Consider the following 57,671-nt stretch of genomic DNA (forward strand, 5'->3'; position numbering starts at 1 on the left):
GCCTTTCCAACTTCCTTGCCGCGGCGAAAAACCAGATCCGAGGAGACGTCCGTCATGACAAAGTGATTCCCCATTTGCTTTGGCGCAAGCGGGTAACCCAGGGTCATGACAGGCCGGTGACAGCCTGTTGACGTGTTCTTTACAGCCGTCGCACGCAAGATCGGTTGGCACCTCACCGCAACGTCATTTGGTACCACCTTGTTTTCGGATATTCATTCGAAGGATGGGAGCAAGATGGTGATTGGTTATGGTCCGCGCGGGAGCGGGCCGATGGGAGTCTCACAGTTCAGTATTGCGTTGCGGCGACTCCGAGAAGCGCGCCGGCGTTCAGGCAGGCAGCGATGTCGAGACCCGGCAGAAGCGGGAACCGGTGAAGATGCCGTCTGCGATCGGCCATAGACGCGACATAGACGGGTTACGTGCCGTCGCCGTCATCTTGGTCCTGGCGTTTCACGCTTTCCCGGCTCTTGTTCCGGACGGATTCATCGGCGTCGACATGTTCTTCGTGATCTCTGGCTACCTGATCACTTCGATCATTGTCAGGGACACGTTCACATACAAGCATTTCTACGCAAACCGCGTCCGCCGGATAGTTCCGGCGCTTGTCCTGGTGTTGGCGAGCGTTTTTGCTCTGGGGTGGCTTCTCTTCGACCCGGAAGAGATGGCCAGATTAAGCAAGTCGATTCTGGCCTCATCGCTTTTCTTTCCGAATTTTCAATTCTGGAGCGAAGTCGGGTATTTCGATGCCGCATCCGAAACAAAGCCGCTGCTGCATCTTTGGTCCTTGGGGGTTGAGGAGCAATTCTACGTTGTCTGGCCGTTGTTCTTAGGCGCTCTGGTCTGGTTGAAACGGCCCGTTTTGGCGCCTCTCATCCTGGTTACGCTGGTGTCCTTGGCGGTCAGTATCTGGTTGTCTGTCCGAGATCCAAATGCCGCCTTCTATGCCCCGTGGTCGAGGGCTTGGGAGCTTTCGTTGGGGGGGATTATCGCGACCGCGAGTTTCAGCGCTGGCGGTCGTCACGCGTCATCTTACCGGGCAGACCTTTTCGGCATCGCCGCGATCCTGGCGATATCGGCGGCAGCGTTTGTCCTCGGCTCCAAAACCCTTCTGCCGAATATCGCCGCTACCCTGGGCACCGCGGCGCTGATCTGGGCTTCGTCCGGATCGGTGAACCGGATGCTTGGCGGCAGGCTGTTGGTCGCGATCGGATTGATCAGCTATCCCTTGTACCTTTGGCATTGGCCGCTCCTCGTCTTCGCAAGAGCATATGAAGGCAGCCCGCTTTCTGCCCCGCAAACATTTGTCTGTCTGGGGGCAAGTCTTGGTTTGGCGGCAGCGACGTATTGGTTTGTCGAAAAGCCCATCAGATTTGGAGCGTGGAGGCGATGGAGCCTTCAGCCTCTGGTGGCGGCCGCGGCGCTCCTGGGGTTATCAGGGTTTGCCGGCGTTTCCACACAGGGGTTTCCTCTGAGATTTCCAGCAGAAATTCGCGATGTCCTCGCCTACGGGCACTATGAGCATGCCAAGGACGGGCGTGCCATGGAGTGCTGGATAAGAAACGAGGATCCGTTCACGGCTTTTGCCCCTGAGTGCGCGCTCAAACCGTCGGTCGGCGGACAGAAAAGGTTGCTTGTATGGGGCGATTCCCATGCCGCCCGGCTTTATGCCGGTATGAGAACCGAACTGCCGCCTGATGTTGATATCGCACAATTCACCAAGGACAGTTGTCCACCCTTGCTGGATCTGAGCGGACCATGCGGAGACAGTAACCGCTCCGTTCTCGATGAAATCCGACGCAGCAATCCCGATACGGTCATACTCTTTGCAGTCTGGGGCTTGTATGGAGATTGGGGAAATGGCGCCACCCTTCGACACGATCTTGCGGAGACCATTGCCGGGATAAAAGCATCCGTGCCCGCGAAGATAGTGGTCGTAGGACCCGCGCCTGTGTGGTCCGATGCCTTGCCGAAACTCGTATATTTGTCGTGGCGGGATTCCGGCAAGTCATTGCCCGACCGACTGAGCCATGGGTTCAAGGCGGACATCTTTGAAAACAGCGCCAAGATGGCTGATATCGCCAAGGCGGCCGGGGTTTCCTATGTGTCGTTGGCTGATCTCTTTTGCAACGAAGCCGGCTGTTTGACGCATGTTCCGGCAAATCGGACCAGGCTCACATCCTGGGATTACGGCCACCTTACGACGGACGGGGCGGCCATGGTCACCACATACATGGTTAGACAACAGCTATTGCCCTGACCGCCGCAGCGAGGTCGGCAGCCGTCGATAACGCCTGATTCCTCCCGCAGCGCGTGGCGCACCGGCCTCAGCCGGCGGACGCCATCCGAAGATGCGCGCTACAGCTTACCAAACCCGCCCGGCGTCGGCGTCGTCAGGATGACGGCATCGCCGGCATCGAGCACGGTCTGGTCGCAGGCTTTCAGCACCTCGATCGTGCCATCCTTGCGGCGAATCTTGGTCGAGCCGACCTCACCGTCGCCGCCACCATCCAGCCCCTGTGGCGGGCGGTTGCGGTGCGAGGACAGGATGGCGCATTCCATCTGTTCGAGGAAGCGGATGCTGCGTTTGGTGCCGTCGCCGGCGTTCCATTTGCCCTTGCCGCCGGATCCCTCGCGGATGTGGAAATCCTCCAGCACGACCGGGAAGCGCAATTCCAGCACTTCCGGATCGGTGAGGCGCGAATTGGTCATGTGCGTGTGCACGCCCGACGTGCCGGCAAAGCCGCGGCCGGAGTTCATGTGGCCGGCCGGCGAACCGGAGCAGATCGTCTCGTAGTACTGGTACTTCCTGTTGCCGAAGGTCAGGTTGTTCATCGTTCCCTGCGCGTTGGCCATCGCGCCCATGGCGCCGAACAGCGCATTGGTGACGTGCTGCGAGGTCTCGACATTGCCGGCAACAACGGCGGCGGGGTAGGCGGGCTTCAGCATGCAGCCTTCGGGAATGACGATGTTGATGGGCCGCAGACATCCGGCATTCATCGGGATCATGTCCTCGACCATCACACGGAAGGCATAGAGGACCGCCGCACGGGCAACGGGCTCAGGCGCGTTGAAATTGTTCTTCATGACCGGCGACGTGCCGGTGAAGTCGACCGTCGCTTCGCGCTTTTGCCGGTCGACCGAGATCTTCACCTTGATCACCTGGCCGGTATCCGTGGCATATTCATAGGCCGATGTGTCGGGCAACCGCTCGATCACGCGCCGCACGCTCTCGGCGGCGTTGTCCTGGACATGGCCCATATAGGCCTTGACGACATCGAGGCCGAAATGCGCGACCATCTTGCGCAGTTCGGCGACGCCTTTCTCATTGGCGGCGATCTGCGCCTTGAGGTCGGCGATGTTCTGGTGCGGGTTGCGGGCCGGATAACGATGGTCGGTAAGCAGCGCATGCAGCTCTTTTTCGCGGAACTTGCCGCGATCGACGATACGGAAATTGTCGAACAGCACGCCCTCCTCGTCGACCGTGGTGGCGAGCGGCGTCATCGAGCCGGGGGCGGTGCCGCCGATGTCGGCGTGATGGCCGCGCGAGGACGCCCAGAACAGGATCTCTTTCTGGGCGTCGTCGAAGACCGGCGTCACCACGGTGATGTCAGGCAGATGCGTGCCGCCATTGTAGGGGGCGTTCAGGGCAAAGACGTCGCCGGGGTGGATGTCGCCGGAGTTCAGCCGGATGATGGTTTCGACCGAGCGGTCCATCGAGCCAAGGTGCACCGGCATGTGCGGCGCGTTGGCGACCAGCGCACCGGTGTGGTCGAAGACGGCGCAGGAAAAATCCAGTCTTTCCTTGATGTTGACAGAATAGGCGGTGTTCTGCAGCGTGACACCCATCTGCTCGGCGATCGACATGAACAGGTTGTTGAAGACCTCAAGCATGACCGGATCCGCTGACGTGCCAAGAGCGGCGGCGCGGGCTTTCCTTTCGGTGCGGCGGATCACGACGTGATTGAAATTGGTTATTTCAGCCCGCCAGCCCGGTTCGACGACAATGGTCTGGTTCGGTTCGATGATGAGAGCGGGGCCTGCGACCAGATTGGATGGGCGCAGGTTCTCGCGACGATGGATGCCGGCTTCATGCCAACGGCCTTCGGTGTAGATGCGCCGCGTTCCAGAAGCGCCGGCTTCAATCCTTGCCGGTCCGGCCGGCGCATAGGCTTCCGTGCTGCTTTCGCCGATTTCGCTGCCCTCGACACCAACCGTCTCGACGATCATCGGCTTGTCGTCATAGACGAAACCGAATTGCGCCTTGTGGGCGATTTCGAAATCGCGCTTTGCCTGGAAAATCGAGTCGCTTTCGAAATTCACCGGCAGTGTCGTGTCGGTGCCGTCGTAGCGAATGTGCAGAACCGGCTTGGCGGCAACCGCGTCCTCGGCGATGCCTTGCACCGCCAATTCGGCGATCACGGCCTTTTTCAAGGTGGCGATGAGGCTGGCGATCTCGGTTCGGGACTCCTCGGCAAGCGGCTTGAGCAGCGCCTGCTGGCGTGAGGCAAAGACCGAGGCGAGGCCGATACCATAGGCCGAGAGCAGGCCGGAGAAGGGATGGATCAGCACCGCTTCCATGCCGAGCGCATCGGCGACCAGGCATGCGTGCTGGCCGCCGGCGCCGCCGAAGCAGTTGAGCAGATATTCGGTGACGTCGTAGCCGCGCTGCACGGAGATTTTTTTGATGGCATTGGCCATGTTCTCGACGGCGATGGTGATAAAACCCTCGGCAACCGCTTCCGGAGAGCGGCCGTCGCCGATCTCGGCGGCCAGTGCCGCGAATTTCGTGCGCACGGTATCGACGTCGAGCGGCTGGTCCTGGTCGGGGCCGAAGATCGCCGGGAAGAAATCCGGCTGTAGTTTGCCGAGCATGACATTGGCGTCGGTGACGGCGAGCGGGCCGCCGCGCCGGTAAGCGGCGGGGCCGGGATTGGCCCCGGCGGAATCCGGTCCGGCGCGAAAACGGCCGGCCTCATAGTGCAGGATCGAACCGCCGCCGGCGGCGACGGTGTGGATGCGCATCATCGGCGCGCGCACGCGCACGCCGGCGACTTCGGTGTCGAAGGCGCGCTCATACTCGCCATCATAGTGGGCGACATCGGTGGAGGTGCCGCCCATGTCGAAGCCGATGACCTTGTCGAAACCGGCGAGCTTCGCCGTCTCGACCATGCCGACGACGCCGCCGGCCGGACCCGACAGCAGCGCGTCCTTGCCCTGGAACATGTCGGCGGCGGTGAGGCCGCCCGACGACATCATGAACATGAGATGGGGACTTTCCTTCCCCCTCGAGGGGAAGGTGGCGGCCAGGCCGCCGGGTGGGGTCGGATCGACCGGGCTCGACGTTTTGGCGGTGCCTTCTGAGAGGATCCCCTCTGACCGCTTTGCGGCCATCTTCCCCTCGAGGGGGGAGAGGACGCCGAGCTCTCCCGCCACCCTTTGCACATAGCGAGACAGGATGGGCGAGAGATAGGCGTCGACCACCGTGGTATCGCCGCGGCCCACCAGTTTGATCAGCGGCGAGACCTCATGGCTGACCGAGACTTGGGCAAAGCCGATCTTGCGGCAGACCTTGGCCACCGCCTTCTCGTGATCGGGGTATTTCCAGGCATGCATGAAAACGATTGCCACGGCGTCGATGCCGTCGGCCTTGGCCTGCTCGATCGCCGGCCGGCACGCAGCGATGTCGAGCAGCCGCTCGACGCAGCCATCGGCGAGCACGCGCTCGTCGATTTCGATGACGCGCTCATAGAGCTGCTCGGGAAGGATGATCTCCTTGGCAAAGATGTCGGGGCGCGCCTGGTAGGCGATCCTGAGCGCATCGCGAAAGCCCTTGGTGATGAGCAGGAGCACGCGGTCGCCCTTGCGCTCCAGAAGCGCGTTGGTGGCGACCGTCGTGCCCATCTTGATGTCGCCGATCAGGCCGGACGGAACCGCCGCGCCCGGTTCCAGGCCGAGCAGTTCGCGGATGCCCTGGATGGCCGCATCGGCATAGGCTTCCGGATTCTCCGAAAGCAGCTTGCGCGGATGCAGCCCCCCTTGCGGGTCGCGGCCGATGACGTCGGTGAAGGTGCCGCCGCGATCGATCCAGAAATCCCATTTCGCGGCCATGGCTGTCTCCGACATTCTTCCGTTTTCAGCTTTCGTTGTTAATGCGCCAATGCGCCGGCAGCAACGCATCCCGTTGATGTTACACGCGGAAACGCAACGTTACGAAACTCATGGCCGCGTGGCGCATTTTCTCTGTAACCGTTCACTGCAACGTGAGCGTGTGTTGAAGGAGAGATATTATGAAAAAGCTCATTCTGGCTTCCTTGTCCGCCCTTGCCCTGCTGGGCGTCGCGGCCTGTAGCGACAGCGGCAAGGGAACTGACACCACCACCACGCAGAGCACCAATTCGCCGGCTGCCGAGCAGCCGATGAAGCCTGCGGCTCCGGCCGATAATTCGACCAAGCCTGCCGAGCCGGCTCCGGCAACGCCTGCTCCTGCGCCCGCGCAGTAGTTTGTAAAGCGTGTCTTGGGAGGAAGGGCCGGCGTCTCGCCGGCCTTTTCTTGCAAAAGGCAGCCACCGGGACCGACCAAGGCGCCTCTGTTTCACGAACCTGACAGAGGCCGTTAATGGCTTGATAGCGGGGACCGGTTGGTTCTATGAAGCGGGCCATGTCGATTTGGGACCGCCTCGGCGAGTTTATCACACGGGTATCGTCTTCAGCGACGTCGGGTGTTGCCGACGTGGTCGAGGCTGTGCGCACGGTGTTCTCCGGCGATGCGGACCTGCGCCGCCGCGTTGCTTTCTCGGTGGCCATGATCGCGCTCTCGGCCAAGATGGCCAAGGCGGACGGCATCGTCACACAAGATGAGGTGCGCGCCTTCCAGGAAATATTCGAAGTGCCGCCGAAGGAGACGCGCAATGTCGCGCGGCTGTTCGATCTCGCCCAGCAGGACGTGGCTGGTTTCGAAACCTATGCCGAGCGCATGGCGCAATTGTGCGGTTCCGGCCATTCCAATTGCGTGATGCTGGAAGACATACTCGACGGCCTGTTCCACATCGCAAAGGCCGATGGGCTGGTGCATGAGCGCGAAGGCATTTTCCTGCATCGTATCGCCGAGATCTTCCGCATCGACGAGGCGCATTACGAATCGATCCTGGCCCGGCACGTCAATCTTGGCGCCGGCGATCCCTATCTCGTGCTCGGCATCGAGCGCGGCAAGCCGTTCGAGGAGGTCAGGAAGCGTTACCGCAAGCTGGTCTCCGACAACCATCCCGACCGGCTGATCGCGCGCGGCCTGCCGCAGGAATTCATCAAGATCGCCACGACCAGGGTCGCGGCGATCAACGCCGCCTATGAGATGATCGAGCGGGGCCTGCGGCACGTATGAGCGGCTTCCTGCCCGACGAGCCGAGCGCCGAGGTCAGGGTGTCGCCGAATTTCGGACCAAGGCGCGATACGCCGAAGCCCGACATGATCGTGCTGCACTATACCGGCATGGCGACGGGAGCCGGAGCTGAGGCGTGGCTGTGCGATCCGGCGAGCGAGGTTTCATCGCACTATCTCGTCCATGAGAATGGCCACATCGTGCAGATGGTCCGGGAAAGCGACCGCGCCTGGCACGCCGGCAAGAGCTCCTGGTTCGGACGCACCGATATCAATTCCTGCTCGGTCGGCATCGAGATCGTCAATCCCGGCCATTCGCTGGGCTATCCCGGGTTTCCCCGGCGCCAGATCGTGGCGGTGATCGGCCTTTGCAAGGGGATTGCCGCGCGGCACGCGATCCCCGCCATGCGGGTGCTGGCGCATTCCGACGTGGCGCCGGGACGCAAGATCGATCCGGGCGAGAAGTTCCCGTGGGCTGACTTGTTCAGGGCCGGTGTCGGCCATCTCGTGCCGGCTGCACCCATCAGGCGCGGGGCTGGGCTGAAGCCCGGCGACAGCGGTGCCGATGTCGAGGCGTTGCAGTCGATGCTGGCGCTTTACGGCTATGGTGTCGAGATATCGGGTGTTTTCGACCATCAGACACGGATTGTCGTCGAGGCCTTCCAACGGCATTTCCGGCCCCGTCTGGTCGACGGGCTGGCCGATGGCTCGACCATGCGCACGCTGCGGAAGCTGCTTGCCTCGGTAAGCGGCTGACGCAGGCGGCAGGACGCTTCCCAAGTAATCTTTTTCCCCGCCAGGTTACAAACTGTCACTTAAAGTGACTTGCCCCGCCTTCATTGGCGCCAATTCGGGCCCCAAAGGGCAATTCGTACAGTTTGTCGGACCTCTAGCCCCCCGGATGTTCCGATAGTAATCAAGCCGCACCGCGCGAACATCTTCGCGTGGTCCAGACAGAACAGGATCACATGCAGAAATTGACCGTTGTTACGGCAGCTCTTGCTGCCGGCGTAATGACTTTTGCCTTCAGCGCGGCTCACGCCACGCCGTTGAGCCCACGGGCCGACCAGGGGCTCGTCGCGGCGACCGCCAAAGGCAAGGCCATTTCGGCCAAAAGCGGCAGAAGTGCAAAGGCGATGGCGAAGCAGGCTTCCGCGAAGGTGGAAAAGGCCAGCTGGACCAAGGCGAAGAAATCCTCCGCCAAAAGGCAGACGAAGCGTGGCCGCAAGACCGTCGACATGACGACAACGGCATCGATCGGCCTCAGGAATGTCGCCGCGTCGACGGCGGCGGTGGCCAGCAGCGGCCAGTATTCTGCGATCGTCGCCCGCTATGCGGCAAGCTATGGCGTTCCGGTGTCGCTGGCGAATGCCGTCATCACGATCGAGAGCAACTACCGGCCGAACATGGTCGGCAGCGCCGGTGAGATCGGCCTGATGCAGATCAAGCCGGCGACGGCGCGGATGATGGGCTACAACGGCTCGGCCAAGGGCCTTTTCGATCCCGACACCAACATCAAGTACGGCATGAAGTATCTCGCCTTGGCGCAGAACCTTGGCGGCGGCACGACCTGCGGCACGATCCTGAAATACAATGCCGGCCATGCCGCGACGCGAATGAACCCGATCTCGGCCGCCTATTGCAGCAAGGTCAAGGTTCAGATGGCCGCGCTTTGAGCGCAAGGTGCGAGAGCCGGCGGACAAGCCGGCTTTTTCGTTTGCGTTTTCCCGGCTGAACCCCTTTATACGCCAAGCCAGCTGGCTGGGCGGCCGCACTCGCAAACGCCGAAAGGCCGCGAGTGAGGAAAGTCCGGGCTCCATGGAGACACGGTGCCGGTTAATGGCCGGCGGGGGCGACCCCAGGGAAAGTGCCACAGAAAGCAAACCGCCACGACTTTGTCGGGGTAAGGGTGAAAGGGTGGGGTAAGAGCCCACCGCGCGACTGGCAACAGGAGCGGCACGGTAAACCCCACCGGGAGCAAAACCGAATAGGGGCGGTGCGAGGGGAAACCCTCGAGGGCTGTTTCCGGCTCACCGTCCGGGTAGGTTGCGTGAGGCGCATGGCAACATGCGCCCAAGATGAATGGCCGCCACGTTCTCGTCCCGCAAGGGGCGAGGGCCATACAGAACCCGGCTTACAGGCCAGCTGGCAGTTTCTTCCCTGAAGGAAAATCTTTTGAGATCAGCAGGTTGCGCCCTCGGGCGCGCCTGCCGATTCAAGCTTCTCTGGCCAATCCCTGGTGGTCTGGTGACGGGCCGATGCTTGAACCTGGTGCGATTAAATCGTACCATGGTTCGAGGACGATATCGGGAGCCTATCATGGGACAGGTCGACAAACGCAGCATCACGCTGTCGCCGGAACTGGCGCAAGCGGTGGACGATGTGGTTGCTGCCGGCGAATATGCCTCGGCGAGCGAAGTGATCCGCGATGCGCTGCGGCAATGGAAGGACCGCCGCGATCTCTTCGGCTATACGATCGAGGAGTTGCGCAGACTGGTGCAGGAAGGCATCGACAGTGGGCCGGGTCGATTTGCATCGATGGATGAAATCAAGGCCGAGGCACGTAAGCACAGCTTGTTCAATGGCTTTGAGACGATGGTGGACGGGCCTCAATTCATGGACCGCTTGCGGACCAAATATGTCGCGGTGACCGAGGCCGGCGACTTTCAGAAGTGATACAGAATTATCGCCTCGGAGGTTGGCGCTGCCCCTCATCCGCCGCCGGCACCTTCTCCCCGTTTAGTGACGGGGAGAAGGGAGCGCTTCGATGTCGGCATGCCTTCTTCAACGTTGGTAGTTGGCGAAATCACCAGTGACAGCATCCTTCTCCCCGTCTCTATACGGGGAGAAGTGCCCGGCAGGGCGATGAGGGGCGGCGCTGATGCTGGTCAATCTCGAGGACGTCACGTCCAAGGCTTCAACCGCTGACCCTGTCCAGCGACACCTCAATCGCTTTCCAGAGCTCCTCCACCGGTTCGCAGCCGACCGAGAGGCGGATAAAGCCCGGCGGCACCGCATCGCCTCGCTTCGAGCGCCGCTCGGCCGAGGTGTGGACGCCGCCGAAGGAGGTCGCGGCCTCTATCAGCGGGCAATTGTTGATGAAATCCTCGGCTTTCTCCTCCGAGGCGAGTTCGAAGGAGATGAGGAAGCCGAAGCGTTCCATCTGGGTGTGGGCAAGGTTGTGCGATGGGTCGCCGTTGAGGCCGGGAAAGCGCAGGCCACGCACCGCGCGATGTTGCTTCAGCCGTTGCGCGATCGTTTCGGCCGACGCGCACATGCGGTCGAAGCGAACCTCCAGTGTTTCGAGGCCGCGATGCACCAGCCAGGCTTCGAACGGTCCGGGAATGCCGCCAACAATGCTGCGCCAGTCCGTCACCTTGGTGACGATGTCGGCGTTGCGGCTGGCGACATGGCCGAACAGCACGTCCGAGTGGCCGTTGACCGCCTTGGTGTCGGCGGAGACGACGATATCGGCGCCGAAATCGAGCGGACGTTGGCCGAACGGTGTCATCGTCGTGTTGTCGACGACAAGGATCCCACCCTGTTCGTGGACAGCCTTGGCGATGGCCGAGATGTCGCAGATGTCCAGCCGCGGGTTGGACGGGGTTTCCACGAAAACCAGTGAATAACCTTCGAAGCCGCCATCGAGGAAGGTCGGCGTCGGCCTGACGTCGCAGGTGATGCCGAGCGGCTTCAGGAAGCGTTCGGCCATCGCACGCGTGGCGTGATAGCCGTCCGAGGGCAGGAGCACGCGATCGCCCGATTTCAGCAGCGCGAAAAACACCGACGAAATCGCGCCCATTCCGGAGGGAAAACTCACGCATTGCGCATCTTCCAGATGGCCGAGCACGTGTTCCACGGCGCGCCAGGTCGGGTTGTCGTAGCGGCCATATTGATCGACACCGGTCTCGGCACCCGGCGTGTGAAAGATCGAGGCCATGGTCAGCGGCAAGGGGATCGGATCGCCGCTGGCGAAGTCGCGGCTGCGCAAATGGGACAGTTCGGCGGCGCGTGACTTTGCCGTCTCGGACATGAGCTCGATCCTTGCTTTTTTGGGCGGAAGACGCCGCTCGACGCTATGCGGGCGGATGATTTGCGGCAAGCCCAAGTCTTTTGGGCCAGAGGGCTTTAAACGCTTCGTTAGGCTTAATGATCCATAAAGACGAGACGTGCCGTAACGGCTGCTCGGATTGGTCGCGCTGCGCGTGTTTGTGAAGCCCATTCCCGTTGACGCCCATAGTACCCCATGATATCCCATCAAGACATCAAAGCCTTCGTTCCGCGTCAGGGTAAAGCGTACGCCAATCGGGCAGCCGCGGCGGCTGCGCGTTTGCCGGTTTTTGCCCGTGCGGGCGAGGCTGATACGGGGCAGGGAACGCGCGGCGGTGGCGCGTGCAAGACAATGAAGAGGGGTGCGGCGGCGCAAGCGGCTGTAACGTTTAATGGACCGGTTTCTGTCGAACACGGTGAGCAGGATCGATGCGAAGGGACGGGTGTCCGTTCCGGCGCATTTCCGCGCCGTCGTGCAGAAGCGCGGCTATTCGGAACTCTACGCACTGCGCTGCCTGGACCTGCCAGCGATGGATGTCGGCGGGCTCGATCTGCTCGATCGCTACGAGCAGCGCATTGCGCTGGAAGATCCCTTCCTGCAGACGGCGGACGACATGTCGTTCTTCTGTCATGGCGATGGGACCTTCCTGAAACTCGACCAGGACGGCCGCATCACGATGAGCGATTTCATCCGCGAGCATACCGGCATCTCGGCGGAGGTGGCGTTTGTCGGGCGCGGCAATTTCTTTCAGATCTGGGAGCCGGGACGGCTTGCGGCCTATGGGGCGCAGGCGCGGGCCAGGCTTTTGCAGCTTCGGCAGGGGACGAAGCCTGGGGAGCGACCGGAATGACGGTGGGCCACGGCGATGATACGAACGCCGTTGGCGGACCGGTCCGCCACATTCCGGTCCTCCTTGGCGAAGTGCTCGAGGCACTGGCGCCGGAGGAGGGCGACATCATCATCGACGGCACGTTCGGCGCCGGCGGCTACACCAGGGCCATTCTGGCGACGGGCGCTTCGGTCGTGGCGATCGACCGCGATCCCGATGCGATCGCGGCCGGGCGCGATCTCGAGGCGCAAGCGGGCGGCAGGCTGAGACTGGTGCAGGCGCCGTTCTCGACGCTGGACGAACATGTCGAGAGCGCCGACGGCGTCGTGCTCGACATTGGCGTTTCCTCCATGCAGCTCGACCAGGCCGAGCGCGGCTTTTCTTTCCGCTTCGATGGGCCGCTCGACATGCGCATGGCGCAGTCGGGCCTCAGCGCCGCCGATGTCGTCAACAGCTTCAAGCCCGGTGATCTCGCCCGCATCTTCGGCTTTCTCGGCGAGGAGCGACATGCCGGGCGCATCGCCCGCATGATCGAGGCGCGCCGTGAAAAGCGGCCGTTCGAGCGTACGCTCGAACTGGCGGACGCCATCGAGACGCATATCGGCCGCGCGCCGAAGGACAAGATCCATCCGGCGACCCGCGTCTTCCAGGCGCTACGCATCTACGTCAACGACGAACTCGGCGAACTGGCCAAGGCGCTGTTCGCCGCCGAGCGCGCGTTGAAGCCCGGCGGACGGCTCGTCGTGGTGACTTTCCACTCGCTGGAAGACCGCATCGTCAAGCGCTTCATCGCCGACCGGGCCGACGTCGCCACTGGCTCGCGTCACCTGCCCGAGGCGCATGCGCGCACCGCGACCTTCCGCAAGGCCGGCGGCGGCGTGACGGCTGATGACGCCGAGGTCGCGGCCAATCCACGCGCCCGCTCGGCCAGGCTGCGCGCGGCGATCCGCACCGAGGCACCGGCGCGCGCCGGCGACTTTTCGATTTTCGGCCTTCCAAAGCTTCCCGGCATCAACCCGCCGGGGGAGAGGTAAGCACGTGTTCCGTACCAGCGACATTGTCCTGATCGCCGTCATGGTTTCGGCGGCGGCCCTAACCTACAAGACCAAGCGCGAGGCCGAGGACCAGTTGGCGGCGGTGCAGAAAATCCATAACCAGATACGCTATGAGGAGGAGACGATCGACCTCCTCAAGGCCGACTGGAGCCTGCTCACCCAGCCGTCGCGGCTGCAGAAGCTCGCCGAACAATACAAGTCGCAGCTTGCGCTCGAGCCGGTCAGCGCGCGCCAGATCGTCGGCTTGAGCGACCTGCCGGCCAAGGCCCTGGACATCCAGGACATTCTGAACGGACGCCAGGGCGGCATGGCCGACAATTCCGACAAGGCGCCCGCGGACGGCAAGGATCCCGTCGTGACCGGAGGCATCGCCCAATGATCGGCAAATTGCTGAAGCGTCGCGCAAGGACGGGTGAAGACGGATCGATCGTCGTCGAGGGCGCCCGCAAGGCGACCGGCGGCAAGGGGAAGGCCCGCATCGTGATGACGATGGCGGTGTTCTTCGGCATCTTCTCGACCATTTCCGGGCGGCTGGTCTATCTCGGTTTCCAGACGCCTGACCTGTCGGGCGGCCCGCAGAGCCGGATCACCGCCTCGCGGCCCGATATTGTCGACCGCAATGGCGAAGTGCTGGCGACCGACATCAAGACGGCGTCGCTGTTCGCCGAGCCGCGCCGCATCGTCGATGCCGACGAGGCGATCGAGAAGCTGTCGACCGTGCTGCCCGAGATCGATTACGAGCAGACCTACCACAAGCTCAAGAGCGGCGCCGGCTTCGTCTGGCTGCAGCGGCAGCTGACGCCAAAGCAGCAGGCCGACATCATGCAGCTCGGCATTCCCGGTTTCGGCTTCCGCACGGAGAAGCGCCGTTTCTATCCCAGCGGCGAAACCTCGTCCTACATTGTCGGCCTGACCAACATCGACAATCAGGGCATCTCCGGCATGGAGAAATATATCGACGAGCAGGGCCTGAGCGACCTGCAGGCGTCGGGCCTGGCGGTGGCCAAGGATCTCAAGCCGGTGAAGCTGTCGATCGATCTGCGCGTCCAGCATGTGGTGCGCGACGAGATCGCCGCCGGCCTCGAGCGCTACCGCGCGCTCGGCGCCGGCGCCGTCGTGCTCAACGTCAAGACCGGCGAAGTGGTGGCCATGGCCTCGGTGCCGGATTTCGATCCAAACAATCCCTACAATGCACAGGAAAAGGACCGGCTGAACCGGATGTCGGCGGGCCTCTATGAGATGGGCTCGACCTTCAAGAGCTTCACCTCGGCCATGGCGCTCGATTCCGGCAAGGCGACGATGAACAGTCGTTTCGACGCCTCGCACCCGATCCGGGTCGGCCATCAGGCCATTCACGATTTCCACGGCAAGAACCGTGTGCTGTCGTTGCCTGAAGTGTTCCTCTATTCGTCCAACATCGGGTCGGCCAGGGAGGCCGAACTGGTCGGTATCGAGGGGCACCGGGAATTCCTGCATCGCCTCGGCATTCTGGAAAGGATGCAGACCGAGCTGCCTGAAGTCGCCCGCCCGACCGAGCCGAAGATCTGGAAACAGGTCAACTCGTTCACCATCGCCTTCGGCCATGGTGTATCGACGACGCCGCTGCAGGCGGCTGTCGGCTGCGCGGCGCTGATGAATGGCGGTTTCCTTATGAATCCTACCTTCCTGGTGCGTACGCAGGAAGAAGCGATGGCCACCGCCAAGAAAGTTGTGAGCGAAAAGACGGTCGAGGGCATGCGCTACCTCTATTCGCTCAATGCCGAGAAGGGCTCGGCCAGAAACGCCAGAGTGCCTGGCTACCGCGTTGGCGGCAAGACCGGAACGGCCGAGAAGGTCATCAACGGCCGCTACTCTAAAGAACTGAATTTCAACACCTTTGTCGCCGCCTTCCCGATGGACGACCCGCAATATCTGGTGTTTACGATTGCCGATGCTCCGCACCCGGAAAAGCCTGGGATGACCGACGTCGCGGCCGCGAATGCGGGGGTCATGGCGGGTAATATCATCAGGCGTTCGGCGGCCATGCTTGGCGTGAAACCAGATTTCAGCCATGAAAATGGTGCAACGTTGGTTTCCTATGAGTGATTCTTAGGGCGCGCCGGCGACTGCGCGCTATTTTATTGCGGTGAACGGAACTCGATGAAGCTCAGAGATCTAGCCGGTATCCTGCCAGTCGAAGGAACAGCTTCCGCCGATCTGGAGGTAACCGGGATTTCGTCCGATTCCCGCCAGGTAAAACCGGGCGTCGTCTTTTTTGCGCTCGCCGGAACCAAGGCGGACGGTGCGGCCTATGCTGCCGACGCGGCCAAGCGCGGCGCGCTGGCGGTCGTGGCAGGAAAGGGCGGTTCCATCGCCGGACTGCCGGTTCCGGTGCTGGCGGTCGATGATCCGCGCCTGGCGCTGGCGCTGAGTGCCGCCCGCTATTTCGGCAAGCAGCCGCAGACCATGGTCGCGGTGACCGGTACCAGCGGCAAGACCTCGGTCGCCGCCTTCACCAGGCAGATCTGGGAGCAGGCGGGCTATGCCGCGGCTTCTATCGGCACCACCGGCGTGGTGGCGCCCGGCCGCAACGAATATGGCTCGCTGACCACGCCCGATCCGGTCGCCCTGCACCAATTGCTGCGGGAATTGGCCGATGCCGGCGTGACGCATGCCTCAATGGAAGCGTCCAGTCATGGGCTCGACCAGCGCCGCCTGGATGGCGTGAAGCTCGCCGCCGGCGGCTTCACCAATCTCGGCCGCGACCATATGGATTATCACCCGACGGTCGAGGAATATCATCGAGCCAAACTGCGCCTGTTCGACACACTGCTGCCGAAGGGCGCGCCGGCCGTTATCTTCGCCGACGATCCGTGGTCGGCGCCGACCATCCAGGCGGCACAGGCTGCCGGGCTCAAGGTGCTGACGGTTGGCCGCCATGGCGATTTCCTCACGCTGAAGCGGGTCGAGCACGAACGCCATCGCCAGCGCGCCGAGGTCGAGGCCGAGGGCGTGCTCTACGAAATCGACCTGCCGCTGGCCGGCGATTTCCAGATTTCGAACGCGCTGGTTTCGGCGGGACTTGCCATTTCCACCGGAACACCTGTCGCCAAGGCCTTGATGTCCTTGGAGAAACTCAAGGGTGCCCCGGGCCGGCTCGACCTCGTCGGCACCACCGCCAGCGGCGCGCCGGTCTATGTCGACTACGCCCACAAGCCCGACGCGCTGGAAAACGTGCTGGCTTCTGTGCGGCCGTTCACCACCGGCCGCGTGATGGTCGTCTTCGGCTGCGGCGGCGACCGCGACCGGGGCAAAAGACCGATCATGGGCGAGATCGCGACCCGGCTTGCCGATGTCGTCATCGTCACCGACGACAATCCGCGCTCCGAAGTGCCCGAAATGATCCGCGCCGCCATTCTGGCCGCCGCCCCAGGCGCCATCGAGATCGGCGACCGGCGCAAGGCGATCCACGAGGCTGTCGGCATGCTGCATGCAGGCGACACGCTGATCGTGGCCGGCAAAGGTCATGAGGAAGGCCAGACGGTCGGCTCCGAAACCTTGCATTTCTCCGACCACGAGGAAGTCCGCGCGGCGCTTCGGGAGCGTGCCGCATGAGTTTGCTGTGGACCTCCGAGGCGCTGGTTGCCGCCATGGACGGGCGGCCGCTCGGGCCTATGCCGGAAGGCATATCGGGCATTTCGATCGACAGCCGCAGCCTGCAGCCGGGTGACGCCTTCTTCGCCATCAAGGGCGAGGCGATGGATGGCCATGACTTCGCCACCGCCGCCATCAAGGCCGGCGCCGGCGTGCTGGTGGTGGCAGAAGGCAAGCTGCCTTCGCTCGGCCGGCTGACGGCGCCGATCATCGTCGTCGAGGATGTGCTGGTCGCACTGGAAAAGCTGGGCGTCGCGGCGCGTGCCCGCTCCCAGGCCAAGATCATCGCGGTCACCGGTTCGGCGGGCAAGACCACGACCAAGGAAGCGCTGCGCCATGTGCTGTCGGCCGTCGGCAAGGTGCATGCCTCGGCGCAGTCCTTCAACAACCACTGGGGCGTGCCGCTGACTCTCGCGCGCATGCCCGAGGATTGCGACTATGCCATCTTCGAGATCGGCATGAACCATCCCGACGAGATCCGGCCGTTGGTGAAGATGGTGCGGCCGCATGTCGCCATCGTCACCATCATCGCGGCGGCGCATCTCGGTTTCTTCCGCAATCTCGACGAGATCGCCAAGGCCAAGGCCGAGATTTTTGAAGGGCTGGAGCCCGAAGGTGCCGCCGTCCTCAACCGCGACGATGCGCGTTTCAAGCTTCTCGACAAGATGGCGCATGCCGCCGGCGTCGAGCATGTCTACGGCTTCGGCGAGAATGCGCGCTCGACCTTCAAACTGACCAAATGCGAATTGCACGCCGACCATTCCGACATCGCCGCCAGGATCGGCGGCCATGACATGATCGCCCGCATCGGCGCACCTGGCCGGCACATGGTGCAGAACGTGCTGGCGGTTCTGGGCGCGGCACAGCTGGTTGGCGCCGATCTCGACAAGGTGGCAATCGCGCTGAACGATCTCTCGGCCGAGCGCGGCCGCGGCAAACGCCATGTGTTGCGGCATCCCGGCGGCCCGATCACGCTGATCGACGAGAGCTACAACGCCAATCCGGCCTCGATGGCGGCGGCGATGGCGCTGCTCAACGCGACGCCGGTGACGGGCGAGGGGCGCCGCATCGCCGTGCTCGGCGACATGCTGGAACTCGGCGACCATTCGACGAAGCTGCACGTCGCCCTTGCCGATCTCATCGTCGGCACCGGCACGCAGACAGTCTTTCTCGGCGGTCCCGAAATGCGGGCGCTGGCGGAAGCGCTGCCTGAAGACATCAAGACGGAATACCGCGCCGGCGTCGAGGAATTGAAGCCGGTGCTGCTTGCCGCGCTGAAGCCGGGCGACGTGGTGATGATCAAATCGTCGAAGGGCATCGGTTTTGCAAAACTGGTCGATGCGCTGCTGGGCAAATATCCGGCTGAAACGACAACCAGCAAACTGACCTAGGTCAAGTCGGGGGACGAAAGCGCATGTTTACACTGCTGGTCGATTTCGCGGACAAGATCTCGGTCTTCAATGTCTTCCGCTACATCACGTTCCGCACCGGCGGGGCGCTGATCACCTCGGCGCTGATCGTCTTCATCTTCGGGCCGACCATCATCAATTCGCTGCGGCTTCGCCAGGGCAAGGGCCAGCCGATCCGCGCCGACGGGCCGCAGACGCATTTCAAGAAGGCCGGCACACCGACCATGGGCGGGCTGATGATCCTGTCCGGCATCATCGGCTCGTCGCTCCTGTGGGCGAATCTGTCGAGCATCTATGTCTGGGTGGTGCTTCTGGTGACGCTGGGCTTCGGCTCGATCGGCTTCTACGACGACTATCTGAAGGTGACCAAGCAGTCGCATCTGGGCTTCTCCGGCAAGGCGCGGCTGGGGCTCGAATTCATCATCGCGGGCATCGCCGCCTGGGTGATCATGCACAACGGCCAGGCGCCGTTCTCGTCATCGCTGACCTTCCCCTTCGCCAAGGAATTCATCGTCAACCTCGGCTGGTTCTTCATCCCGTTCTCCTGCTTCGTCATCGTCGGCGCCGGCAATGCGGTGAACCTCACCGACGGCCTCGACGGTCTGGCGATCGTGCCGATCATGATCGCGGCGGCGTCCTTCGGCGTCATCGCCTATCTCTCGGGCAACGCGGTGTTCGCCGAGTATCTGCAGATCCATTTCGTTCCCGGCACCGGCGAACTGGCGGTCGTGCTCGGCGCCGTCATCGGCGCCGGCCTCGGCTTCCTCTGGTTCAACGCACCGCCGGCGGCGATCTTCATGGGCGACACCGGTTCGCTGGCCATGGGCGGCCTGATCGGCACCGTCGCGGTCGCGACCAAGCACGAGATCGTGCTGGTGATCGTCGGCGGATTGTTTGTCGTGGAAATCCTGTCGGTCATCATCCAGGTCGGCTACTTCAAGATGACCGGCAAGCGCGTGTTCCTGATGGCGCCGATCCACCATCATTTCGAAAAGCTCGGCTGGACCGAGAGCCAGGTCGTGATCCGCTTCTGGATCATCGCCGTCATCCTGGCGCTGGTCGGCCTCTCAACCCTGAAGCTGAGATAGGAAGCCTCCTTGATCCCCGCCGCATCCTTCGCAGGCAAGCATGTTTCGCTCTTCGGGCTCGGTGGCTCGGGGATCGCGACCGCGCGGGCATTGATCGAGGGCGGCGCGCAGGTGCTGGCCTGGGATGACAATCCCGACAGCGTCGCCAAGGCGGCCGCCACCGGTATCGCCACCGCCGATCTGCGGGGGGCGGACTGGGCTGTTTTCTCCGCCTTCGTGTTGTCGCCAGGCGTGCCGCTGACGCATCCCAAGCCGCATTGGACGGTGGAGCTGGCGAAGGGCGCCGGCGTCGAGATCATCGGCGACATCGAACTTTTCTGCCGTGAGCGGATTCTGCAAGCCCCGACGGCGCCTTTCATCGCCATCACCGGCACCAACGGCAAGTCGACGACGACGGCGCTCACGGCGCATATCCTCAAATCGGCGGGCCGCGACACCCAGATGGGCGGCAATATCGGCCGCGCGGTGATGACGCTCGATCCGCCGAACCCCGATCGCCACTATGTCGTCGAGTGCTCATCCTACCAGATCGACCTCGCGCCCTCGATCAATCCAACGGCGGGCATCCTGCTCAATCTGACGCCGGACCATCTCGACCGCCACGGCACCATGCAGCACTACGCCTCGATCAAGGAGCGGCTGGTGGCCGGCAGCGAGACGGCGATCATCGGCATCGACGATTCCTGGTGCGCGCAGATCGCCGAACGGCTGGAGCGGGCAGGGCGGCAGGTCATCCGCATTTCCAAGCGGCTGCCGCTGACCGACGGCTATTTCGCCGACGGCACCAATCTGATGGAGGCCGTGCACGGCCGCTACAGCAAGGTCGCCTTCCTCGAGGGCATCGGCTCACTGCGCGGCCAGCATAATGCGCAGAACGCCCTTGCCGCGGTCGCCGCTTGCCTCAAGGTCGGGCTCGACCTCGGCGAAATCCAGTCGGGGCTCGAAAGTTTTCCGGGTCTCGCGCACCGCATGGAGCAGGTCGGCCGCAAGGACCACGTGCTGTTCGTCAACGATTCCAAGGCGACCAATGCGGATGCGGCAGCACCGGCGCTGTCGAGCTTTCCGCGCATCTACTGGATCGCCGGCGGCCTGCCCAAGGAAGGCGGCATCGAGCCGCTGCGCGGCTTCTTCCCCCGCATCGCCAAGGCCTATCTGATCGGCGAGGCGGCACCCGCCTTTTCGGCGACGCTGGGCGAGGCGGTGCCCTACGAGATCTCGGGCACGCTGGCGGCGGCGGTGGAGCATGCCGCGCATGATGCGGCCAAGGACGACAGCGGCGAAGTGGTGGTGCTGTTGTCGCCGGCCTGCGCCAGTTTCGACCAGTTCAAGAATTTCGAAGTTCGCGGCGAAGCCTTCAGGCAAGCTGCGAGCGCTATAGATGGCGTCAAACCCATCGGAGGGGCACGATAATGCAGAGCCGTCTCGACAAAAGTCCTGTCGCAACCTGGTGGTGGACGATCGATCGCTGGTTCCTGGCGGCGTTCCTGTCGCTGATGGGGCTGGGCATCGTCCTGTCCTTTGCCGCCAGCCCGGCGGTGGCCGAACGCATCGGCCTCGACAGTTTCCACTTCGCCACAAGGCAGATCATCTTCACCGTGCCCGCGCTCGGCGTGATGCTGGCCGTGTCCTTCCTCGATTCCCGGCAGATCCGGCGCATGTCGCTGATCATGCTGTGCCTGATGCTGGTGCTGATGGTGGCGGTGCTCTATGTCGGCGTCGAGGTGAAGGGCGCGCGGCGCTGGGTTTCGCTCGCCGGCCTGTCGATCCAGCCGTCCGAGTTCCTGAAGCCGGCCTTCGTCATCATGTGCGCCTGGCTGTTCGCCGAACACAAGCGCCAGCCCGACATTCCGGGCAATTTGTTCGCCATGCTGCTGCTGGTGCTGGTCGTGTCGCTGCTGGTGGCGCAGCCGGACCTCGGCCAGACCATGCTGACGACCGGCACCTGGGGCATCATGTTCTTCATGGCGGGGCTGCCCTGGCTGTGGATCATCGTGCTGGGCGCGGCCGGCGTCGGCGGCGTCTTCGCCGCCTATACGGTGTTTCCGCACGTGGCACTGCGCATCGACAAGTTCCTTACCGGCGAGGGCGACACGTTCCAGGTCGACATGGGACGCGACGCGCTGATCAATGGCGGCTGGTTCGGCGTCGGTCCTGGCGAGGGCACGGTCAAGCGGGTCATCCCCGACAGCCATGCCGACTTCGTCTTCTCGGTCGCCGGCGAGGAATTCGGGCTGATCATGTGTTTTTTCATCATGTCGATCTTCGCCTTCATCGTGCTGCGCGGCCTCAACACGGCGCTGAAGGAACATGACGACTTCACCCGCTATGCGGTCGGCGGTCTCGTCACCGTGTTCGGCCTGCAGGCCGTCATCAACATGTGCGTCAACCTGCAGCTGGTGCCGGCCAAGGGCATGACGCTGCCTTTCATCTCCTATGGCGGCTCCTCGCAGATCGCCATCGCCATCTCGATGGGCATGGTGCTGGCGCTGACGCGCAAGCGGCCGGAGAAGCGCAAGCAGATGGGTTTTGCGCTGCCGCAGCGCGCCTTGCCGGCGGAGTGACATGGCGAGGGGTGTCATCCTTCTCGCGGCGGGCGGAACCGGCGGACATCTGTTTCCGGCCGAGGCGCTGGCGCACGAGCTGAACGAGCGCGGCTGGACGGTGCATCTGGCGACCGACGACCGCGCCGAGCGGTTCGCCGGTCATTTCCCGGCTGCCGCCGTCCATCCGATCCAGTCGGCGACGATGGGCTCGAAGAATCCGATCGCCGTGCTTGGCGCGTTCTGGAAAATCTGGCGCGGCGTGCGCCAGGCCTCCGCTATTATCGGCCGCATCAAGCCGGATGCGGTGGTCGGTTTTGGCGGTTACCCGACCCTGCCGCCGCTCTATGCGGCGACGCGGCGCAAGGTGCCGACGCTGATCCATGAGCAGAACGCGGTGATGGGGCGCGCCAACCGGGCGCTGGCCGGCCGCGTCGATGCCATTGCCGGCGGCTTCCTGCCGCAGGATACGAGTGCCACGGGCGCCAAGACGGTGACGACGGGCAATCCGGTCAGGCCGGCTGTGCTGGAAGCAGCCAAGACGCCTTATGCGGCGTCGACCGGGGAGGAGCCGTTCCGCCTGCTGATGTTCGGGGGCAGCCAGGGCGCCCAGTTCTTTTCCGATGCCATGCCGGGCGCCATCGCGCTGCTTTCCGACGCGCAGCGCAAGCGCCTGGTGATCACCCAGCAGGCCCGCGCGGACGACGTGGCGCGGGTGAAGGCGGCCTATGCCGCGCTTGGCGTCGCCGTCGAGGTCTCGCCCTTCTTCACCGACATGGCGGCGCGCATGGCGGCGGCGCATCTGGTGATCTCGCGCTCCGGCGCCTCGACCGTCTCGGAGATCGCCGTCATCGGCCGGCCGGCGCTGCTGGTGCCCTATCCCTATGCGCTCGACCATGACCAGGCGGCGAACGCGGCGGCCCTTGCCGCTGCCGGCGGCGGCGAGGTTCACCCGCAATCGACACTGTCGCCCGAGCGCATCGCAACCCTGATTGGCGGGCTGATGGACAAGCCTGAGCGGCTGGCGGCGATGGCCGCGGGCGCGAAATCGGCCGGCAGGCCGGACGCGGCACGGTTGCTCGCCGATCTCACAGAGGCTATTGCGTCCCAAAAAACCGTTTCGGATTTCAGGAAGGGCACGCAAGCATGAAGATGCCGCAGACCATCGGCCTTGTGCATTTCATCGGTATTGGCGGCATCGGCATGAGCGGCATCGCCGAGGTGCTGCACAATCTCGGCTACAAGGTGCAAGGGTCCGACCAGGCCGACAGCGCCAATGTGCAGCGGTTGCGCGACAAGGGCATCGAATGCTTCGTCGGCCACAAGGCCGAGAATCTCGGCGGTGCCGAGGTGGTGGTCGTTTCGACCGCGATCAAGAAATCCAATCCGGAGCTGAAGGCCGCGCGGGAAAAATTGCTCCCCATCGTGCGCCGCGCCGAGATGCTGGCCGAGCTGATGCGCTTCCGCCAGGCCGTCGCCATCGGCGGCACGCATGGCAAGACGACAACGACCTCGATGGTGGCGACACTGCTGGAAGCCGGCGGGCTCGATCCGACCGTCATCAATGGCGGCATCATCAACGCCTACGGCACCAATGCCCGCATGGGCGACGGCGAATGGATGGTGGTCGAGGCCGACGAGAGCGACGGCACCTTCCTCAAGCTGCCGGCCGAAATCGCCGTCGTCACCAACATCGATCCCGAGCATCTCGACCATTATGGCAGCTTCGACAAGGTGCGCGAGGCGTTCCGTCAGTTCGTCGAGAACGTGCCGTTCTACGGCTTCGGCGTGATGTGCACCGACCATCCGGAAGTGCAGGCGCTGGTCGGCCGCATCGAGGACCGCCGCGTCATCACCTATGGCGAGAACGCGCAGGCCGATGTGCGCTTCACCAACCACCGCATGGCGGGCGCCACCTCCGAGTTCGACGTGATTATCCGCGACCGCAAGACCGGCAGCCAGAGCACGATTTCAGGCCTGCGCCTGCCGATGCCCGGCCGTCACAATGTCTCCAACGCCACCGCCGCAATCGCCGTCGCGCATGAGCTTGGCCTGTCCGCCGAGGCGATCAAGAAGGGCCTGTCGTCCTTCGCCGGCGTCAAGCGCCGCTTCACCCTCACCGGATCCTGGAACGGCGTCGACGTGTTCGACGACTACGGCCACCATCCGGTCGAGATTTCGGCCGTGCTCAAGGCCGCGCGCAGCGCCACCAAAGGCCGCGTCATCGCCATTGCCCAGCCGCACCGCTTCACCCGGCTGCACGATCTGTTCAACGAGTTCTCCGCCTGCTTCAACGACGCAGACACGGTGATGGTCGCCCCGGTCTACGCCGCCGGCGAAGACCCGATCGACGGCGTCACCTCGGATGAGCTGGTGTCACGCATCCGCGCCGGCGGGCATCGCGACGCGCGCTATATAGAGGGACCGACGGCGATCGCGCCTATCATTCGCGATCTCGCCAAGCCCGGCGACTTCGTCGTTTTCCTCGGCGCCGGCAACATCACCCAATGGGCCTATGCTCTGCCAAAGGAGCTTGCCGCCTCATGATGCACGGCCAGGCCCTGATCGACAAACTCGGCGACCGGCTTGCCGGCCTGCGCGGCCGGCTCACGCCGAATGCCGAGATGGACAAGATCACCTGGTTCCGCGCCGGCGGCCTGGCCGAGGTGCTGTTCCAGCCGGCCGACGAGGAAGACCTTGCCGCGTTCCTGCGCGCGGTTCCCGAGGAGATACCGCTGACCATTGTCGGCGTCGGCTCGAACCTTCTGGTTCGCGACGGCGGCATTCCGGGCTTTGTCATCCGGCTTTCGGCCAAGGGCTTTGGCGAGGCCGAGATCGTTTCGCCGATCAGGATCAAGGCGGGCGCCGCCACGCCCGACAAGCGCGTGGCGGCCCTTGCGCTCGAGGCCGGCATTGGCGGCTTCCATTTTTATCACGGCATTCCGGGCGCCATCGGCGGGGCACTGAGGATGAATGCCGGCGCCAATGGCGTCGAGACGCGCGAGCGTGTCGTCGAGGTGCGCGCGCTCGACCGCAACGGCAATGTCCAGACGCTGAGCAATGCCGAGATGGGCTATGCCTATCGCCATTCGTCCGCCCCTGCCGGGCTGATCTTCACGTCGGCGGTGTTTGAGGGCTTTGCCGAGGACCAGGCCACGATCAAGGCGGCGATGGATGCCGTGCAGAACCACCGCGAGACTGTACAGCCGATCCGCGAGAAGACCGGCGGCTCGACCTTCAAGAATCCGGAAGGCACGTCGGCCTGGAAGGAGATCGACAAGGCGGGCTGCCGCGGCCTGATGATCGGTGGCGCGCAGATGTCGCCGATGCATTGCAATTTCATGATCAACACCGGAACGGCGACGGGCTATGATCTCGAATATCTCGGCGAGACGGTGCGCGCCCGCGTGCTCGAACATTCGGGCATCCGGCTGCACTGGGAGATCAAGCGCATCGGCAATTTCCGACCCGGCCATGCCGTCCAGGAGTTTTTGGGGCAGCTCCTCTAGTTACGCTGATATTCAGGTGATGCCGGCCTGCAAACGACGGCCTTCTCCGCTTCCCCGTTCTACTGCGTCGCAGTAGAACGGTGCTCACGGACCCGAATGTCCGCTCCGCTCCGGTTCTCGAAGGCCATCGTTTTCGACTCGGCCTGAACTGAATCTCAAGGTACCTTCGGCGTTCACGAAGTTCATGTGATGCATGAACTTCAACGCGCTCGCAAAACGCGCAAAACCGTTGCTGTAAAGACTCAGCGACGCGGTTTTCGCAGCCATTTTCTCACAAAGTGAATCTCTCGGATTCATAAGCACTTGCCAGTGAATCAACTCTCTGATTCTCTGCTTAAAAGCGTTTCCTGATTTGAGTCGTTCGACGCGTTACCCGCGTTTTCCGTCTGGGGGGGCAACCTGCCGGGAGACTCGGACTCAATGTTGCGGAAATCTTGGTTTTTGGTCCGCCGTGAGAGGGGGTGACGGGGAATGAAAAGCAAGCATGTGGCCGTCCTGCTGGGAGGCTTTTCGTCCGAGCGGCCCGTGTCCCTGTCCTCCGGAAAGGCCTGTGCCGATGCGCTGGAGAGTGAGGGTTATCAGGTCACCCGCGTCGATGTCGGGCGCGATGTCGGCTCCGTGCTTGCCGAGCTCAAGCCCGACGTTGCCTTCAATGCGCTGCATGGCCCCTTTGGCGAGGACGGCACCATCCAGGGCATCCTCGAATATCTCGGCATTCCCTACACCCATTCCGGCGTGCTCGCCTCGGCGCTCGCCATGAACAAGGAACAGGCGAAGAAGATCGTCAAATCGGTCGGCGTTCCCGTCGCCGAATCGAAGGTTACCAATCGCTTCGCCATCCAGAACAAGCACCCGATGAAGCCGCCCTATGTGATCAAGCCGGTCAATGAGGGGTCGAGCTTCGGCGTCGTCATCGTGTCGGAGGGGCAGTCGCATCCGCCGCAGGTCGTCGGGTCGTCCGAGTGGAAATATGGCGATACCGTCATGGTCGAGCGCTACATCCATGGGCGCGAGCTGACCTGCGCCGTCATGGGCGATGTGGCGCTCGGCGTCTGCGAGATCATTCCGACCGGCCATTCCTTCTACGATTACGATTCAAAATATGTCGCGGGCGGATCAAAACACGAATGCCCCGCAAAAGTTTCACCGAATATTTACCAAAAAATACAGACACTGGCGCTCAAGGCTCACCAAGCTGTCGGCTGTCGGGGCGTTTCCCGGTCGGACTTCCGTTATGACGATCGTCACTCCGAAAATGGCGAAGTTGTATGGCTCGAGGTCAACACTCAGCCGGGCATGACGCCGACGTCTCTGGTGCCTGAAATCGCTGCCCATGCCGGGCATTCGTTTGGTGAGTTGTTGAGTTGGATGGTGGAGGACGCTTCGTGTCTGCGTTGAACTGGGGACAAGGCAAGGGGAAGGGCGCGGCCGGGCCGTCGCTGTTCGGCTTGTCGCTGTCGTCAGGCCATTTCGTGCTGCCACGCCTGCTTCGTCGCCCGGTGCGCATCCTGGCGCGCCTGGGCGATGGTGAATTCGAAGTGCCGCGGTTCTCCGCCGCGATGATGTCGGCGGTGCTGCTCGCTTCGAGCGGCGCCTATGGCGCCTATCTCGGCGGCCATGCCGACGGCATCATCCAGAGCATCACCGCCCGCACCGGCTTTGCCGTCGATCAGGTCAAGGTGGTCGGCAACCGGCAGACCTCCGAGATCGACATTCTCGACAGGCTCGAACTCGACGGCTGGACCTCGCTGATCGGCTTTGACGCCGAGGCCGCGCGTGAGCGTATCTCCGGCCTGCCCTGGATCGAAATGGCGGCGGTGCGCAAGGTCTATCCGCATACGCTGGAAGTGCGTGTCGAGGAGCGTGAGGCTTTCGCGCTCTGGCAGCAGGGCAATGATCTCTCGGTCATCCAGAGGGATGGCGCTGTCATCGCGCCGTTCTCCGGCGGCAAGCAGGTGCTGCTGCCGCTGCTGATCGGCGAAGGCGCGCCGGCCAAGGCGCCTGACTTCCTGGCCAAGGTGGAAAAATACCCCGACCTGGCGACCCGCGTGAAAGGCTATATCCGCGTTGGCGATCGCCGCTGGGACCTGAAGCTGGACAACGGCATCACCGTCAAGCTGCCCGAGGACGAGGAAGACCAGGCGCTCGCCGAACTGGTCAAGATGGACAAGGACAAGGGCTTGCTGTCGCGCGACATCGCTGCTGTCGACATGCGCCTGACAGACCGGCTGGTCGTGGAGCTGACGCCCGAAGCGGCGACGCAGCGCGAGGCCGCGCTCAACGAGAAGCCGAAGACCCTCAAGCGCAAGTCGGAGACGAAGATATGAGCTGGCTTGGCGGTTCAGGCGATGCCTCGTCGCGCCGGTCCGGCACTCTGACGGTGCTGGATGTCGGCTCGAACAAGGTCTGCTGCATGGTGGCCAAGCTCAAGCCGAACGATGACGGCAAGCTGTTGCGCGGCCGCTCGCACCGGATCCAGGTGATCGGCATCGGCCATCAGAAGTCGCAAGGCGTGAAGTCGGGCGTGGTCGTCGATCTCGACCGGGCCGAGCATGCCATCCGCCTGTCCGTCGACGCCGCCGAGCGCATGGCGGGGCTGACGGTCGATTCGCTCATCGTCAACATGACCGCCGGCCGGCTGAAGAGCGAAGCCTTCTCGGCGACCATCAATCTTGGCGGCCACGAGGCCGACGAAGCCGACATCAAGCGCGTGCTGGGCGCCGGCGCCAAGCAAGCGCTCAAGGCAGAGCGCGAGGTGATCCATTCGCTGCCCGTCGGCTTCTCGCTCGATGCCGAGCGCGGCGTGCGCGATCCGCGCGGCATGGTCGGTGACGCGCTTGGCGTCGACATGCATGTGCTGACGGGTGACGCGGCGCCCATGCGTAATCTGGAGCTCTCCATCAACCGCTCGCATCTGTCGGTCGAGCGCATGGTGGCGACGCCCTATGCCAGCGGGCTGGCGGCACTCGTCGACGACGAGCTGGAGCTGGGTGCCGCCTGCATAGACATGGGCGGCGGCACGACGACCATCTCGGTGTTTTCGGAAGGCAAGTTCGTCCATGGCGACGCCATCGCCATTGGCGGCAACCACGTCACGCTGGACATGGCCAAGGGGCTTTCGACTTCGCTCGACGCCGCCGAACGGCTGAAGGTCATGCATGGTTCGGCGCTGCCGGGCAGCGCGGACGACCGCGACCTGGTCTCGATCCAGCCGATCGGCGACGATGGCGACGTGCCGCTGCAGATCCCGCGTTCGGTGATGACTCGCATCGTGCGCGCCCGCATCGACGAAACGCTCGAATTGCTGCGCGACCGGCTGAACAAGTCCGGCTACGGCAATGCCGTCGGCAAGCGCGTCGTGCTCACCGGCGGCGCCAGCCAGCTGGCCGGCCTGCCGGAGGCGGCGCGCCGCATCCTGGGGCGCAATGTACGCATCGGCCGCCCGCTTGGCGTGGCGGGCCTGCCCGAAGCAGCGAAGGGGCCGGCCTTCTCGGCCGCCGTCGGGCTTCTGATCTATCCGCAGATGGCGAGTTTCGAGAGCCATCCTGCAAAAGGTATTTCCGGTCTCAGGATGACCGGAACGGGTGGAAAACTGCATCGCATGAGTCAGTGGTTGAGAGACAGTTTCTAATTGACGGGGACAGCCCCATAGGCGGCCGCGGCGGCGAAGCGGCGTGAAAGGCAAAGGACGGAGACAATGACCATCAATCTGCAGAAGCCGGACATCACCGAGCTTAAGCCGCGCATCACCGTGTTCGGTGTCGGCGGCGGCGGCGGCAATGCCGTGAACAACATGATCACCGCGGGCTTGCGCGGCGTCGAGTTCGTCGTGGCCAACACCGACGCGCAGGCGCTGACCATGTCGAAGGCCGACCGGCTGATCCAGCTCGGCGCGCATGTCACCGAAGGCCTCGGCGCCGGCTCGCAGCCGGAAGTCGGCCGTGCGGCGGCGGAAGAGTGCATCGACGAGATCATCGACCACCTGTCCAACACCCATATGTGCTTCGTCACCGCCGGCATGGGCGGCGGCACCGGCACCGGTGCTGCTCCGGTCGTTGCCCGCGCCGCGCGCGAGAAGGGCATCCTCACCGTCGGCGTCGTCACCAAGCCGTTCCATTTCGAAGGCGCGCGGCGCATGAAGACGGCGGACCTCGGCATCGAGGAACTGCAGAAATGCGTCGACACCCTGATCGTCATCCCCAACCAGAACCTGTTCCGGCTGGCCAATGACAAGACCACTTTCGCCGACGCCTTCGCCATGGCCGACCAGGTGCTCTATTCCGGTGTCGCCTGCATCACCGACCTGATGGTCAAGGAGGGCCTGATCAACCTCGACTTCGCCGACGTGCGCTCGGTCATGCGCGAGATGGGCAAGGCGATGATGGGCACCGGCGAAGCTTCGGGCGAGGGCCGCGCGATGGCCGCCGCCGAGGCCGCGATCGCCAACCCGCTGCTCGACGAGACCTCGATGAAGGGCGCCAAGGGCCTGCTGATCTCGATCACCGGCGGCCGCGACCTGACGCTGTTCGAAGTCGACGAAGCGGCGACCCGCATCCGCGAGGAAGTCGACCAGGACGCCAACATCATCCTGGGCGCCACCTTCGACGAGGAACTCGAAGGCGTCATCCGCGTCTCGGTGGTCGCCACCGGCATCGACAAGTCGGCGGCTGAAATCGCCGCGGCACCGATCTCGATCCGTACGGCGCCGCAGAAGCCGGCCGTCCGTCCGGCCGTGGCCGCCGTGGAAAGCCGCCCGGCGCCGGTCCAGCAGCCTGTCTACGAGCCGCGCGCCGCGGATCCGGTCGCCGAAGCCATCCAACTCGCTGAGGCAAACGCCGCCGCCATGGCGCAGGCCCGTCCGGCTCCTGTCGCCCATGCGGATGACTTCCGTCCGCAGAGCAAGATCTTCCAGGCGCCGCCGCAGCAGCCCCAGCCAATGCCGCAGCCGGTCGTCCAGCAGATGCAGCCGGCTCCGCAGCCGCGCGAAATGCTGCGCGAGGTCCAGCAGCCGGTGGCGATGGCGCCGCAGCGCATGCCGCGCGTCGAGGACTTTCCGCCGGTGGTGAAGGCCGAGGTTGACGCCAAGAGCCGCCCGGTGGACCACGAGAACAACAGCGGGCCGATGGGCCTGTTGAAGCGCCTGACCAACGGCCTGACGCGCCGCGAAGAGGAGCCCGCAAGGCTGCAGCCGGCACAGCCGCGCGAGCCCAAGCTGCGCCAGGCTGCCCCCGAAGTGCGCCGTCTCGCCAGCCAGGACGCCCAGCTCTACGCGCCGCGCCGCGGCCAGCTGGACGACCAGGGCCGTCTGACGCCGCAGACCAGGGCGACTCAGGACGACGATCAGCTGGAGATTCCGGCGTTCCTGCGCCGCCAGGCCAACTAAGCGGTTAACGGACCGTAACAATTGTTAACAGGCAAGCAAGGAATTGCTTGCCTGTTAACGTTTTAAGTGCTGCAGAATCAAATAGTTACGATATGGAGTTCGCTCCGGTCCGCGGTTACAAAGGGTAAGAATCCGTGATTTGGAGTCTCTCTGGCGGGACATTATCTTCGCTGCCTACCATAGTCGGTCTGCCGGGATTTCGGGGAAGTGGCCCTGCCTGCCGATTTAACAAGAGCCGCGCCCTCGGGCTGGAGAAGCGGACCTAGGCATATCGGGCTTATGGGGATTGTCTTGCACGACTATCAGACGACAGTGAAGACGCGCGCGTCGCTTACGGGCACCGGCGTTCACAGCGGCAAAGAAGTTTCCGTCAGTTTCCTGCCCGCGGATGCCGACACCGGCATCGTGTTCCAGCTCATCAGTGGCGAAGGGCAGGGCCGCGAGTTCCGCGCCCTGTTTTCCGAGATCGGCGCCACCGATCTGTGCACCATGCTGGGCGATCCCTCGGGCGAGCACATCGCCACCGTCGAGCACATCATGGCCGCGTTGTTGGGTCTCGGCATCGACAATGTTCTCATCGAGATCGACGGCCACGAGGTTCCCATCCTCGACGGCAGTGCCATTGCCTTTGTGGAGGCCATCGACCAGGCGGGCATCGAGATGCTGCCGGTCAAGCGGCGCTATATCAGGGTCGTCAAGTCGGTTCGCATCGAGAACGGTGCTTCCTGGGCGGAGTTCAGGCCCTATGACGGCACCCGCTTCGAGGTCGAGATCGATTTCGAAAGCCCGGCTATCGGCCGTCAGCTGTTTGCGTCGGACCTCAATGCCGACATTTTCCGCCGCGATATCGCGCGCGCCCGCACCTTCGGCTTCATGAAGGATGTCGAGCGGCTGTGGGCGGCCGGCTATGCGCTGGGATCGTCGCTGGAAAATTCGCTGGTGATCGGTGACGACAACCGCGTCATCAACATGGGCGGCCTGCGCTACCCCAACGAATTCGTGCGCCACAAGACGCTCGACGCCATGGGCGATCTGGCTCTGGCCGGCGCTCGCTTCATCGGCTGTTTCCGCTCCTATCGCGGCGGCCACAGGCTGAACGCGGCGGCGCTGCGGCGCCTGCTGTCGGACCGCACGGCCTTCGAGATCGTCGAGACGACACGCCGCGAGCGCGGCCGCGCGGCGGAGATGAGCGCCGTCAATGCGCCGCTCTACGCGCCCTGGATGATCTGAACTCCGCAACGTTTTCGCACCTTGTGGCGGGATGCCAGGTGTTGCAGGAATGCATCATCGGTCGGCGAAATTACAGGGATGCTCCGGCGCCGTCGCGTCGCCACAAAAATGCGCCATTGGCCGGAGATAGCGTTGCCGGGCAAGGCGGTTATGGTTTATGGCTGCTGCCGTCGATTAGTGCATGTCGCTCAAAAGTGGGGACCAGTTTTGGGACAACAGCATGCAAGAGGCACTAAAATAACGCCGAAAGGGCGCAATCCAATCATGTTCTTCAAGCGAGTCAGTCAATCGAAGGCGCCCCAGCGGTCTGTTCTCCTGGCGCTTTCGCTGGTTGTTCCATCGCTCTTTCTGTCGGCCTGCATGTCGTCGGAGAAAGACATCGACCTGTCGAAATATGTCGACCAGACCGAGCCGGCCGACGTTCTCTACAACCAGGGTCTCGCCAATTTGAATGCCGGCCGCCTGGACGAGGCGAGCAAGAAGTTCGACGCCGTCGACCGCCAGCACCCCTATTCGGAATGGGCCCGCAAATCGATGGTGATGGGCGCTTTCGCCGACTATCGAAAGGGCAGCTACGACGAGGCGATCTCGTCGGCCAAGCGCTATCTGGCGCTTTATCCGTCCACCGATGACGCGCCCTATGCGCAGTACATTATCGGCCTGAGCTACTATCGCCAGATCAAGGACGTGACGCAGGATCAGAAGGAAGCGCGCCAGACGCTGCAGACGATGCAGGATCTGGTCACGCGCTGGCCGACGTCGGAATATGTCGACGACGCCAAGGAGAAGATCCGCTTCGCCAACGACCAGCTCGCCGGCAAGGAAATGCAGATCGGCCGTTATTATCTGGAGCGTCGTGAATACATCGCCGCCGTCAAGCGCTTCCGCACCGTGGTGGAGAGCTATTCCAACACGCGTCACGTCGAGGAAGCGTTGGCTCGCCTCACCGAAAGCTACTACGCGATGGGGCTGACCTCGGAAGCCCAGACGGCCGCCGCGGTGCTCGGCACCAACTATCCCGACAGCCCGTGGTACAAGGATTCCTACAAGCTCCTGCAGAGCAACGGGCTTTCGCCGCGCGAGAATGCAGGATCCTGGATATCCAAGGCTGGCAAGCTGATCACCGGCGCCTGATCTTAGAGCCATCGGACCGAAGCGCGCGCACCGCTTTTTCGGATTGATCCGATGCTCAAACAAAAAGATAGTGCGGCACTGCGATTCCAACTGGTCGCCTGCCGCTCTAGGTCCGGGTTCTGATGCTTTCCAGACTGTCGATCCGCGATATCGTCCTGATCGAGAAGCTGGATATCGACTTCCAGCCGGGCCTTTCCGTGCTGACGGGTGAAACCGGCGCCGGCAAATCCATTCTGCTCGATGCCCTGTCGCTGGCGCTCGGCGCGCGCGGCGACGCCTCTCTGGTGCGCCATGGCGCGGCACAGGGCCAGGTCATTGCCGTGTTCGACGTGCCGCGCAACCATCCGGTGCGGGCGCTGCTTGTCGAAAACGCCATCGAGGACGATGGCGACATCATCCTGCGCCGCGTGCAGACGGCGGACGGCCGCACCCGCGTCTTCGTCAACGACCAGCCCTCCAGCGTGACCCTGATGCGCGATGTCGGGCGCGCGCTGGTCGAGATCCACGGCCAGCACGACGAGCGCGCCCTGGTCGATCCCGGCGCCCATCGCGACGTGCTCGATGCTTTCGGCGGCCATCTCGGCGCGGTTCGCTCGACCGGGGAGGCCTGGCGGCACTGGCGCGCCGGTGAGCAGGAGCTTACCCGCCACCGCGCCAAGGTGGCGGCCGCCGCGCGCGAGGCCGACTATCTGCGCGCCGCGGTTGCGGAACTCACCAAGCTCGATCCGCAGCCCGGCGAGGAAACGGAACTTGCCGAACTGCGCGCGCATATGATGCGTGCCGAGAAGATTGCGTCCGAAATCCATGACGCCCAGGATGTGCTGTCCGGCCCATCCTCGCCCTTGCCGCAGCTCGCCAGTCTGCTGAGACGGCTGCAGCGCAAGGCGACGGAGGCGCCGGGCCTGCTCGAGGATGTGGTCAAGTCGCTGGACGAAGCGATGCTGTCGCTCGATGCGGCGCAATCCGGCGTCGAGGCGGCACTTCGCGCAACCGAGTATGACCCGCAGCGGCTGGAGAAGGCCGAGGAGCGGCTGTTTTCGCTGCGCGCGGCGTCACGCAAGCACAGTGTCGCCGTCGATGATCTGGCCCAGCTGCGCGACACGATGGTTGCCGATCTCGCCGATCTCGACGCCGGCGAGGAACGCCTGCACGGGCTGGAAAAGCAGGCCGCGGCGGCACGCGAGGCCTATGACATCGCCGCAGCCCAGCTTTCCTCGCTTCGCCACGCGGCTGCGGTCGGCCTGACCAAGGCCGTCATGGCCGAATTGCCGGCGCTGAAACTCGAACGCGCCGCCTTCATCGTCGAGATGAAGAGCGAGGCCGAGAGCCGCATGGAAGAGGGCTTCGACCAGATCGAGTTCTGGGTGCGCACCAATCCCGGCACGCGGCCCGGGCCGATGATGAAGGTGGCGTCCGGCGGCGAGCTGTCGCGCTTCCTTTTGGCGCTGAAAGTGGCGCTGGCTGACCGCGGCTCGGCGCCGACGCTGGTCTTCGACGAAATCGACACAGGCGTGGGTGGCGCCGTGGCGGATGCCATCGGCCAAAGGCTGGCGCGGCTGTCGAAGCGCGTGCAGGTGCTGTCGGTCACCCATGCGCCGCAAGTGGCGGCGCGGGCGGCGACGCATTTCCTGATCTCCAAATCGGGTAGCACCGACCGTGTGGCGACCGGCATTGCCGAGATGGACAGGAGCGCGCGGCAGGAAGAGATCGCCCGCATGCTGGCCGGCGCCACGATCACCGACGAGGCGCGCGCGGCCGCCGAGCGGCTGCTGCGCGAAAATACAAACGCGGCGTGAGACTATCCGGCGCAATGGCCGATTTAAGATATGGGACAGAGTCAGGATATGGCTCCATCCTGCTGTTCAGGAATGATTTTCCCAAAATCCTGATCTATTGTGACGCGCCACCGTTCGGGGGAGAAAAGCATGGCTGAAAAACCTGTCGATTCGCTCAGCGAAAGCGAGGCTGAAGCCGAGTTGAAGCGTCTGGCGGAGCAGATCGCCGAGCACGATCGGCGCTACCATGCTGAGGATGCGCCGATAATCTCGGACGCCGCCTATGATGCGCTGACGCGGCGCAACCTTGCCATTGAGGAGCGTTTTCCCGATCTGGTGCGCGAGGATTCGCCATCGCGCAGGGTCGGTTCCCCGCCGGCTGAGGGCTTCGCCAAGGTGCGCCATGCCGTTCCGATGCTCAGCCTCGCCAAGGCCTATACGGACGAGGACGTCACCGATTTCATCGAGCGCGGGCGGCGCTTCTTCGACCGCGACAAGGACCTCGACATCGCCTTCACCGCCGAACCAAAGATCGACGGCCTGTCGGCGTCGCTGCGCTACGAGAACGGCGTGTTCGTGCAGGGCGCGACGCGGGGCGACGGCGCCGTCGGCGAGGACATCACCGCCAATCTCAGGACCATCGCCGATATTCCCGCGAAGCTGAAAGGCTCGGGCTGGCCGGAAACGATCGAGATACGCGGCGAGGTCTACATGACCTATGCGGAGTTCGAGGCGCTGAAGGCACGCTCGGCGGCGGCCGGCGGCCAGGATTACGTCAATCCGCGCAACACGGCGGCGGGATCGCTGCGCCAGAAGGATGCCTCCGTCACCGCCAGCCGCAATCTCAAATTCTTCGCTTATGCCTGGGGCTTCACGACCGCGGATCCGGCGCCGACGCAGTACGAATCGGTGCAAAAATTCGCCGATTGGGGGTTCAAGATCAGCCCTTTGATGGTGCGGGCGAAGTCGGTCGAGGAACTGGTCGCGCATTACCATCTGATCGAGGAGCGGCGCTCCTCGCTCGGCTATGACATCGATGGTGTCGTCTACAAGGTCGACCAGTTGGAGCTGCAGCGCCGCTGGGGATTCGTTACCGGCGAGCCGCGCTGGGCGGTTGCCCATAAGTTCCCGGCCGAGCAGGCAATGACGACCGTGCAGAAGATCGACATCCAGGTCGGCCGCACCGGCACGCTGGCGCCGGTAGCGCGGCTTGCGCCCGTCACCGTCGGCGGCGTCGTGGTCGAGAACGTCACGCTGCACAATGAGGATTACATCAAGGGCTTCGACAGCAACGGCCTGCCGATCCGTGACGGCATCGACGTGCGCATCGGCGACACGGTTGTGATTCAGCGGGCAGGCGACGTCATTCCGCAGATCGTGAGCGTCGTCATCGACAAGCGCCCGGCCGATGCCGTGCCCTATGAATTCCCGCACACCTGCCCGGTCTGCGGCTCGCCGGCGACGCGCGAGATCAACGAGAAGACCGGCAAGGAGGATTCGCGCCGGCGCTGCACCGGTGAGCTGATCTGCCCAGCCCAGGCCGTGGAGGGGCTTCGCCATTTCGTGTCGCGCGGCGCCATGGATATAGAGGGGCTGGGCGCCGAAAACATCGACACCTTCTTCAATGCGGGGCTGATCAAGACGGCCGCCGACATTTTTACGCTCAGGGACCGCCGCCCCGCCGTCACCAAGGCGCTGGCCGAGCGGCGCGAGGAACAGGCCAGGCAGCGCGAGGCGGCGTCCGGCAAGACGCGCAAGAATGTACGCAGCGTCGAGGACCGCAATTATGAAGGCCTCGACAAGCTGTTCGCCGCCATCGATTCACGCCGCGAGCCGGAGCTCGACCGCTTCATCTTCGCGCTCGGCATCCGCCATATCGGCGAAACGACGGCCGCGGTGCTCGCCAAGACCTTTTCCACCATCGAGGAGCTGATCCGCGTCGGCAAGGAAACGGCGGCGGCGGAAGATCCGCACACCGTCTTCCCATCGGTCAACGGCATCGGCGACACGGTGATCGACGCGCTGCGCGATTTCTTCGGCAATGAGCGCAATGACGACGTGCTCGACAAGTTGCTCGAACAGGTCAAGCCCAAGCCCTATATCGTCACCGTCTCGGCCGACAGCGAGGTTGCCGGCAAGACCATCGTCTTCACCGGCACGCTGGAGAAGATGACGCGCTCGGAAGCCAAGGCGATGGCAGAACGCCTCGGCGCCAAGGTGGCCGGCTCGGTTTCGGCCAAGACCGATTTGCTGGTGGCCGGACCCGGCGCCGGCTCCAAGCTCAAGCTTGCCAGCGAACTCGGCGTCGAGGTCATCGACGAGGACACCTGGCTGCAACGGGTCGGCAAGGCGTGACGGCGTTCAAAGGCTTCGGCCCAAAGGCCATCCCATTCCTGAAGGCGCTGGATTTCCACCAGAGCCGGGAGTGGTTTCTGGAAAACCGCGACCTGTTCGAGCAGGAACTGCGCGATCCCCTGGGCGATCTCGTCGACACGCTGACGCAGCGTTTTGCCGAGGCCGGGCTCGGCTTGCGCGGCGACCGCAAGAAGTCGCTGTTCCGCATCAATCGCGACGTCCGCTTCGCCAAGGACAAACGGCCCTACAACCGGCATGTCTCGGCTATCCTGTCGCCTGACGGCAGCAAGGCCGTGCAGGGCGTGTTCTACATCCATATCGGGCTGGAGGGATGCTTTGCCGGGGTCGCATGGTGGCAGCCGGAAGCCTCGTTGCTGCTGGCGATGCGGCGCGCCATCGAGACGTGGCCCGACAGGTTTCGCGCCATGGTGAAGGCGTTGCAGAAGAACGGCCTCGAGCTCAGCGCCGAAGACGCCATGAAACGCACGCCACGGGGCTTCGAGCACGTCACCGACAAAGATCTTGTCGCTGCGATCCGCAGCCGGCATTTTGCCGTCCGCCACGTGATCGATCCGGCTGGCATCCACGGGCCGGAACTGGTCGAGGAACTCGTCGGCTTCACCATGCGCGCCAAGCCACTGCTCGATTGGGGCAGGGCGATCGAGGGCAGAATCGCGAAGGACTAAGGTCCGTCTCGGACCCGGCGACGATCATTTCCGCTGATCGTTTGGCTCAATTGAATTCGTGTGACAAGGCGGGCGGCACCACCTACATCGACCATCTTGACCCTGGAGCGATCGATGGCAACGGACGTGATTTCCGAGAGCGGCGGCAGAAGCGACTTCTGGCAAGGCGTGCGGCTCTCCATGCCTGTCGTCGTGGCGGCGGCGCCGTTCGCGGTGCTGTTCGGGGCGCTTGCCGTCGAGAATGGGTTTTCGGTCTTCGAAGCCTTCCTGATGAGCGCGCTGATCTATGGCGGCGCCAGCCAGATGGTCGGCATCCAGCTGTTCGGCCAGCATGTCGCGCCGTGGCTGATCGTGCTGTCGATCTTCGCGGTCAATTTCCGCCATGTGCTCTACTCCGCAGGCATCGGCCGGCGCATCACGCATTGGCCGGTTGTCCAACAGGCGCTAGGCTATTTCATCCTCACCGATCCGCAATTCGCCGTGGCCGAGGCGAGGGCGGCGTCCGGCCAGACGGTCGGCTTTGCCTGGTATCTGGGGCTTGGCCTGCCTGTCTATGTGTTCTGGGTGATCGAAAGCGCGCTGGGTGCGGTGTTCGGCAAGCTCATCCCCGACACGCATGCGCTGGGCATCGATTTCCTGCTGCCGATCTATTTCCTCGGCCTGGTGATGGGCTTCCGCAAGCGGCCGCTGTGGCTGCCGGTGGTGGTCGCCAGTGCCTGCGCCTCGATCATCGCCTACAAGACGGTCGGCTCGCCCTGGCATGTCTCGATCGGCGCCATTGCGGGCGTGCTGCTCGCCGTCATCCTGCCACCGCACCATAGCGGCGTGGAGACAAGGCCATGAGCACGACTTTCTGGATCATCATCGCCGGCGCGGTGGTCACCTATCTCACGCGCATCGGCGGACATCTGGTCATCTCGCGCTTCGACAATATCCATCCGCGCGTCGAGGCCGGCCTCAACGCCGTGCCGGCGGCGGTGCTGACGACGCTGGTGGCGCCGGAACTGCTGAATGCCGGACCTGCGGAGTGGGCCGCACTGGTCGTCACCGCCGCGGTCTCGCTGCGCGGCGGGCTGATGTCGATGTTTTTGGCCGGCGCGGCGGTGCTGATCCTGGCGCGGCAGTTTGTGGGATGAGAGCTCCGCCGTCGCGATTGCTTTGAACGCAAGCGCCGCCCCTCATTGCCCTGCCGGGCATTTCTCCCCGTAGAACGGGGAGAAAGAAGCTCATCTCAAATCTTCGCGTCGTGCGGCAGCGGCGCTGTCGCCTTTTCCAGCCAGGCCAGCGTTTCGCCGTCGAGCATCGGTCCGATCTCGGCCAGCACGCGGGCATGGTAGGCGTCGAGCCAATGCAACTCCTCGCGCGTCAACAGGTCTGACCGCACCAGCCTGATGTCGATCGGCGCCAGCGTCAGCGTCTCGAAGCCGTGCATGGCAATGTCGCCGCCGTCGATCTGTTCGGCCGGCGTCACCAGGATCAGGTTCTCGATGCGGATGCCGTAGGCGCCTTCCTTGTAATAGCCGGGCTCGTTGGACAGCATCATGCCTTCGAGCAGCTTTTCGGTGCCGGTGCGTGCAATGCGCTGCGGGCCTTCATGCACGGCCAGGTACGAGCCGACGCCATGGCCGGTGCCGTGGGCGAAGTCGCAGCCATGCTTCCACAACGCCATGCGGGCGACGGCGTCGATCTCGGAGCCGCGCGTGCCTGCGGGGAAGCGCAGCGTGGAAATGCCGATCATGCCTTTCAGCACCAGCGTGAAGCGTTCGCGCATTTCCTCGGTCGGCTGGCCGATCGGCACGGTGCGGGTGATGTCTGTGGTGCCGTCCTGGTACTGCGCGCCGGAATCGAGCAGGAACAGCTCGCCCGCCTGCAGCTTCCGGCTGGTGGCGCGCGACACGCGGTAGTGCATGATGGCGCCGTTCGGGCCGGCGCCGGAAATGGTGTCGAAGGACACGTCGCGCAGCGGCATCTGCGTTTCCTCGCCGGTCTGCCGGCGGCTTTCCTCCAGTCTGGTCACCACCGCGATCTCGTCGAGCGAGCCGGGTTTCTGCCGCTCCAGCCAGCACAAGAGCTTGGCCACCGCCGCGCCGTCGCGGCGATGCGCGGCGCGCGAGCCGTTGATCTCGGCCTGGTTCTTGGTGGCGCGCGGGATGCGCGCCGGGTCTGGCGCCGCAACCACCGTGCCGCCATTGTCCTCGACCAGCATGCGCAGCCGGTCGGCCGCCAGCACCGGGTCCAGCGCGATTTTCGCACCGCCCTTGGCAAGGGTTGCGATCGCCGCTTCGAATTCGCCGGGCTCGTGCAAATCGGCGAGCTGGGTGAGATAGGCCGCGACCTGGCGCGAGAATTTGCGCTTGTCCATGAACAGCTGGTGCGATCCGTCGGCGGCGAGGATGGCGAAGCCAAGGGCCAGCGGCGTGTGTGGCACGTCACCGCCACGGATGTTGAAGGCCCAGGCGATGGAGGAGGGATCGGTCAACACCGCATGCGTGGCGCCGTCCTTGCCAATCGCCGTCGCCAGCCGCGCCAGCTTGTCCTTGGCGAGCTCTCCGGCAAAGCCGATCGGGTGCAGCTCGACCGGCGTCACAGGTGCGGCGGGCTGGTCCTTCCAGATGATGTCGATCGGGTTGTTCTCGAGCGGCACCAGCACGGCGCCGGTCTTGTCGGCCGAGGCCTGCAGCGCCTTGACCTCGCTGATCGTGTGCAGCCATGGATCGAAGCCCAGCCGCGCGCCCTTGCCGATATTGTCCTTGAGCCAGACGGCGGGCGGGTTGTCGACCAGGCTTTCGACCGAAAAAATGTCGAGATCGACCTCGCTGCGCACCTGCAGCGTATAGCGCCCGTCGACGAAGATGAAGGCGCGGCCGCGCAGCACGATGGCGACGCCGGCCGAGCCGCTGAAGCCCGTCAGCCATTTCAGCCGTGCCGAACGATCGGCGACATATTCGCCCTGATGCTCGTCCGCGCGCGGAACGATAAAGCCGTCGAGGCCGTTCGCTGCCAGCCACTGGCGCAGCAACGCCACGCGCGGCTTGCCGACCGAGGGGTCGCCGGCGGAATCGAAGGTCTGGAACATGATGGGCCTCCTGACATCGGCGTGACCGTAACCTATGGACCTGGAAAGCGGAATCGATTTCCAGCTGGCGCAACCTGCTACAGCGCTGGCTGGCTGACAACCAAATGTGGCTGGTCCAGCCGCTGCACCAAGGCCGGGTTGTCGTTGCCTCCCGGCCGCGACCCGGCATTGCTGCGCTGCCCGCCGTCATCCGGGAATTGTAACCAGAAAAAGTCAGCAACAACCGCCTTTTGAACGTGCGTCACTTCATGCGGCAAGCTATCTGTCTCGGGTTTTCTTGTCTTGACCGCAGGGCGGACCTTCCGGTCAAGATTGGTGTCGGGGAACCAGTTTTGCCACGCTGTTGGAAACCATGATGCTGGCGATGTGCGCGCAGGATCGAGGTTGAAGATGTATATGCTGAGCCAGTCAGCCGGCAAACACCGTGCTTGTTCGCAGTCCGGCATCTGGTGTGGCCAACTATTGATTGATGCAAATTCGCAACGGATTTGCTCTGATTTCTTGTCTGGGCACCGTGTTGCTTGGGTCCGGTAATTTTTACGGCCTACATTCGCTTGTTTGTCGGCGGCGGTTTTCGTAGCGTCGCCATGGGCTTCAAGGGTCGATTCAGCCAAGGGATGGCTGGTCGGGGGATTTTCATGAGACATTCCGTTTCTACAGTGCGTGCCAAAGGCGATGGCGAGGTGAATGCGCGGCTTGCGGGCTCGCTTCTGTCGTCCACGTCGCTTCCGGCTCTGCTGATAGCCGGGCTGATTGCGGCCGCTGTAACGCCGATCAACTCCGGTGCCGCCTCGGCCGAGGATTTCATTCACAACAGCGGCGATTGGGGCATAGCTGCGAACTGGACTCCCGAAACGATTCCCAACGGCGTCGATGCGGTCGCGAACTTCAACCATGATGCGCCGGACCAGGGGCTCGGCTATACCGTTTTCCTGACTGGCGGACCCTATACGGTCGGCACGCTGAACTTGAATGCGACGAGCACCTCCGGCGGTTACCGGTTTTCAAACGGTGTTTTGAATTTCCAGGCCTCTGGGCAGGCCGCGGTCAACGTGCAGACGAACAATTTCATTCCCGACCTGGACGCAGGCGGCAGTTTCAATCTCATCTCCGACACCGTTTTCACGGTTGCCGCCGGGGCTCATTTTACAGCGGATGGAACGATCTCAGGTGCAGGCCTCACCAAAAGCGGTGATGGCTTGCTTACCTTGAATGGCGCAAACACCTATACCGGCGGCACCAATCTCTATGGCGGCACGCTTAGCCTCGGTAACGACAACGCTCTGGGAACCGGCGTGCTTTCCGCCTTCAGCGGAACGGTGATCGATATCCAGAACGGCGTCACGATCAGCAACGACCTGACTATCGATCTCAGCCAGACGATCAACGTCGGATCCGGAGCAACCGGAACCTATGCCGGCCAGATTTCGGACCTCAGCGATCCATCCGCGATCATCAAGACCGGCGCCGGCACGCTCGTGCTCACCAACAACAACAGTTTCGGCTCAGGCGCCCGGATCGAGGAGGGAACGATCCGGGTCACGGCCGACTATGCCTTGGGCGTGGGGCCGATCACGTTCAACGGCGGCACGCTGCAGGCGGGTGCGAACCTCACCCTTCCCAATGTTTCGATCCTGTTCGGCGCCGCTGGCGGCACCATCGACACAAATGGGTTCGACGTCAGCACCACCGCCAGCATGGGAGATGACAGCACGCCGAGCGGAACATTCACCAAGACGGGGGCCGGCACGCTGACGGTGGACGGTTTCTCTGGCAACAACACCTATGCCACGGCCACCAACGTCGCCCAAGGCACACTGAAGGCGGGCCTGATCACCAACATTTTCAGCGCAAACAGCGCCTATACGATCGAAAGCGGTGCAACGCTTGATCTTAACAATTTCGACCAGGCGATCGGTTCGCTGGCCGGCGCGGGAGCGGTTAATGCCGGGTCAGGCAGGTTGACGACCGGAGGCAACAACCGCTCGACGGTGTTTTCGGGCGTCATCACCGGTACCAACGGGCTGATCAAGGACGGCACGGGAACTTTCGAACTGTCGGGTTCGAGCCCGCTGTCGGGCGGGGTCGAGGTGAAGGCCGGCACCTTGCTGGTCTCCGGCTCGCTTGGCGATGCGGGGATTACGGTCGATAGCGGCGCCACGCTCGGCGGCGGCGGCACGGTTGGCGTGCTCGATACTTTCGGCACGGTCGCGCCCGGCAAAAACGCGATCGGCACTTTGAGCGTCGACTACTCCGTCCAATTCCGGGCCGGTTCGACCTATGCGGTGGAACTCAATTCAACTGGCCTTTCCGACCTGATCCACGCGTCCGGCGCGGCGACAATCGACAGTGGCGCCGGCTTGACGGTGAGCAATATCGGGCTGGGTGACCTGGTGGCGGGCACCCGCTACACGGTGCTCGAAGCTGCCAGCGTCAGCGGAACCTTTACCCTGGTCGGAGATCCGCAGGTTTCCGCCTTCGTCAGGCTGAGCACCACGTCCGATGCGACGCATGCCTATGTCGATGTCACCCAGACACAGACCTTCGCCGCGGCCGGTGTGACGCCGAACCAGATCGCCACTGCTGACGGGCTTGAGAGCGCGGGCAGCAGCGCCCTGGTCAGCGCGGTGCTTGCCTTGCCGAGCGACGCGGCGGCTCAGGCAGCTTTCGACCAGCTTTCGGGCGAAATCCATGCCTCGGCCAAGGGCATGCTCCTGCAAGACAGCCGCTTGCTGCAGGATGCGGTGACGGCGCGCTTGCGTGGTGCCTTCGGCGACAGCGGCAAGACCGCCTCGCTGCCGGTCATGGCCTATGGCGAGGACGGCATTCAGCCGATGGCTGCCGACACGGACCGCTTCGCCATCTGGTCGCAGGGTTTTGGTTCCTGGGGCGGCACCGACAGCGACGGCAATGCCGCTGCCTTCGACCGGTCGACGGGCGGCCTGCTGGTCGGCGCCGACGGCCTGGCCGGCGCCTGGCGGATCGGTGTGGTCGGCGGCTACAGCCGCACGAGCTTCGACGCCGACGACAGGAACTCGTCAGGCGACAGCGACAATTATCACCTCGGCCTCTATGGCGGGACCAATTGGGGCGCCATCGCCTTCCGGACCGGCGCCGCCTACACCTGGCACCGGATCTCGACATCGCGCTCCGTCGCTTTCCAGGGTTTTGCCGACAGCCTGTCGGCCGACTACGACGCCGCGACCGCGCAGGCCTTCGGCGAATTGGCCTACAAGACCGATGCCGGGCCGTTCGCCTTCGAGCCCTTCGCCAATCTCGCTTATGTGAACCTGCACACGGACGGCTTCGCGGAACGCGGCGGCGCCGCGGCGCTGACCAGCGGCAGCTCGACATCGGACGCGACCTTCACCACGCTCGGTGTCAGGGCCTCCACCGACATCACCCTTGGCGGCGTGGCGGCGACCGCGCGCGGCATGCTCGGCTGGCGCCATGCCTTCGGTGACGTGACGCCGCTGTCGAGCGTCGCCTTTGCCGGCGGCGACAGCTTCACCATTGCCGGTGCGCCGATCGCCAGGGATGCGATGCTGGTCGAAGCCGGCTTCGACGTGCAGCTGGCGCGCAACGCCACGCTTGGCCTGTCCTATGCCGGACAGTTCGGGGCGGATGCCTTCGACAATGGGTTCAAGGCCAATCTGGGCATCAAGTTCTAGGGCGTGCTGATATTCAGGTGAGGCTGGTCTGCAAACGACGGCTTCCTGCGCTTCCCCGTTCTACTGCGTCGCAGTAGAACTGAGCTCACGTACGAAAAGTACGCTCCGCTCCGGTTCTCGAAAGCCACCGTTTTCGGCTCGGCCTGACCAGAATCTCAGCACGCCCTAGCCAATGCCGAGCAAAGAGCGGCAATCGCCTTGCCGGTCTCAGTGCTTGAGGTGGATCGTCACCCAGCCTTCGCGGTGCAAGGTGCGCACGTGGCGGAAATTCTGGCCGACATAGGCCGAGATGACGGCGTCGCGCTGGCGCTCGAGGATGCCTGACAGGACGATCGAGCCGCCGAGCGCGATGTGCCCGGCCATTTGCGGCGCCAGCCGCATCAGCGGCCGCGCCAATATGTTGGCGACGATCAGATCGAAGGGGGCGCGTCTGCCGAAGATCGGGTGGTGAAAGCCCGGTGCGGTCACCGTTTCGATGAGCGCCTTGACGTGATTGAGCCGCGCATTGGCGGCGGCGACCTTCACCGCCACCGGGTCGATGTCGGTGGCCAGCACCGGAATATGCGCCAGCTTGGCGACGGCGATCGCCAGCACGGCGCTGCCGGTGCCAAGGTCGAGCGCATTGCGCGGGTGCTCGCGCCGCACCACTTTCTCCAGCATTTCCAGGCAGCCTGATGTGGTGCCGTGATGGCCGGTGCCGAAGGCAAGGCCGGCCTCGATCTCGATGGCGAGTTCGCCGCTGTGGCGCTTCCTGCGGTCATGCGCGCCGTGGACGAAGAAACGGCCGGCGCGCACCGGCTTCAGGCCTTCCAGCGAACGCGCCACCCAGTCGATGTCGGGCAGCACTTCGCGCTCGACCGGCTTCGACAGAGCAAGGCCGGCGAGAATGTCCTTCACCCGCGCCTCGACCGCATCGATGTCGCCGTCGGCGTAGAGCGAGACCTCGTGGATGTCCTGGTCTTCGTCGACCTCGAGCACGGCGATCGGCAGGCCTTCATCCTCGAAGGCCAGCTCAAGCGCGGCGAAAATGCGCTCAGCCTCGATCTTGCCGGTGGTGAAATGGAGCCGCGTCTGGGTCATCGGATCCGTATCAGCCCTTCGCTGCAAGACGCTTCAGCTTTTCCACGGCGGTGCTGGCGCTTTCGCCATAGGCGATCGTGCCGGCAAAGTCGCCCCTGGAGTTGAGCAGCAGCACCGAGGCGGTGTGGTCCATCGTGTAGTCGCCGTCGCCCGTGTCGACCTTCTTCCAGTAGATGCCGAACGACTTGGCCATGGCGTGGACCTTGTCCGGGTCACCGGTGATACCGATGATGCGGTCGGAGAAATTGCTGACATAGGCGTTCATCACCGCAGGCGTGTCACGCTCCGGGTCGACCGAGACGAAATAGGCATGCAGGCTCTTGCCCTCGTCGCCAAGCGTCTTCAGCCAGCCGGACAGCTCGAACAGCGTCGTCGGGCAGACCTCGGGGCAGTGGGTGAAGCCGAAGAAGACGACGCTGGGCTGCCCCCGGAAGGCGGCTTCGGTGATCGGCGCACCTTTCTGGTCGACCAGGGTGAAGGGCGCGCCGAGCGGTTCGCCGCCATAATGGCCGCGATACCAGTCGAAGGTCAGCCAGCCGATGCCGGCCGCCATCAGGACGAGAATGCCGACCAGGATAGAACGCATCATCAGAAAAGTCCGTCTGCAGAAATCATCGCGCCGGCTCAATGCCGCGCCGGTGCGACAGTCTTAGCGGTTTGGCCTTGCGCAAGCAAAGTGCCGCGATGCCGCAACCGTGGCGGTGTCGAGGCTCGTGCTTGCAAAGCCGCACGACGCGTCCCACCTGATATCGGCAACTCGAACCGCAGGAGGCTCCTTTGCTCGAACTGGTTGGACGCGAACGGATTGGGCGAAAACTAATCGGCGGCGCCTTGGCCGCGTGCGTCGCGCTTGGCGCCGGCAGCGCCGTCGCCGAGGAGGTCGGCAAGGTCGGCGTCGACTGGGTTGGCAATGACATCATCGTCGAAGCGATCAAGGATCCGAAAGTCGATGGCGTGACCTGCCATGTCTCCTATTTCGACCGGAGCCTCATCGACCGCCTGCACAAGGGCAACTGGTTCGAGGATCCCTCCGATTCGTCGATCTCCTGCCGCCAGACCGGCCCGATCACCATCGGCGACATCGACATGAGCGAAGGCGGCGAGGAGGTGTTCAAGCAAGGCATCAGCCTGATCTGGAAGAAGCAGGTGGTGAACCGCATCTACGACAAGACCAACGAGACGCTGATCTATCTCTCGCATTCGCGTCAGGTGCAGAACGGCTCGGCCAAGATGTCGGTCACCACAGTGCCGCTCTACGGCCAGAACGTGGTGTGGAGCAAGGGCAAGCCGAAATAGGCGGATGGGCGTCTTTTGTGCTGATTGGCCCACGACAATTGCTCCTGCCTTGCAGGAGCAATTGCTCTGACGTAAAGCCGCCGGCATGGACCGCACCGAAAACCTCGTCCTGAAAGATCCCGAGCCGCGCATCCACCCGACCGCGGAGCTGAAGGCGTGCAAGCTTGGCCGCTACGCTTCGATCGGCGAGCGCGTAGTGCTGCGCGAGGTGAATGTCGGAGATTTCTCCTATTTCGAGCGCCATTCGGAAGCCATCTACACGAGCATCGGCAAATTCTGTTCGATCGCCGCCAACAGCCGCATCAACGCGCTGGAACATCCGATCGAGCGGCTGACCCAGCACAAGGTCAGCTATCGGCCGAATGAATATTTCCGCTGGCTGGGTGTCGATGCCGCTTTCCGCGAGCGGCGGCAGGCGAAGGCCGTGACCATCGGGCATGACGTCTGGATCGGCCACGGCGCGGTGATCATGCCGGGCATCACGATCGGCAATGGCGCGGTCATCGGCGCCAATGCGGTGGTGACGCAGGATGTGCCGTCCTACACGATCCTCGCCGGCGTGCCGGCAAAGCCGCTGCGGCCGCGCTTTGCTCCCGACACAGCGGCGCGGATCGAAGCGCTCGCCTGGTGGGACTGGCCGGTCGAGAAACTCGCCAGGGCGGTTCCCGACATCCAGTCCATGCCGATCGAAGCCTTCCTCGATCGTTGGGAAAACGACGCCGGTTAGGCTCCTCCGAGAGCGGTCTGTGCATGTGCCAGACGGCGCTTTGGGGAAACCATGCTCCGCGCTCTCCGGACTGAAACCCCTTCCGCCATGCGGGGGTGGCGCAGCGGAAGGGGCTGGAGGTAAACCGCTGTGAAGCGGAAGGAACAGGCTCTCTTGCCTGCACGGTTACTATGGCATTGAACCGATAAGGTGTGTTTTTCGCCGTATGCGCGCTTTGCGTGTATTCAATTGCACCCTGATGTATTTGCTGCCGGTGGGAACCCGAGACGGCCGCCGGTTGTTTCTCATCGCGGCGTTTATTGAGGGTCTCGACAGATGGAAAAGCTTTTCACCAGGATCGCCAACTGGGTCGCCCATGTAACCGGCCTGCCTCTGACCTTTGCCGTCTGTTGTCTGATCGTCGTCGTCTGGGCGGTGAGCGGGCCGTTCTTCGGCTTCTCGGACACCTGGCAATTGGTGATCAACACCGGCACGACCATCATCACCTTCCTGATGGTGTTCCTGATCCAGAACACCCAGAACCGCGATGGCGCGGCCATCCAGGCCAAACTCGATGAGCTGATCCGGGTGAGCGCGGGCCATAACCATTTCATCGGCATCGAGCACCTGACGGAATCCGAGGTCGAGGAAATCCGCGACAAGTGCGAGCGGGCGGCGCGGCGGCATGACGAGAAGATCGCCGCCATGGCCGCAAAGAAGGCCGTGGCGCAAAAGCGATCTCCGAAAAAGCACGCGGCTTGAGGGCTTGCCGATCAGCCCTTGATGAAGGCTGTGAACGCATCCTTGTGGTCGGGGTGCCAGCGCGACAAGGCAGGGCGGTTTTCAATGATGTCGCCGATGGCCCAGGCCATGCGCTTCTCGTCCAGCGGCCGCGCCACGTCATTGTCCGGGCACAGGATGTAGAAGTCGCCCCTGACCAGGGATTCCAGCATGAAATCAATGACCTGTTCGCCGGTCCAGGCGCCGGCCGGCTTTTCCGTCGCCCCCTCGGTAAGGCCGGTATAGGTGAAGCCGGGAATGAGCAGATGCGCCGACAGGCGGTCGCCCGGTTCGTTGCGCAGCGCATGCGCCAGGCCCTCGGTGAATGTCTTCACGCCGGCCTTGGAGACGTTGTAGGCGAGGTTGCCCGGCGGCGTGGTGATGCCTTGCTTGGAACCGGTGTTGACGATCAGGCCAGGCTTGGCCGATGCCAGCATGCGCGGCGCGAAGGCCTCGACACCATGCACGACACCCCAGAAATTGATGTCGAGCAGCCGTTTCCAGCCATCGCGGTTCTCCCAGGGTTTTCCCGGATTGTCGCCGATGCCGGCATTGTTCATCAGCAGCGAGACCTCGCCGAAGGCGCCGAAGGCCCGGTCGGCGAGACGGTCGACCTCATCGGCCTTCGAAACGTCCGATGCAACGGCAAGTACGGCATCGTCGCCGGCAATGGCCGAGACGGCGCGGGAGGCATCGTCAAGGCGCGCGCCGCCGATGTCGGCGAGAACGATCTTCATGCCCATCAGCGCAAGCCGCCTGGCGGCTGCCAGACCGATGCCGCTGGCGGCGCCGGTGATGACAGCGGTGTTGCCTTTGCCAAGCGCGGGCAGGGCGGTCTGGATTTCGGCGTCGGTGATCATGGGCAACAGCATCCTTTTCTCGATGGCGCCGAACTTAGCGCCGGAACGGACTTGCGCAAGCCTCCGTCAGTGCGACTTCGGGTTGACCAGCCGGGCCGCGACTGCGCATGCTGCCTCACAAATGGAGACTTTCGATTGACGGACTGGATCGCAATTCTGAAAGAGCAGACCGCCACCGGCGACCAGATGGGGCGCGAGGTGCCGCAGATGCTGGCCAATCCCGATATCAGCGAAGCCCAGGTGAAAACACTGTTTTCCGCGCTGGAAAAACAGGCCGAATTCGTCGAGAAGCTGCGCATGGCGCTGGAGAAATTCGGCCATGACTTCTCGATCATCAAGGCAGCCGAAAGGCTGGAGGAACGCTATGCCGACCTTGCCGCATCGGTTGCCGAAAAGCTGAAGGCGATGCGCAAATAGAGCCTGCTTTTAGAGTTATTTCTCGAGAACGCGCGAAAAACGCGTATCCGGCACAAGCCACACCAGGGCCACGGCGACATAGAGCCCCACACCGATCCACCGGTTGAGGAAGGTCAGCGCAATGGCCACGATATAGACGGCAAGCGAAAGCCTTCCCTTGCGGTCACTGCCGATTGCCTTGGCGAAGGCGGTGTCTTGTCCATGCAGGCGATGCAGCGCGGCGGCCAGAATCGTATAGGCGATGGCGCACAGCACCAGATCGAAACCGTAGACCGCGACCGGAACCGTGGCGAAATGGTTCTCGCCCATGAAGGCGGTCGTCACCGGCATCAAGGACAACCAGAACAACAGATGCAGGTTTGCCCACAAGACCCCGCCGTCGACGCGCTGCACGGTGTGGAACATGTTGTGCAGATTGTTCCAGTAGATGCCGACATTGATGAATGAGAGCACGTAGCACAGGAAGACCGGCAGTTGCGGCACCAGGGCCGAGAAATCCTCACCCTCCGGCACTTTCAGCTCCAGCACCATGATGGTGATGATGATGGCCACCACGCCGTCGGTGAATGCCTCGACCCTGCCTTTGCCCATGGAGCCCCCCGATTGTCTGGTAAAATCTACGCGATGACTGGATGTGCGGCTACCCGCCATATGGCTGGGCGAACGGTGGATGGTCCGCACCTTGTCCAGGCGGCTCGCGAAGCCAAATCATTCAGCCGTTCGGCGTCTCCGGCGCCATGTTGGCGCGGCCGCGCGGCACGCCAAGCCCGGTGTCCGGCGGCTCGCCGGCGGCCGGCCTGTTCTCGATCATATGGAATGTGCGCCAGCCGCCGAACCGGTAATAGGCCGCGGCCAGCACAAGCGAGGTGATCGAGCCGGCCGGGAAACTCCACCACAACGCTTCCTCGCCGATCACGCCGCGCATGAAATAGGCAAAGCCGGTGCGCACGATGAGCACCGAAATCACCAGGATGATCAGCGGCGGCATCACCGCGCCGGTGGCGCGCACGGTGGCGAACAGCACGATGGTGACGCCGAACAGGATGAACGACCACGACGCTGCCGTGTTGATGTGGGCGGCGATGTCGATCGCCGCGCTGTCGCTGCTCAGGAACAGGCCGAGAATCGGGCGGTCGAAGAGCCACAGCAACGCGACAAGGGCGCCGGTCAGCACGAGGTTGAAGCCGACGCCGGAGGCGGCGACGCGGCCGATCCGGTCCCAGCGGCCGGCGCCGACATTCTGCGCCGCCATGGAGGAGACCGCCGCACCGATGGCCAGCGCCGGCATCTGGATATAGGTCCACAACTGCGCGGCGATGCCGTAGGCGGCGGCGACTTGCGACCCGTAGGAATTGACGATGCCCATCACCGTCAGGGCCGCCGCCGAAATGACGATCATCTGCAGGCCCATCGGCACGCCCTTGAAGACGACGATGCGCAGCAAAGCGGGGTCGGGCCGCAGCAGCGCGAGATTGGCGCCGGCCAGCCGCAACGGGTGCTTGCGCGCATAGAGCACGACAAGGATGGCGATGACGCTCACCGTCTGGCCGATCAGTGTCGAGGTGGCGGAGCCGGCGATACCGAGTTCGGGGAAGGGGCCGATGCCGCGGATCAGCAGCGGGTTGAGCACGATGTCGAGAACGACCGCCAGCGCCATGAAGATGAAGGGCGTGCGTGAATCGCCCGCACCGCGCAGCACGGTCATGACGAAGGACAGAAGGTTCATCATCGGCACGGCGACGAAGATGATGCGCAGATAGGAACGCGCCAGCGGCAAGGCGTCCGCCGGCGTGCCGAGCGTGTTGAGGATGGCATCGACCCAGATCCAGCCGCAGACGGCGAAAACCACCGAAACGAAGAAGAAGAAGGTGGCGCTGGTGCCGACGATGCGGCGCGCCTCGGGCAGGTCGCGGGCGCCGACCGACTGCGCCACCAGGATGGTCGCCGCCATGCCGATGCCGAACACGGTGCCCAGGATGAGGAACAGGACGAGGTTGGCATTGGAGGTGGCGGTCAGTGCCGATTCCCCGAGAAAGCGGCCGACCCAGACGGCATTGATCGACCCGTTGAGCGACTGCAGCACGTTCGAGCCGAGCACCGGCAAGGCAAACATGAGCAGCGTGCGCGGAATCGGGCCGCTGGTCAGGTCGCCGGTGCGCCGGCGCGCGGGCATTTTTTCGTCCATGGCTGGCGACTCGGCAAACTGATCTGGATCCGCTCCACCATCATTGCCGATTCAACGGGGCAGGTCGATGCGGCGTCGGAAAAGCTTGGCCGGAGGTCTCCTGGCGCACCTTGATCTAATCATGTTCTCAAAGCGCCCGGAATGGGCTATTGATCCCCGGGGGCGTGGGGGCCGCATTCCTTATCAGATCTTGCGAATATCCGGGGGGTTGATGTCCGATAGTCCGCTGTTTTCCGAGCGCCTGAACCGGCGCGCCTTTATCGGTGCGTCCGCATTGGGCGCGGCTTCGATGGCTCTTTCGGCGTGTACGACGACTGAGGTGGTGACGCCGCCGCCGGCGGCCGCGCCGCCGCCCGATACGGCGTTCGGCGATACCGCCAGCATGTACGCGGCGCGCACCGACGAGGGCTTTCAGCTGCCGGCAATCCCGGTGGCCAAGCTCGATCCGAAGTTCGTTCGCCAGATCGTGGCCGACCCGACCGGTGAAAAACCCGGCACGATCGTCGTCGATGTCTCCGAGCACTTCCTCTATCTGGTGCGCGACGGCGGCAAGGCCATCCGCTATGGCGTCAGCTTAGGGAAGGCCGGTTTCGGCTGGACCGGCAGCGCCGTGGTCCAGGCGCGGAAGAAATGGCCGGTGTGGACGCCGCCGCCGGAAATGATCCAGCGCCGGCCGGAACTGGCGAAGTTCAAGGATGGCATGCCGCCAGGCCCACAGAGCCCGCTCGGCGCCCGCGCGCTCTATCTGTTCCGCAACGGCAAGGACACGATGTACCGGCTGCACGGCACGCCGGAGTGGGAATCCATCGGCAAGAACGCATCGTCGGGCTGTGTGCGCTTCATGAACCAGGACATCATCGACCTCTACAGCCGCGTCAACGGTCCCGCACAGGTCTTCGTGCGCCCCAATTTGTCAGCCGCCGGCAAGATCATGGCGGTGGCGAGCAGGACGGCCGAGCCGATCGATGCGGGCGTGCCGAGGGACGCGGAGTTCCTGAAGTAGATATCGCATTTGGCGCGCTATCGACTGGCCAATAAATTTGCAATATTCGGCGCTAGTCTAGTACTACAGGCCAGGATCGAGATACGCCCTCGCGCAGGCAAGAGTCGTGGTTTGAGGCACTAGTCCTCGCAACGTCCAATGTTTGTATGCAACTTTGGCAATGAACCATACCGAGAGTGGGTTCGATGGCAGCCAGATCCAATCCGAAGCGTGGCCTTGTGATCCAAGGTGGCGGCGCGAAGGGGGCGTTTGCTCTTGGGTGTTTGCGCGTGTTCCAGCGACAAGGAATTGAATTTTCTGCGGTTGCGGGCACGTCGGCGGGTGGCCTTTGCGCTATCATTTGGTCGACCCAAAAAATTGAAGAAGGCATTGCGCTCTGGAGGTCAATCGATCACAGCCTCTTTCTTGGTAAAACTCCAGACGGGTGCTTTCGACGCGTTCTCAAGATCTTTTGCATAGTAGGGAAGATCTTTCTCCTTTACTTAAATGGCGTCGAACCGGAAGGCCGCTCCCAAGTTGCCCGCGATCTCATCTTTTCTATCCTTGTTGGTATACTGTGTTGGGCTCTTACGCCGTATGGCATGCCTACTTGGCTCACCATCGCGAGTCTGATCCTGATTCCTATTATTGCAATTTGCGCTTTCACGAACACACTGCCAAAGGTTGGCTGGGATCAACGAGTCAGAAGCCGGATCGTTGGAGCGCAAATTTTTGTTGGCGAGATAGCAGTACTCGTTGGAGCAGGATCGTTGCTGCTTGAACTGTTCAGGTTCATCCAGCCGGTCCAAGGTTTCACTTGGGCATATGTAGGTTACAATGCTGCAATTGTCGTGGTCGCTCGCGCACCAATGGAGCTTAGGTCTACCCTGCTAGAGGGAAAGTTGCTCGCTGGTAAGATCGTAGAATTCCTCTCGGCCGAAATTAAAATACCTACATTCGTTACCGTCGCGAAAGAGTATGGTCCGGGGTCACCGCACTTTCTGCTTTCCACCCCTGGCGTGTTTAAGGCAGTTTATGCGGACCTGCAACGCGCTCCAGCTCAATTAAAAGCGGCTTTTGCATATGCTAGCGCAGCCCTGCCGTTAGGAATTCTTCCCGAAATGACAATCGATGGCAAAACATTTGTCGATGGGGGGGTAGCCGATAACACTCCGATTACTCCAATTCTTGGGCAGGATGTTGATGAGATATGGTTGATTTCGCTTAGCCCCACCCTGTTTGATTTGAAAGATCACATGCGCAATGTTCTGATGCAGGCGATATTTGTCGAAGGTCCACCGCAAATCAGCGCTGAGGCCTACAGCGCTGCTCTTAGCCACTTCGACAAAATAAAGTTAGTCGTCTTTTCACCGCCAACCGACCTTGGCAACATGCTTATGGGGACTCTGAATTTCAACGCAAAGCGTACCAACGCTTTGATGGTACTTGGGGAGCGCACAGCAGAACGTGTTCTGAGAAGCGGAACTGGCTATTCTTCGCGAATATACCGGCTGAATTATAAGTTTTGGACCCGACTGCGCTTAATTCGTCGAGCGCTTCCGCCTTGTAGCGTGGTTCACCCTTATAAGCGAAGCAATATCAGTGACCTCACGAAGAGCGAGTTTGAGTTTCCGGATGTCCGTGTGAAGCCTGACGAGGCCGGGAGACCCTCCTGGCACGCTTCGGTCATCGTACTTTGGTCGATCTATCTCGGAAATTCGATCAATAGCGGTTGGCAAAGTATCCTCTGGGCTACGCTGTTTGGCCTCGTTGGCCTCTCGCTGCCAACATGGCGTGCGCGCATGAGAAGGAATCTCGACAAGTAAAGAAGACTATGAAGTGGCGCGAGATCTGAGCGCGAGACGACAGTCGCCTCAAGGCAGGCGCATTTTCAAAAGCGAGGTGTGGCCGAAAGACCACCATTTGATCGGCGAACCGCAGAGCGGACGCGCCGAGCGCGCCCGCCTGGATAAGGGTAACTACTTCTTGGCGAGGCCGGGAAGCGTGACCTGGTAGACCAGGAACATGGTGTCGACATTGGCGCCGTCATCGGCCTTGTAGGAGGCGCCGACCTGGAAACCGTCCTGGGCGAGGAAGTCGTTGTCATTGGCGACGAACAGGAAATAGTCGTCGGGCAGCTTCGGATCGAGAACGCTGGTCAGCGACATTGCTTCCCATTTCTCGGACAGGTTGTTGTGGTCGTTCGGCGCGCCATTGTGCAGGCCGAAGCGATTGAGCTGCGCATTGTCGTTGATGTCGATGAACGGCGTCAGCCTGGCCGGCGTCACCGACGGATCGAGCACGCCCTTGGGCGCGACCGGCATGTCGGCGGCGTCGAAGGGGCCGCCGGCGATGTCGGTTGCCGCCGAAACGTCGACGACGAAGATCTGGCGCAGAAGCGATGTGTCGCCCTTGACGCCCTGGCCGTTGCCGCTGTCGCGCGCCAGCATCAGGAAGGACGTGTCCGACAGCGCCACGATCTCGCTTTGCGCGGCGACCTTGGTCTTGCCCTTGGCATCCTTGAACACCGGCAGCGGCACGACATATTCATGCGCCAGCTTGAGATGGGCGAGGTCGGAAGCGTCATAGACCAGCGCCCGCGTGTTCTGCCGGGTCGAACCGGAATCGCCGCCATCCTGCCTGGTCGCCGACTGCAGCACGGCGATCAGGAACTTGCCGTCCGGCGTCATCGCCATGCCTTCGAGACCCTGATTGTTCTGGCGGCCGGTCTCCGGATCCTTCGGATCGGGCTCGGCGGCACCTGGGCCGGGATTGTCCGAGGAAAAGTTCGGCGCGCCCTTCCGCATCGGCACCAGCGCCGCCGGCGGCTGGGTCGCCGACAGCAGGCGGCCTTGCGCCGAGAAGCGGTAGATGTTGGGGCCATATTCGTCGGAGATGAACATCGAGCCGTCGGGTAACCGCACGATCGCCTCGTTGTCGAGGGCGAGCTTGCCATTGGTGGCGACGGGCAGCATCGGCATGTCGCCGGCGCCGGCGCGCACATCCGACAGCGGATCGAGACCGGTGGCATCAGTGCCCTTGTCGTCGGTCAGAAGCATGGTGTCGGTAAGCGTCGCCTTGACCTCGGTCTGCTCCTGGCCAGCGGCGCCTGCTGCCGCCGGCGTGAACTCGATGCCGATCGTGTTGATCCGCGGCCGGTAGTCGGTGGTGCCGGCGACATTGTAGCCGCGATCCGGCAGCAGCCAGAGCGAACCCTTGTAGGTGCCGGCCTCATGCGTCCAGCTCGATGTGTCGATCGCCATGCCGGAACCCGAGCCGAACGTCTCGCCGAATTTGTCACGCTGTGCGGCCGGGATGCGGCCGACGCCGACCAGGCCCTTGTTGACGAGGACGGTCGCGGTGCCTTCGGCGAGCGCCGGCGTCAAGGCGCTGAACAAGGCCAGCGCGACGCCGAGCGAGGCGGTTCGGTGCAGGTGTTTCATGGATGATCCTCTTTGTGACAGATGTGCCGGAGCGGCCGAAGAGCGAAAGCTTAAAGAGGCGGTACATCGATGATGCCGCGCGCCCCCCCAAAAGCGGTCTACGGCGCGAACATGATGCTTGCGTGACAGGGCGGCATGTGTGCCCGCCGGGATATTCGCAGGCCGGGAAAAACACGCGCTCTGGCGGAAGAATGGATCCTCCCCACGCATCCGTCCGGGCGTGCAGGCGCATCACTGGACACTTATGTCCAGTGCGTATATGGTGCGCTTCTGACAGACCGGGAGGGAAGCCTTGAAGTCGCACTACCGTGCAGTGGTCATCGGGGGTGGGGTGGTCGGCGCCTCGGTGCTCTACCACCTGACGCGGTTCGGCTGGTCCGACGTGGCGCTCATCGAGCGCGCCGAACTGACCGCCGGTTCGACCTGGCATGCGGCGGCCGGATTTCATGCGCTCAACGCCGATCCCAATGTCGCGGCGCTGCAGGACTACACCATCAAGCTTTATCGGGAGATCGAGGCCGAGTCCGGCTGGGATATCGGCCTGCACATGACCGGCGGCGTCAACATGGCCAGCGATCCCCAGCGTTGGGAATGGCTGAAATCGGCCTGGGCGGTGTTCCAGTCGGTCGGCATCGAAACGGCTCGTCTGGTGACCCCTGACGAGATCAAGGAAATCTGCCCGATCGTCGACGTAAGCGGTGTGCTCGGCGGTCTCTACGATGCCAACGAAGGCCATCTCGACCCTTACGGCACGACGCATGCCTATGCGGGTGCCGCCAAGAAGCGCGGGGCCGACATCATCCTGCGCAACCGTGTCGTCGAGTTGAAGTCTCGCGCGGACGGCCACTGGGACGTCGTCACCGAGCAGGGCACCATTGTTGCCGAGCATGTCGTCAACGCCGGCGGACTGTGGGCAAAGCAGCTGGGCCGCATGGCCGGCATCGACCTGCCGGTGACGCCGATGGAGCACCATTATTTCATCACCGAGGACATCCCCGAGATCGCGACGCTGGACCGGGAGATCGGCATCGCCGTCGACCTCGACGGCTTTTCCTACCTGCGCCAGGAGCGCAAGGGCGTGCTGCTCGGCGTCTATGAGCAGAACCCGAAGCACTGGCACATGG

Annotated in this window: 48 protein-coding genes and 1 other RNA gene (2 of these 49 only partly in view); 38 read left to right on the plus strand and 11 right to left on the minus strand. The window is 63.5% G+C overall.

The features are described 5' to 3' along the window. Positions 1-107, minus strand: the 5' end (the start) of a protein-coding gene (locus JG746_RS16195) for a DUF3419 family protein (RefSeq protein ID WP_202359040.1). The gene continues 1,192 nt to the left of window position 1, outside the view; 107 of the gene's 1,299 nt are visible here — the first part of the coding sequence; the start codon lies at positions 105-107; the stop codon falls past the left edge of the window. A 269-nt stretch (positions 108-376) separates the two neighbouring features. On the opposite strand from JG746_RS16195, the gene JG746_RS16200 reads away from it, so the two are divergent. After that, positions 377-2,257, plus strand: a complete 1,881-nt coding sequence (locus JG746_RS16200) for an acyltransferase family protein (RefSeq protein ID WP_202359041.1) — start codon at positions 377-379, stop codon at positions 2,255-2,257. A 98-nt stretch (positions 2,258-2,355) separates the two neighbouring features. Here JG746_RS16200 and JG746_RS16205 read toward each other — a convergent pair whose 3' ends face one another. After that, positions 2,356-6,108, minus strand: a complete 3,753-nt coding sequence (locus tag JG746_RS16205) for a hydantoinase B/oxoprolinase family protein (RefSeq protein WP_202359042.1) — start codon at positions 6,106-6,108, stop codon at positions 2,356-2,358. A 179-nt stretch (positions 6,109-6,287) separates the two neighbouring features. On the opposite strand from JG746_RS16205, the gene JG746_RS16210 reads away from it, so the two are divergent. From JG746_RS16210 to JG746_RS16235, 6 genes are all read left to right on the plus strand, one after another. Continuing rightward, on the plus strand, positions 6,288-6,500 hold the full coding sequence (locus JG746_RS16210; RefSeq protein WP_202359043.1) for a hypothetical protein: 213 nt from the start codon (positions 6,288-6,290) through the stop codon (positions 6,498-6,500). Positions 6,501-6,658: 158 nt separating this feature from the next. Then, on the plus strand, positions 6,659-7,378 hold the full coding sequence (locus tag JG746_RS16215; protein ID WP_202359044.1) for a J domain-containing protein: 720 nt from the start codon (positions 6,659-6,661) through the stop codon (positions 7,376-7,378). After that, positions 7,375-8,130: a peptidoglycan recognition protein family protein gene (locus JG746_RS16220; protein WP_202359045.1), complete on the plus strand. Its 756-nt coding sequence runs from the start codon at positions 7,375-7,377 to the stop codon at positions 8,128-8,130. The genes JG746_RS16215 and JG746_RS16220 overlap by 4 nt, the downstream gene beginning before the upstream one ends. A 212-nt stretch (positions 8,131-8,342) precedes the next feature. Next, positions 8,343-9,050, plus strand: a complete 708-nt coding sequence (locus tag JG746_RS16225) for a lytic transglycosylase domain-containing protein (protein ID WP_202359046.1) — start codon at positions 8,343-8,345, stop codon at positions 9,048-9,050. A gap of 77 nt (positions 9,051-9,127) precedes the next feature. Then, an RNA gene (gene rnpB / locus JG746_RS16230) (RNase P RNA component class A) lies at positions 9,128-9,527 on the plus strand. Between the two features lie 166 nt (positions 9,528-9,693). Next, positions 9,694-10,050 carry a type II toxin-antitoxin system ParD family antitoxin gene (locus JG746_RS16235; RefSeq protein ID WP_244730890.1) on the plus strand — a complete coding sequence of 119 codons (357 nt, stop codon included), beginning with the start codon at positions 9,694-9,696 and terminating at the stop codon, positions 10,048-10,050. A 241-nt stretch (positions 10,051-10,291) separates the two neighbouring features. Here JG746_RS16235 and JG746_RS16240 read toward each other — a convergent pair whose 3' ends face one another. Further along, positions 10,292-11,407, minus strand: coding sequence for a cystathionine gamma-lyase (locus tag JG746_RS16240; RefSeq protein WP_202359047.1), 1,116 nt, complete (start codon positions 11,405-11,407; stop codon positions 10,292-10,294). Positions 11,408-11,816: 409 nt separating this feature from the next. Here JG746_RS16240 and mraZ point away from each other — a divergent pair, with 409 nt between their 5' ends. From mraZ to JG746_RS16355, 23 genes are all read left to right on the plus strand, one after another. Continuing rightward, on the plus strand, positions 11,817-12,275 hold the full coding sequence (gene mraZ, locus JG746_RS16245; protein ID WP_056582893.1) for a division/cell wall cluster transcriptional repressor MraZ: 459 nt from the start codon (positions 11,817-11,819) through the stop codon (positions 12,273-12,275). Further along, positions 12,272-13,288 carry a 16S rRNA (cytosine(1402)-N(4))-methyltransferase RsmH gene (gene rsmH, locus JG746_RS16250; protein ID WP_202359048.1) on the plus strand — a complete coding sequence of 339 codons (1,017 nt, stop codon included), beginning with the start codon at positions 12,272-12,274 and terminating at the stop codon, positions 13,286-13,288. Before mraZ ends, rsmH begins: the two co-directional genes overlap by 4 nt. Positions 13,289-13,292: 4 nt before the next feature. Next, entirely contained in the window at positions 13,293-13,688 is a 396-nt protein-coding gene (gene ftsL, locus JG746_RS16255) for a cell division protein FtsL (protein WP_202359049.1), read from the plus strand. Further along, positions 13,685-15,394, plus strand: coding sequence for a peptidoglycan D,D-transpeptidase FtsI family protein (locus JG746_RS16260; protein ID WP_202359050.1), 1,710 nt, complete (start codon positions 13,685-13,687; stop codon positions 15,392-15,394). Before ftsL ends, JG746_RS16260 begins: the two co-directional genes overlap by 4 nt. Positions 15,395-15,448: 54 nt before the next feature. Then, a complete protein-coding gene (locus JG746_RS16265; protein ID WP_202359051.1) occupies positions 15,449-16,903 on the plus strand; it encodes a UDP-N-acetylmuramoyl-L-alanyl-D-glutamate--2,6-diaminopimelate ligase in 1,455 nt (484 codons plus the stop codon). Continuing rightward, complete coding sequence (locus JG746_RS16270) at positions 16,900-18,333, plus strand: UDP-N-acetylmuramoylalanyl-D-glutamyl-2,6-diaminopimelate--D-alanyl-D-alanine ligase (RefSeq protein ID WP_202359052.1); 1,434 nt, start codon at positions 16,900-16,902, stop codon at positions 18,331-18,333. Before JG746_RS16265 ends, JG746_RS16270 begins: the two co-directional genes overlap by 4 nt. Before the next feature lie 23 nt (positions 18,334-18,356). Further along, on the plus strand, positions 18,357-19,439 hold the full coding sequence (gene mraY / locus JG746_RS16275; RefSeq protein ID WP_096447448.1) for a phospho-N-acetylmuramoyl-pentapeptide-transferase: 1,083 nt from the start codon (positions 18,357-18,359) through the stop codon (positions 19,437-19,439). Between the two features lie 9 nt (positions 19,440-19,448). After that, positions 19,449-20,849 (plus strand): UDP-N-acetylmuramoyl-L-alanine--D-glutamate ligase, encoded by a 1,401-nt coding sequence (gene murD, locus JG746_RS16280; RefSeq protein WP_202359053.1) that lies wholly within the window; start codon positions 19,449-19,451, stop codon positions 20,847-20,849. Beyond that, positions 20,849-22,000 (plus strand): putative lipid II flippase FtsW, encoded by a 1,152-nt coding sequence (gene ftsW / locus JG746_RS16285; RefSeq protein WP_202359054.1) that lies wholly within the window; start codon positions 20,849-20,851, stop codon positions 21,998-22,000. The genes murD and ftsW overlap by 1 nt, the downstream gene beginning before the upstream one ends. Position 22,001: 1 nt before the next feature. Further along, positions 22,002-23,129 (plus strand): undecaprenyldiphospho-muramoylpentapeptide beta-N-acetylglucosaminyltransferase, encoded by a 1,128-nt coding sequence (gene murG, locus JG746_RS16290; RefSeq protein WP_202359055.1) that lies wholly within the window; start codon positions 22,002-22,004, stop codon positions 23,127-23,129. Continuing rightward, positions 23,126-24,526: a UDP-N-acetylmuramate--L-alanine ligase gene (murC, locus tag JG746_RS16295; protein ID WP_202359056.1), complete on the plus strand. Its 1,401-nt coding sequence runs from the start codon at positions 23,126-23,128 to the stop codon at positions 24,524-24,526. The genes murG and murC overlap by 4 nt, the downstream gene beginning before the upstream one ends. Then, positions 24,523-25,488: a UDP-N-acetylmuramate dehydrogenase gene (gene murB, locus JG746_RS16300; RefSeq protein ID WP_202359057.1), complete on the plus strand. Its 966-nt coding sequence runs from the start codon at positions 24,523-24,525 to the stop codon at positions 25,486-25,488. Before murC ends, murB begins: the two co-directional genes overlap by 4 nt. A gap of 471 nt (positions 25,489-25,959) precedes the next feature. After that, complete coding sequence (locus JG746_RS16305) at positions 25,960-26,886, plus strand: D-alanine--D-alanine ligase (RefSeq protein ID WP_202359058.1); 927 nt, start codon at positions 25,960-25,962, stop codon at positions 26,884-26,886. Then, positions 26,874-27,815, plus strand: a complete 942-nt coding sequence (locus JG746_RS16310) for a cell division protein FtsQ/DivIB (RefSeq protein WP_202359059.1) — start codon at positions 26,874-26,876, stop codon at positions 27,813-27,815. The genes JG746_RS16305 and JG746_RS16310 overlap by 13 nt, the downstream gene beginning before the upstream one ends. Beyond that, positions 27,812-29,119, plus strand: a complete 1,308-nt coding sequence (ftsA, locus tag JG746_RS16315; protein WP_010910249.1) for a cell division protein FtsA — start codon at positions 27,812-27,814, stop codon at positions 29,117-29,119. Before JG746_RS16310 ends, ftsA begins: the two co-directional genes overlap by 4 nt. A gap of 66 nt (positions 29,120-29,185) precedes the next feature. Next, positions 29,186-30,871: a cell division protein FtsZ gene (ftsZ, locus tag JG746_RS16320; RefSeq protein ID WP_202359060.1), complete on the plus strand. Its 1,686-nt coding sequence runs from the start codon at positions 29,186-29,188 to the stop codon at positions 30,869-30,871. A 279-nt stretch (positions 30,872-31,150) separates the two neighbouring features. Then, entirely contained in the window at positions 31,151-32,101 is a 951-nt protein-coding gene (gene lpxC, locus JG746_RS16325) for a UDP-3-O-acyl-N-acetylglucosamine deacetylase (RefSeq protein WP_202359061.1), read from the plus strand. A 264-nt stretch (positions 32,102-32,365) separates the two neighbouring features. Next, complete coding sequence (locus tag JG746_RS16330) at positions 32,366-33,235, plus strand: outer membrane protein assembly factor BamD (protein WP_202359062.1); 870 nt, start codon at positions 32,366-32,368, stop codon at positions 33,233-33,235. Positions 33,236-33,357: 122 nt separating this feature from the next. Then, positions 33,358-35,031 (plus strand): DNA repair protein RecN, encoded by a 1,674-nt coding sequence (recN, locus tag JG746_RS16335; protein ID WP_202359063.1) that lies wholly within the window; start codon positions 33,358-33,360, stop codon positions 35,029-35,031. Positions 35,032-35,160: 129 nt separating this feature from the next. After that, on the plus strand, positions 35,161-37,365 hold the full coding sequence (gene ligA, locus JG746_RS16340) for an NAD-dependent DNA ligase LigA (RefSeq protein ID WP_202359064.1): 2,205 nt from the start codon (positions 35,161-35,163) through the stop codon (positions 37,363-37,365). Further along, on the plus strand, positions 37,362-38,051 hold the full coding sequence (locus tag JG746_RS16345; RefSeq protein ID WP_202359065.1) for a DUF2461 domain-containing protein: 690 nt from the start codon (positions 37,362-37,364) through the stop codon (positions 38,049-38,051). Before ligA ends, JG746_RS16345 begins: the two co-directional genes overlap by 4 nt. Positions 38,052-38,165: 114 nt before the next feature. Further along, a complete protein-coding gene (locus tag JG746_RS16350) occupies positions 38,166-38,894 on the plus strand; it encodes an AzlC family ABC transporter permease (protein WP_202359066.1) in 729 nt (242 codons plus the stop codon). After that, a complete protein-coding gene (locus JG746_RS16355; protein WP_202359067.1) occupies positions 38,891-39,187 on the plus strand; it encodes an AzlD family protein in 297 nt (98 codons plus the stop codon). Before JG746_RS16350 ends, JG746_RS16355 begins: the two co-directional genes overlap by 4 nt. Positions 39,188-39,282: 95 nt before the next feature. Here JG746_RS16355 and JG746_RS16360 read toward each other — a convergent pair whose 3' ends face one another. Further along, on the minus strand, positions 39,283-41,127 hold the full coding sequence (locus JG746_RS16360) for an aminopeptidase P family protein (RefSeq protein WP_202359068.1): 1,845 nt from the start codon (positions 41,125-41,127) through the stop codon (positions 39,283-39,285). 77 nt (positions 41,128-41,204) lie between these two features. Further along, the gene (locus JG746_RS16365) at positions 41,205-41,774 is read right to left on the minus strand and encodes a hypothetical protein (protein ID WP_202359069.1); all 570 of its coding nucleotides are present in this window, start codon (positions 41,772-41,774) and stop codon (positions 41,205-41,207) included. On the opposite strand from JG746_RS16365, the gene JG746_RS16370 reads away from it, so the two are divergent. After that, positions 41,766-44,798 carry an autotransporter outer membrane beta-barrel domain-containing protein gene (locus JG746_RS16370; protein ID WP_202359070.1) on the plus strand — a complete coding sequence of 1,011 codons (3,033 nt, stop codon included), beginning with the start codon at positions 41,766-41,768 and terminating at the stop codon, positions 44,796-44,798. The two genes, JG746_RS16365 and JG746_RS16370, sit on opposite strands and share 9 nt — an antisense overlap. Positions 44,799-45,005: 207 nt before the next feature. On the opposite strand, the gene JG746_RS16375 is transcribed toward JG746_RS16370, so the two are convergent. Together JG746_RS16375 and JG746_RS16380 are read right to left on the minus strand one after the other, a co-directional pair. Beyond that, positions 45,006-45,878 (minus strand): 50S ribosomal protein L11 methyltransferase, encoded by an 873-nt coding sequence (locus JG746_RS16375; RefSeq protein ID WP_202359071.1) that lies wholly within the window; start codon positions 45,876-45,878, stop codon positions 45,006-45,008. A gap of 10 nt (positions 45,879-45,888) precedes the next feature. Then, entirely contained in the window at positions 45,889-46,467 is a 579-nt protein-coding gene (locus JG746_RS16380; RefSeq protein ID WP_202359072.1) for an SCO family protein, read from the minus strand. 188 nt (positions 46,468-46,655) lie between these two features. Between JG746_RS16380 and JG746_RS16385 the strand changes: the two genes are divergently transcribed. The 3 genes from JG746_RS16385 (at position 46,656) to JG746_RS16395 (ending at position 48,642) form a co-directional block, all read left to right on the plus strand. Further along, positions 46,656-47,174, plus strand: coding sequence for a CreA family protein (locus JG746_RS16385; protein ID WP_096447407.1), 519 nt, complete (start codon positions 46,656-46,658; stop codon positions 47,172-47,174). An 85-nt stretch (positions 47,175-47,259) separates the two neighbouring features. Next, positions 47,260-47,901, plus strand: coding sequence for a transferase hexapeptide repeat family protein (locus JG746_RS16390; protein WP_202359073.1), 642 nt, complete (start codon positions 47,260-47,262; stop codon positions 47,899-47,901). Between the two features lie 315 nt (positions 47,902-48,216). After that, positions 48,217-48,642, plus strand: coding sequence for a low affinity iron permease family protein (locus tag JG746_RS16395; RefSeq protein WP_202359074.1), 426 nt, complete (start codon positions 48,217-48,219; stop codon positions 48,640-48,642). An 11-nt stretch (positions 48,643-48,653) separates the two neighbouring features. Here JG746_RS16395 and JG746_RS16400 read toward each other — a convergent pair whose 3' ends face one another. After that, positions 48,654-49,520: an SDR family NAD(P)-dependent oxidoreductase gene (locus JG746_RS16400; protein ID WP_202359386.1), complete on the minus strand. Its 867-nt coding sequence runs from the start codon at positions 49,518-49,520 to the stop codon at positions 48,654-48,656. Positions 49,521-49,655: 135 nt separating this feature from the next. Here JG746_RS16400 and JG746_RS16405 point away from each other — a divergent pair, with 135 nt between their 5' ends. Then, a complete protein-coding gene (locus tag JG746_RS16405; protein ID WP_095773965.1) occupies positions 49,656-49,937 on the plus strand; it encodes a hypothetical protein in 282 nt (93 codons plus the stop codon). 15 nt (positions 49,938-49,952) lie between these two features. On the opposite strand, the gene JG746_RS16410 is transcribed toward JG746_RS16405, so the two are convergent. After that, positions 49,953-50,528 carry a TMEM175 family protein gene (locus JG746_RS16410; RefSeq protein WP_202359075.1) on the minus strand — a complete coding sequence of 192 codons (576 nt, stop codon included), beginning with the start codon at positions 50,526-50,528 and terminating at the stop codon, positions 49,953-49,955. Positions 50,529-50,649: 121 nt separating this feature from the next. After that, the gene (locus JG746_RS16415; RefSeq protein ID WP_202359076.1) at positions 50,650-52,122 is read right to left on the minus strand and encodes an MATE family efflux transporter; all 1,473 of its coding nucleotides are present in this window, start codon (positions 52,120-52,122) and stop codon (positions 50,650-50,652) included. A 211-nt stretch (positions 52,123-52,333) separates the two neighbouring features. Between JG746_RS16415 and JG746_RS16420 the strand changes: the two genes are divergently transcribed. Both JG746_RS16420 and JG746_RS16425 read left to right on the plus strand, forming a co-directional pair. Next, complete coding sequence (locus JG746_RS16420; RefSeq protein ID WP_202359077.1) at positions 52,334-53,125, plus strand: L,D-transpeptidase; 792 nt, start codon at positions 52,334-52,336, stop codon at positions 53,123-53,125. Between the two features lie 185 nt (positions 53,126-53,310). Beyond that, positions 53,311-54,930: a patatin-like phospholipase family protein gene (locus JG746_RS16425; RefSeq protein ID WP_202359078.1), complete on the plus strand. Its 1,620-nt coding sequence runs from the start codon at positions 53,311-53,313 to the stop codon at positions 54,928-54,930. A gap of 153 nt (positions 54,931-55,083) precedes the next feature. On the opposite strand, the gene JG746_RS16430 is transcribed toward JG746_RS16425, so the two are convergent. Further along, the gene (locus JG746_RS16430) at positions 55,084-56,547 is read right to left on the minus strand and encodes an esterase-like activity of phytase family protein (protein WP_202359079.1); all 1,464 of its coding nucleotides are present in this window, start codon (positions 56,545-56,547) and stop codon (positions 55,084-55,086) included. Between the two features lie 292 nt (positions 56,548-56,839). Here JG746_RS16430 and JG746_RS16435 point away from each other — a divergent pair, with 292 nt between their 5' ends. Then, a protein-coding gene (locus JG746_RS16435) for a GcvT family protein (RefSeq protein ID WP_202359080.1) crosses the window boundary here: on the plus strand, positions 56,840-57,671 show its 5' portion. Its footprint extends 1,580 nt past the window's final position; the window shows 832 of its 2,412 coding nt (coding positions 1-832); the start codon lies at positions 56,840-56,842; its stop codon lies off the right edge, out of view.

This window comes from Mesorhizobium sp. 113-3-3 (assembly GCF_016756495.1).
In the GTDB taxonomy this organism is placed as follows: Bacteria; Pseudomonadota; Alphaproteobacteria; order Rhizobiales; family Rhizobiaceae; genus Mesorhizobium.

Bases quoted from the DNA above. Each gene is read 5' to 3' on its own strand.
- JG746_RS16220 (WP_202359045.1), top strand. From the start codon at position 7,375: ATGAGCGGCTTCCTGCCCGACGAGCCGAGCGCCGAGGTCAGGGTGTCG.
- murC (WP_202359056.1), top strand. From the start codon at position 23,126: ATGAAGATGCCGCAGACCATCGGCCTTGTGCATTTCATCGGTATTGGC.
- JG746_RS16370 (WP_202359070.1), top strand. From the start codon at position 41,766: ATGAGACATTCCGTTTCTACAGTGCGTGCCAAAGGCGATGGCGAGGTG.
- JG746_RS16395 (WP_202359074.1), top strand. From the start codon at position 48,217: ATGGAAAAGCTTTTCACCAGGATCGCCAACTGGGTCGCCCATGTAACC.
- JG746_RS16375 (WP_202359071.1), bottom strand. From the start codon at position 45,878: ATGACCCAGACGCGGCTCCATTTCACCACCGGCAAGATCGAGGCTGAG.
- JG746_RS16235 (WP_244730890.1), top strand. From the start codon at position 9,694: ATGGGACAGGTCGACAAACGCAGCATCACGCTGTCGCCGGAACTGGCG.
- JG746_RS16400 (WP_202359386.1), bottom strand. From the start codon at position 49,520: ATGATCACCGACGCCGAAATCCAGACCGCCCTGCCCGCGCTTGGCAAA.
- JG746_RS16200 (WP_202359041.1), top strand. From the start codon at position 377: ATGCCGTCTGCGATCGGCCATAGACGCGACATAGACGGGTTACGTGCC.
- JG746_RS16360 (WP_202359068.1), bottom strand. From the start codon at position 41,127: ATGTTCCAGACCTTCGATTCCGCCGGCGACCCCTCGGTCGGCAAGCCG.
- JG746_RS16350 (WP_202359066.1), top strand. From the start codon at position 38,166: ATGGCAACGGACGTGATTTCCGAGAGCGGCGGCAGAAGCGACTTCTGG.
- murB (WP_202359057.1), top strand. From the start codon at position 24,523: ATGATGCACGGCCAGGCCCTGATCGACAAACTCGGCGACCGGCTTGCC.
- mraZ (WP_056582893.1), top strand. From the start codon at position 11,817: ATGGACCGGTTTCTGTCGAACACGGTGAGCAGGATCGATGCGAAGGGA.
- JG746_RS16305 (WP_202359058.1), top strand. From the start codon at position 25,960: ATGAAAAGCAAGCATGTGGCCGTCCTGCTGGGAGGCTTTTCGTCCGAG.
- JG746_RS16215 (WP_202359044.1), top strand. From the start codon at position 6,659: ATGTCGATTTGGGACCGCCTCGGCGAGTTTATCACACGGGTATCGTCT.
- JG746_RS16260 (WP_202359050.1), top strand. From the start codon at position 13,685: ATGATCGGCAAATTGCTGAAGCGTCGCGCAAGGACGGGTGAAGACGGA.
- mraY (WP_096447448.1), top strand. From the start codon at position 18,357: ATGTTTACACTGCTGGTCGATTTCGCGGACAAGATCTCGGTCTTCAAT.
- JG746_RS16420 (WP_202359077.1), top strand. From the start codon at position 52,334: ATGTCCGATAGTCCGCTGTTTTCCGAGCGCCTGAACCGGCGCGCCTTT.
- JG746_RS16240 (WP_202359047.1), bottom strand. From the start codon at position 11,407: ATGTCCGAGACGGCAAAGTCACGCGCCGCCGAACTGTCCCATTTGCGC.
- JG746_RS16205 (WP_202359042.1), bottom strand. From the start codon at position 6,108: ATGGCCGCGAAATGGGATTTCTGGATCGATCGCGGCGGCACCTTCACC.
- JG746_RS16430 (WP_202359079.1), bottom strand. From the start codon at position 56,547: ATGAAACACCTGCACCGAACCGCCTCGCTCGGCGTCGCGCTGGCCTTG.
- JG746_RS16425 (WP_202359078.1), top strand. From the start codon at position 53,311: ATGGCAGCCAGATCCAATCCGAAGCGTGGCCTTGTGATCCAAGGTGGC.
- JG746_RS16390 (WP_202359073.1), top strand. From the start codon at position 47,260: ATGGACCGCACCGAAAACCTCGTCCTGAAAGATCCCGAGCCGCGCATC.
- lpxC (WP_202359061.1), top strand. From the start codon at position 31,151: ATGGGGATTGTCTTGCACGACTATCAGACGACAGTGAAGACGCGCGCG.
- ftsA (WP_010910249.1), top strand. From the start codon at position 27,812: ATGAGCTGGCTTGGCGGTTCAGGCGATGCCTCGTCGCGCCGGTCCGGC.
- ftsW (WP_202359054.1), top strand. From the start codon at position 20,849: ATGCAGAGCCGTCTCGACAAAAGTCCTGTCGCAACCTGGTGGTGGACG.
- JG746_RS16365 (WP_202359069.1), bottom strand. From the start codon at position 41,774: ATGTCTCATGAAAATCCCCCGACCAGCCATCCCTTGGCTGAATCGACC.
- JG746_RS16210 (WP_202359043.1), top strand. From the start codon at position 6,288: ATGAAAAAGCTCATTCTGGCTTCCTTGTCCGCCCTTGCCCTGCTGGGC.
- recN (WP_202359063.1), top strand. From the start codon at position 33,358: ATGCTTTCCAGACTGTCGATCCGCGATATCGTCCTGATCGAGAAGCTG.
- JG746_RS16330 (WP_202359062.1), top strand. From the start codon at position 32,366: ATGTTCTTCAAGCGAGTCAGTCAATCGAAGGCGCCCCAGCGGTCTGTT.
- ftsZ (WP_202359060.1), top strand. From the start codon at position 29,186: ATGACCATCAATCTGCAGAAGCCGGACATCACCGAGCTTAAGCCGCGC.
- rsmH (WP_202359048.1), top strand. From the start codon at position 12,272: ATGACGGTGGGCCACGGCGATGATACGAACGCCGTTGGCGGACCGGTC.
- ligA (WP_202359064.1), top strand. From the start codon at position 35,161: ATGGCTGAAAAACCTGTCGATTCGCTCAGCGAAAGCGAGGCTGAAGCC.
- JG746_RS16265 (WP_202359051.1), top strand. From the start codon at position 15,449: ATGAAGCTCAGAGATCTAGCCGGTATCCTGCCAGTCGAAGGAACAGCT.
- JG746_RS16270 (WP_202359052.1), top strand. From the start codon at position 16,900: ATGAGTTTGCTGTGGACCTCCGAGGCGCTGGTTGCCGCCATGGACGGG.
- murG (WP_202359055.1), top strand. From the start codon at position 22,002: ATGGCGAGGGGTGTCATCCTTCTCGCGGCGGGCGGAACCGGCGGACAT.
- JG746_RS16380 (WP_202359072.1), bottom strand. From the start codon at position 46,467: ATGATGCGTTCTATCCTGGTCGGCATTCTCGTCCTGATGGCGGCCGGC.
- JG746_RS16410 (WP_202359075.1), bottom strand. From the start codon at position 50,528: ATGGGCAAAGGCAGGGTCGAGGCATTCACCGACGGCGTGGTGGCCATC.
- JG746_RS16415 (WP_202359076.1), bottom strand. From the start codon at position 52,122: ATGGACGAAAAAATGCCCGCGCGCCGGCGCACCGGCGACCTGACCAGC.
- JG746_RS16225 (WP_202359046.1), top strand. From the start codon at position 8,343: ATGCAGAAATTGACCGTTGTTACGGCAGCTCTTGCTGCCGGCGTAATG.
- JG746_RS16355 (WP_202359067.1), top strand. From the start codon at position 38,891: ATGAGCACGACTTTCTGGATCATCATCGCCGGCGCGGTGGTCACCTAT.